Below are 42,086 nucleotides of genomic sequence, written 5' to 3'. Positions count from 1 at the left end.
TTGTTATTGTTGGGCAAAGCCAGGCAACACTTCTAAGTTGGTTCAAGCAAGAGTTAAATCTTTTATACCAAGAGCCTGCTATTTTGTCGTATAAAGAGCAAGCGCTTAACCTTAATTCAGGCAGTAAGTTACATCAGCAGTCTCAGGCACTTGAGTTTGCGTTAGATCGTATTGTCGAGGGGCGTCGTTTTATTTTTGATGCTATGCATTCTTTACCACTGCCTATTTTTATTTTAAACAAAGAGGGAGGGGTGTTGTTAGCTAATAAGAAGGCTTTGAAGCTTCATGGAAAAAACAACTCCTGTAGTATTGAGCATATCGAAGATTTGCCAAAAGCCCTGACGTTTGAAGAAAGCCAGACGTTCGCATCCTTATGGCCGCCTACCACTATCTTTGGAATGAGAGATAAGCACATTCGTACAGGGGGAGTATGTACCGATGAACAAGGCAGTACTTATCGATTAGAAATGAGCCGTCTGGCTACGTCCGTGAGTAGTATTGGAGAAGGCTGGTTACTATGGTTGGTTGATTTAACAAGTGAGGTGGAAGCTGAAGCACAGCGCGCCAGCATGTTAAGGTTTCTTTCTCATGATATGAAAGCGCCGCAAACCAGGGCTCTAGCTCTTATTGACGCTCAGCGCGAGCCAGAATTAGCCCTGCCTCAGAAAGTTTTTTATCAGACTATAGAAAAAGACTTGAGTGTGGGAGTGGGAATGATCAATGATTTCATTGACCTCACGAGGATGAAAACACTTAACTTTGAAAAATCTTTTATTTTGCTAGAGGATATAGTGATAGAGGTATTGGATCAGATTTTTCCCCTCTCTCAGACCAAGGGGGTTAAAATAATTAGCACTTGTAATGACGAAGAGGGAGCGCCCGTGATGGGGGATAAAGGCTATCTCTCAAGAGCTATATTTAACTTGATCGAAAATGCCGTAAAATATAGCTATCATGAAGGAGAGATTCTTGTACACATTTTTGTAAATAACAAATGGGTATATTTAAATGTTCTTGATAAAGGTGTGGGTGTCGAGAGTAAAGATGTCGATGTTATCTTTGAAGACTATAGGCGTAGTGGTGAATATAATATGGCGCAAGGACATGGCCTTGGCTTAGCTTTAGTAAAAGCTGTAGCAGAAATCCATGGTGGTAATGTGTCCTGTAAAAGTGAGTTGGGACTGGGGAGCCATTTTATATTCAAGATTCCAAGACTTGAGGATTAAAATGCTTACGAATTCGGCGGTGTGATCGAAGCCTACGAAGAAGTAGGCCGCCGTCTGGGCATCACGTTTCCCGCTTAACGTAGCGCATTAGCCTGAAGCTTAGTCGATAGCCACCACCTCTAACGTGGTGGCTTCGTCGTTTTGGAGGGCGCGAAATTTCACGTCCACATCGCGCAGGCGCACGCCATAGGTATGTCCTGGCGCTTCACCTCGTTTATAGGCGGGGCGGGGGTCCTGGCTTAGCACCTGCTCGATAAGGGCATGCAGCGTGGCGCTATCGGCGCGGGTGGTTAGCACATCCAATGCTGATTGGCTGAAAATTACGTGCAGTAACGCAGGTGCCTCAGGGGCAAAGCCCGCCTGGGCGGAAGGGTGGGCTTCGGCCCAGGGTAAGTAAGGCTTAATGTCGACTATCGGAGTGCCGCTGACCAGATCACACCCTTCGAGCCTTAACTGAACTCCGTGGCGTGTGTCGATGCCCGCGAGCTTCACCAGTGAAAGCCCTAGCCGATTAGGCCGGTGGGTGCTACGGCTGGCAAATACGCCCACTTTACGATTACCTCCCAGCCGGGGCGGGCGCACTAGCGGTGTCCAGCGCTCGGGGCTTTGGTGGAAGATAAATGTCACCCACAGATGACTAAAATCATCCAGGCCACGCACGGTTAACGGGTCGTTATAAGGGGGCACCAGTATCAGGCGGGCATCCGCCGCAGGGGCTAAGCCCGGTTGACGGGGAATACCAAACTTATCCGGGTAGTCGCTCTCAACGTAGCCTATAGGAGCCAATGTAAAAGACTCACTTTCGGGGCCATTGTGCATCATGCTGCCTTATGCTGAGATAGGCGCCCTAGTATAAAGCAGACTGAACAGAATTCAGCCTGACACCGAGTATTGAACGCTCCCAATTTTTTAATAACAGCTGGCTTTCGAGAACAGCTTGTTTTCGATAACAGCGAGAGGTGATGCATGTCTAATACCAAGGTGCCTTCTGAGCCTAAAGCATCGACTGCCCGGGTAACCTATCGCGCCGCATTAGCGCGGGACGCCGTGGATCAGGCTGAGGTGTTTTATCATGCGGTCATGCAAGGCGCAGCAAACCATTATGAGCTGAGTCAGCGCCGCGCCTGGGCCAATGCGCTGCCCCGCGAGGCGAGTGCCTGGGCAGCCCGTCAGGCGCTTTACACAACGCTGGTAGCCGTTTGTGATGGGCACTGCGTCGGCTTCTTAGAGTTTAATGCTCCAAAAGGGCGTATCGAGACGCTTTATGTCTGGCCTTCATTAACTGGTCGAGGCATCGGTACCACGCTGTTGATTCACGCCGAACGTATGCTGCTCGAACAGGGCATTGATCGGGTCGAAATTGAGGCCAGCGTCATGCTGTTTGACCGACTGCTGCGCCGAGGATGGGAAAACCTGGGCGAGCAGTGGGTCGAGCGAAGCGGTGAGTCGCTTAAGCGCTATCGACTGGAAAAACGCCTGAGCGCTATTGAGACCTGAGTGCGCCTATACGCTATAGGTATGGGTGACTCGCATGGAAAGGTCGATGGATTTAATGTCCTTGGTCAGCGCGCCGCTGGAAATACAGTCAACGCCGGTGTCGGCAATGGCTTTGAGCGTTGTAGCATCGACGTTGCCCGAGGCCTCAAGCGTTGCCCGCCCGCCGTTTAGCTCAACCGCAACGTGCAAATCTTCAATGGCGAAATTATCCAGCATGATGATATCGGCACCGGCCGCCAGGGCCTGATCAAGCTCTTCAAACGTCTCGACTTCAACTTCAACCAGTAGGTTGGCGGCTAGCGCTCGTGCCTGAGTCACTGCTGCCTGAATGCCGCCGCACGCCGCAATATGGTTCTCTTTGATAAGAAAAGCGTCCCAAAGGCCAATGCGGTGATTGTGACCGCCGCCGCAGGTGACGGCATATTTCTGCGCCAGGCGCAGTCCAGGAAGCGTTTTACGGGTATCCAGCAGACGCACCCCGCAACCCTCGATTAAATCGACATTAGCGCGCGTGGCGGTCGCCGTAGCCGACAGAGTTTGCAGTATATTAAGCGCTGCACGCTCGCCGGTTAGCAGGCTACGTGCGGGCCCTTCAAGCTCTAAAAAACATTGCTCTGGATTTAGTGAGTCGCTATCGGCCGCCAGCCAGCGTAGCGTGACCCGCTCATCTAATTGGTGAAAAATTTCATCCACCCAGGCCTTACCGCATAGTACGCAAGCTTCACGGGTAATTACCTTCGCGGTCGCCCAATGATTCTCTGGGATAAGCTGTGCGGTAATATCGCCAGTGCCAACGTCTTCGGCTAGCAGGTGAGCCACGCCGGTGCGGATCTCTTCGGCAAGCGCAATTTGATCATTCATAACGGTGAGTTCTCTGGGCAACATCAAGTGTGACCGGCATTATAGTAAAAGAGCGCAATGAAAGAGAGCGCCAACGTAGAGGAGACCTTTCGAGTGATGAATAACGAGATGACGGATGGCTGGTGGAAATACGCGCGAAAGGTCGAGTCGCCCAACTGCGATGAGCGCCCCGGCGATGAGGTGTCTTTGCTGGTACTGCACGCGATTAGCCTACCGCCAGGGCAGTTTAGTGGTTCGGCGATTGAGGCACTGTTTACCAATCGGCTGGCAGTGGAGGATCACCCATTTTTTTCCGAAATTGCTCATCTATGTGTCTCAGCGCATTTGTTGATTCGTCGGGATGGCGAGTGTGTTCAGTTTGTAAATACAGATCAGCGCGCCTGGCACGCAGGGCGCTCACAGTGGTGGGATAATGGCTTAAAAGAACAGCGCCGGACGCTCAACGATTTTTCAGTAGGCATTGAGCTTGAAGGCGATGATATTACCCCGTTTACCAAGGCCCAATATCAAGCCTTGGTGAAAGCGACTGAATGGTTGATCGCCCGCTATCCGAGGCTAAACGCTTCGCGTATTACCAGCCATGCGTATGTTGCTCCACTGCGCAAAACCGACCCCGGTCCGGCGTTTGATTGGGCATATTTTTACCAATTGTTGACCGCAAGAAGGCTTGATGCACTTTAAATACCTATGTTAAGCCCTTCAACTATAAGAAAATAAAACGGTAGTTTAGCTACACTATTGATCGCCGGAGAATCTGGAAACAATTTTTGAAATTGCTTATGTTGCGGTGCAATAGTTTGTTTTCGATGGGCTTTTACGCTGTTCTGTAATTGGCAGCGTGGCGACTTTGCGGTATCTTCCTATATACAAAAGACTAACTTTTACGAAATTTGTGTAGCTTTACTACATTGAGTTCACTGTAGCTCATTGAATCTAGAGCAAAAAAGACTTAAGCGTTACCGCGCCAATGCTGTTCTGCGGTGGCCACCAATCATCGCAGCTGCCCCAAGCCCACGTGGGTTAGCGGGGCTCATGTCATTTATCGTCATTCGGAGAGACCTCTATGAGTCTGGAGACAAGAGAAGATCTCGATCCGATCGAAACCACGGAGTGGCTGGAATCCCTGGAATCGGTACTGGATCGTGAGGGCGAAGATCGCGCCCGTTACCTGATGACCCGCTTGGCGGATCGCTTACGCCGTGACGGGATGAAGGTACCCTTCTCGGTGACAACCCCGCACCGCAATACGATTCCGCTTCATCGTGAAGCGCCGATGCCTGGTGATCTGTTTATGGAGCGGCGTATTCGCTCCTTAATCCGCTATAACGCGATCGCCCAGGTCATTCGTAATAACCGGGCAAACCCCGGGCTTGGCGGCCATATTGCAAGTTTCATGTCCTCTGCGACGCTTTATGATGTGGGCTTTAACCACTTCTTCCGCGCAGCGAAGGACGATTTTGCGGGCGACCTGATCTATATTCAGGGCCACGTCGCGCCAGGTATTTATGCGCGTTCCTTCCTGGAAGGCCGTCTGTCTGAAGAACAGATGGACAAGTTCCGTCAGGAAGTGGATGGCGACGGTCTGTCGTCCTACCCGCACCCGTGGCTGATGCCGGATTACTGGCAGTTCCCGACGGTTTCTATGGGGCTTGGTCCGATCCAGGCGATCTATCAGGCCCACGTGATGAAGTATCTGCATCATCGCGAAATGAAAAACATGTACGATCGTAAGATCTGGTGTTTCCTGGGCGATGGCGAGTGCGACGAGCCAGAATCCTTAGGCGCTATTTCGCTTGCTGGCCGTGAAAACCTGGATAACCTGATCTTCGTTATCAACTGCAACCTGCAGCGTCTGGACGGCCCGGTACGCGGTAACTCCCGCGTTATGGACGAGTTTGAAGGCGTCTTCCGCGGTGCTGGCTGGAACGTGATTAAAGTGGTTTGGGGTCGCCATTGGGATCCGCTGTTTGAGAAGGATAAGAAAGGCTTCCTTCAAAAACGTATGGACGAAGCAGTCGATGGTGAGTACCAGAACTACAAAGCCAACGGCGGTGCTTACACCCGTGAACACTTCTTTGGTAAATATCCTGAAACCGAAGAAATGGTTAAAGAGCTTTCCGATGAAGATATCTGGAAACTCAATCGCGGCGGCCACGACCCGTTCAAGGTATATTCGGCCTATCATGAAGCCGTCAACTCCTCTAATGGTAAGCCAACGGTAATCCTTGCGCATACCGTTAAAGGTTACGGTATGGGTAGCGGCGATGGCGAAGCAGCCAACGAGGCGCACCAAGTCAAGAGCATGGAATACGAAGCGCTGAAGAAATTCCGCGACCGCTTCGGTATTCCGCTTTCTGACGAGCAGCTCAAGGAAGTGCCGTACTACAAGCCGGAAGATGATTCTCCCGAGCTCAAGTACATGCACCTGCAGCGTGAGCGTTTGAACGGTTACCTGCCAAGCCGCAAAAGTGACTTCGAAGCACTGGAAATTCCCACCCTCGAAGACAAGGTCTTTGCTTCGCAAATGGGTGGCTCGAAGGGCCGTGAAGTTTCTTCCACCATGTCGTTTGTACGCGTGCTTAACGGCTTGGTGAAAGATAAGAAACTTGGCAAGCAGGTGGTGCCGATTATTCCTGATGAGGCACGTACCTTCGGTATGGAAGGCATGTTCCGTCAGCTGGGTATCTATACCGCCGAAGGCCAGAAGTACGAGCCGATGGATAAAGGCCAGATCATGTACTACCGCGAGGACCAGAAAGGCCAGGTCCTTGAGGAAGGTATTACGGAAGCGGGCGCGATGTCGGCGTGGATGGCGGCGGCCACTTCCTACAGCAACAACGACGTCACGCTGCTGCCGTTCTATATCTACTACTCCATGTTTGGTTTCCAGCGTATTGGTGACTTGGCGTGGGCGGCAGGTGACCTGCAGGCGCGCGGCTTTATGGTAGGCGGCACCGCTGGGCGTACCACGCTTAACGGTGAAGGTTTGCAACACCAGGATGGTCACAGCTTGATCCAGGCGTCGACTATTCCTAACTGCCGCAGCTACGACCCGACTTACGGTCATGAAGTTGCCGTCATCGTTCAGGATGGCTTGAAGCGCATGTTCACTGATAAAGAGAACTGCTTCTACTATCTGACCGTTATGAACGAGAACTACGAGCATCCGGAGCTTGAGAACGTACCGGTCGACGATATCGTCAAGGGCATGTACCTGCTGCGCGAGACCCAAGGTGATAAGGGTCGCGTTCAGCTGATGGGCTCCGGTACCATCTTGCGCGAAGTCGAAGCCGCCGCTGAGCTGCTCGAAAAAGATTGGGGCATTGGCGCTGACATTTGGAGCGTCACCAGCTTTAACGAACTACGTCGCGAAGCGTTGCTGCTTGAGCGTGAGTCCTTCCTGAACCCGGATGCTGAGGCTACCAAGCCTCACGTTACGAAGTGCCTGGAAGGCCGCGATGGCCCGATCATTGCCTCGACTGACTACATGAAGCTCTACGCGGATCAGGTTCGTGCATGGGTGCCAGGCGACTATACTGTCTTAGGTACCGATGGCTTTGGACGTTCGGACACGCGCGAGAAGCTTCGTTACTTCTTCGAAGTAGATCGTTACTTCGTCACCGTTGCCGCTCTGCGTGCGCTGGCGGAACGTGGCGAAATTGAGCGTAAGCACGTTGGCGAAGCCCTGAAGAAATATGGTATTGACGCCAACAAACCGAACCCGCTGACTAGCTAAACCGCTGCCCGGCGGGTTAAGTACCCGCCGGCTCGATCCGATTTGGAAGGAGCGCGACCTTGAGTAGCGAAATCATCAAAGTGCCCGACATCGGCGGTAGCGAAGGTGTCGAAATCATCGAGATCGCGGTGTCGGAAGGCGACGTCATTGCAGCGGAAGACACCCTGATCACGCTGGAGTCCGATAAAGCCAGCATGGACATTCCTGCCCCGAAGGGCGGCAAAGTCATCAAAGTGCTGGTGAAGGAAGGCGATACCGTTTCCGAAGGCGACGATATCGTTGAGCTGGAAGCTGAAGGCGGCGGCGATGCCGAGGAAGAGGACGACAAGCAAGCGTCTGAACCCGAGCAGAAAGAAGCCCCTGCGGCGGAAGAGAAGCCCAAGACCGAGCAGAAAAGTGCCAAGAAATCCGGCGGTAAGCAGACCGTGGATATCAAGGTGCCCGACCTTGGCGGCTCTGATAACGTTGAAATCATTGAAGTCGCCGTTAGTGAAGGCGATAGTATCGACGCTGAAGATACGCTGATCACCCTGGAGTCCGATAAAGCCTCCATGGATGTACCGAGCCCGCATACCGGTAAAATTGTCGCGTTTACGGTAAAAGAAGGCGATACGGTTTCCGAAGGCGATGTTATCGGCCAGATGGAAATCGAGGGTGAAGGCAACGGTGACGCTGAAGACGCAAGCGAATCTACTGACGCGCCGCAAAGTGCCGAGGATTCCAACGTATCCGACGACCTTGAAGCAGCTTCCGAGACCGCCGAGGAAGAAGGCAACAGCACTGAATCTGAAAGTGCTGAACCAGAACGCAAGGAAGTTCGTGTTCCGGATATTTCAGGCTCCACCGACGTACCGATTATCGAGATTGGTGTCGCGGTAGGCGATGAAATCAACGAAGAAGATGCGTTGATTACGCTTGAATCTGACAAAGCCTCCATGGACGTACCCAGCCCCTATAAAGGCAAGCTCGTCGAGCTGACCGTTAAAGAGGGTGACACCGTTTCTGAAGGCGATGTGATTGGCTATATCGAAGTCGCTGGTGCTAAAAAAGCCGCTTCCAAGCCTGCGCCGAAAAAATCAGCTTCCGAAAAGCCAGCTGAAAAGGGCGCTGCAAAGCCAGATTCTTCTAAACAGAGCGGATCAGCAGGTACGCCTAGCCCTGAAGCGCAGATGGCCGCGCACAAGCCGCGTGATGGTAAGCTGGTACACGCTGGCCCAGCCGTGCGTATGCTGGCGCGTGAGCTTGGCGTCGATATCGGTCTGGTCAAGCCCAGTGGGCCTAAAGAGCGCGTGCTGAAAGAGGATGTGCAGGCCTATGTGAAGCAAGTCATTGCTAATCAGGGCAAGGCGCAAGCCTCCGGCGGAGCAGCAACCGCCACGGGTGGTGCGGGTATTCCGCCGATTCCGGAAGTCGATTTCAGCCAGTTCGGTGAAGTCGAAGAGAAGCCGATGGGTCGCCTGCTTAAAATGGGCGCAACCAATTTGCATCGCAGCTGGCTTAACGTGCCTCACGTTACTCAGTTTGACGAAGCGGATATCACTGAGCTTGAGAACTTCCGTAAGTCGATGAAGGCGGAAGCCGAAGCCCAGGGTGCCAAGCTCACGCCGCTGCCGTTCCTGGTTAAGGCCTGTGCGTTTGCGCTGCGTAAATTCCCGCAGTTCAATGTCAGTCTGAAAGGCGATGGCGAAACGCTGGTATGGAAGAACTACGTCCATATCGGTATTGCGGTGGATACGCCCGATGGCTTGATGGTGCCGGTGCTGCGCGATGCCGACAAGAAATCCTTGATAGAGATTGCCAAGGATATGGCGGAGCTGGGTAAGAAAGCACAAACCAAAAAGCTCAAGCGTGAAGAAATGACCGGCGGCTGTTTCACTATTTCGAGCCTGGGCTCGATTGGTGGTACCGCCTTTACGCCGATCGTGAACGCGCCGGAAGTGGCTATTCTTGGGGTTTCCAAGGCGCAGATGAAGCCAGTCTGGGATGGCAATGCCTTCCAGCCGCGCTTGATGATGCCGTTGTCGCTTTCCTATGACCACCGCGCCATTAACGGGGCTGATGCAGCGCGCTTCACCGCGTTCCTGGCAGATGTACTGACCGATATCCGCCGTCTGCTCCTGTAATGTTATAAACGGAATGAGCGGTAATCGATACGGTTTACCAAGCGGCGCCCAGTGATGGGCGCCGCTCGCGTTTAGGCTTTGTACGAAAAATTATCGGTATCGGCTGACGTTTCGTACAACCCCTGATGCCTTAATAAGAGTGACCAAAGTAGCAGACAAACATCACTTATCTGTTTTATTTAAAAAAAACTCAGAAAAATGCCCCTCTCAGGCTTTTGGGGAGTTGTGCCGCCTGAGTGGCGCGGTTATTGTCGGTTAATACATTGTGTCGCATTTTTTACATTCAAGGAGCAGTGCCATGCGTTTAATCCTGTTGGGTGCCCCCGGCGCGGGGAAGGGGACTCAAGCTCAATATATTTGTGAGCAGTTCAAGATTCCCCAGATTTCCACCGGGGATATGCTGCGCGCGGCGATTAAAGACGGCACGGAGCTGGGGCTAAAAGTAAAAGAGATCATGAACACCGGCGGTTTGGTGTCTGACGAGATCATCATTGATCTGGTGAAAGAGCGCATCAGCCAGCCTGACTGTGAAAACGGTTTCCTGTTCGATGGCTTTCCCCGCACCATCCCGCAAGCCGATGCGATGAAGGACGGTGGCGTAAAAATCGATCACGTGCTTGAGATCGCCGTGCCGGATGAAGAGATCGTGAACCGTTTGGCAGGGCGTCGCGTTCATCCAGCCTCGGGTCGTGTGTATCACGTCGATCACAATCCCCCTAAAGAACCGGGTAAGGATGATGTGACCGGAGAGCAGTTGATTCAGCGTGAGGACGATCAGGAGTCCACAGTGCGTAACCGTCTGTCGGTCTATCACGATCAGACCGCGCCGTTGGTAGATTACTACCAGCAGTGGGCCAGCAGCGACCCGCAGTCGGCGCCTCAATACCACCGCGTTGAAGGTGTGGGTAGCGTTACTGATATTACCCGTCAGGTAAAAGAAGCGCTTAACTGATTACACCTTGTGTAAGCAGTCACCGATGGCCCGCCTAACGCGGGCCATCGTCGTATGGGTGCACTAAAGGTATAATGCCTGGATACTTATCACGAGTGCTGAATCGCTATGTCGTTACACCTTCTTGCGCTAGACGCCTCATCAAGCGCCTGCTCGGTAGCGCTGCTACGCCAGAATGGCGAAACTCACGAGTGCCTAGCGCGCTACGAGATGACGCCACGCGCGCATACCCGGCGACTCATGCCCATGGTGGATGAGCTGTTGGCAGAAGCGCAGATCACCCCGGCGGCACTTGATGCCATTGCCTTTGGGCAGGGGCCTGGGTCGTTCACCGGCTTAAGAATCGCCACAGGTACGGCGCAGGGACTGGCCTTTGGCCTGGATCGCCCGTTACTAGGTGTATCTACACTGAAAGCTCTGGCCTTGCAGGCACATCGGCGTTTTCACCTGCGCTACGTCGTGACGGCGTTGGACGCGCGGATGGGAGAAATCTACGCTGCTACCTGGCACTGCCTGAACGACACCGTTAGCCTTGAGCGCGCCGAGGCAGTACTGCCGCCCGAAGCGTTTTATCTGTCCGAAGACGAAACCGACTGGGTTGGGGTGGGATCAGGCTTTACCCTATGGGAGCGTTTTGCGGCCACGGTACAAGTACGCATGTCCCAGCACCTTGTTGATCTGGAACCACGGGCTGAAGAAATGGCCTGGCTCGGCGCGGAAGATTTAGCGGCAGGTCTTGGGCAACCTGCTCATCTGGCCCAGCCGGTCTATCTGCGTAACAACGTTGCCTGGAAAAAGCCGGCATGAGCCTGTCTGAAACGGCCGTACTGCCCGAAGGGCTTAGGTTGGTGTATGACGAGGGCCGCTTGGTGCTGGCGGGGGATGAAAAGCTTTACGGTAAGCCGTTAAGCGTTGACTTTGCTGCGGGCAAAGCTGCCCATCGCCGCCAATTCGGGGGCGGCCGAGGTCAACTGGTGGCCAAGGCCTGCGGGTTAGCGAAAGGCGTGACGCCAAGCATTGTCGATGCCACCGCAGGACTTGGCCGGGACGCCTTTGTGCTGGCAAGCCTGGGTGCTTGTGTACTGTTGATCGAGCGAGTCGAAGCGATTGCCGCGCTGCTGGAAGACGGCCTGAGACGGGCCGCCAAAGCGCCGGCAATCGCTGAGATAGTGGCGCGCATGACGCTGCGACATGGCGATGCCGTAGCGTCGCTTGAAACCCTGATTGAGGGTGCCGCGTTTGACCCCCAGGTGATTCATCTGGACCCGATGTTTCCGCATCGCGAGAAATCCGCGCTGGTCAAAAAAGACATGCGCCTGTTTCGTGAGCTGGCGGGCGATGATGATGATGCCCCCCGATTGCTGGAAGCCGCACTCGATGTCGCGACGCATCGAGTGGTGGTAAAGCGTCCCCGTAAAGCCCCGCCCATCGAGGGGCCTGCGCCTCAGCATGTGCTGGAAGGCAAGACCAGCCGGTACGATTTGTATGTCAAACAGTCGCTGCATCGTTAGACTGATGTGCATTGCTGATCAAGGACGCCCATAAGGAGCAGGACACTATGCAGTATCAGCCTCAAACATGGCACGAGGGCAACCGGTTTAGCCTACTGCCCGAGGCTTCGCGTTTCTTGCCTGCCATGTTCGACGCCATCGACAATGCAAGCCACTACGTAATGGTAGAGCTTTACTTGATGGAGTCGGGAGAGCTTGCCGACCAGCTTATAGCAGCGCTTGGTAAAGCCGCCCAGCGTGGCATCAGCGTTTACTTGCTGCTTGATGGCTTTGGTGCCATGGGGCTTGCCAGAAAAGACCGTGAGCGGCTTCTGGATGCTGGTGTAGCTCTACGGTTTTTCAATCCGCTGGGGCTACACTCGCTGGCTCGCAACCTGAGTCGTGACCACCGTAAGATTGTGGTCATTGATGGCGACGTTGCCTTTACCGGTGGCTTTGGCGCGGTAGATGAATTCTTAAAGGCATGGTACGAAATTGCCGTGCGTATTGAAGGGCCGGTGGTTGCCGATTGGGAGGCGCTATTTCGGCGGCTATGGCGTTCGCGGTTAACGCGTGCCGACGACAAGCGTTCTCCAGAATCCCTTCCCAAACAGCGCAAAGCGATGGCGTTTGATGATGGCGCCCCAGGGCGCGCAATGCAGGGCAGAGGCTATCGTTATCAAGCAATTCGCCACTCGCTTTATCGCCAGGTGGGTAGGGCTCAGAACCGTCTCTGGTTATGTACGCCTTACTTTGTGCCTACCTTTGCATTGCGCCGCCGCTTGGCTCGTGCAGCCAGGCGTGGGGTCGATGTACGTCTCTTACTTCCTGGCTCCAAGCATGACCATCCCAGCGTGCGTTATGCCGGGCAGCGCTTCTACCAGGCGATGCTGAAAGCGGGCGTGCGCATTTATGAATTCCAGCCCACGTTCATACACGCCAAATTCATACTCGCTGACGAATGGGTGAGTATTGGCTCATGCAATTTCGATCATTGGAATTTGCACTGGAATCTGGAAGCTAATCAGGAAGCCATGGATAAAGGCCTTGCCCAAGACGTGCAGGCGATGTTCGAGCGTAATTTTTCGGCCAGCAAAGAAGTGCTGGCCGAAGAGTGGGCTGCGCGCCCCTGGACACAGCGTGTTTTTGAGTGGGTTTTCGGTACCCTGGACTCAGTAATTACCCGGCTTAAGTAAGGGGCCGCATAACGCGGCCATTTACCTAGCGGCGCTTTTGGCCCTTGGCGGGCGTCTTTTTGCGCGGTTTGGGCTTAGGCGTTTCCGGCGGGACGCGGTAGTGCAAGTACAGATCAAGCACCAGTTCTGGCAATTGCTCTACCAGCGTCTCCTGGCGTGCGCTATCGCTTGCCATCTCGGCCATGTCGGGCTCGTCATCAAATAGCCCGGAAAGCAGCATAAAGGGTAAAAGCAGCGTCGCCGCGGCTTCTTCATCGTCCTGGAACCAGGCGCTTTCGTCGCTGAAGACGCCTTCCATAAAGCCCGCGCACCAGTCGCCGATAGGCGTTTCTTCCGCAGGCAGGCCGTCCAGGGTTAATTCAAAGGGCAGTTCGGGAAGTCCGCCTTGCTCGAGTACCGCCATCGCGTTATCGCGCAGTAGCGTCAACAGGTTAATGATTTCATCGCGCTCGCTATCATCGGCATAGCGCGGTTCGCCTTGAAACAGCTCAGCAAGCCACTGTGCTGGCGATACTTCGCTGGGCGCGACCGCTAGCGCCACCAAAAAACCGTGGGCCGAGATCAGATCCAGCGCGTCCTCGTCTACCTGCTCGGAGTCGAGGAAGTCATCCAGCCTGTCGAGCTGCTCATCGGTAAGCAGTGGCTGAGGAGGGGCGGTGTCTGGCGCGTTTGAATCGTCGGGGCGCTCTGCCATAGCAAGCCTCATGGGTTGAGTCGTTTAAAAAATGATACTAATGGGGAACGATCTTTCAGGCATTCATTAATGGCAAGTTTATCACTAATAGGCGCATCGCTAACGGGTGTATCGCCGCTGCCGCCCTGGCCGAATGATGAGTTGGAAGCTTTGTGTTTAGAAGCCCTGCAGCAAGCCGCTGTTGAGCGTGCTGAACAGGCCTGGGAGCGCTGCCTTGAGGTTTACCCACAGCTGCCGCGCCCAGGCATCTGGTTTGATTTAAAAGGTGCGTCGGCAGGGCAGGCCCACCTGGGGCGGGGCGGCTTACGCTTCAACCTCATCTTGCTCAGTGAAAATCGCAGCGCTTTTTTTGATGAAGTCATTCCCCATGAGATGGCTCACTGGCTGGTCTTTCACCTGCGCGATGGGCAGCGCTTAAAGCCGCACGGGCGCGAATGGCAAAGCGTGATGCGCAATCTGTTTGGTCTGGTGCCTCAGGTTACCCATCGCTTTAATACGCAAAAGGCCCAGCCTGCGCCTTATCGTTACCAGTGCGGCTGTCGTACCCATCAGTTGACGGCCAGACGCCATGGTTTAGTCAAAAAAGGCCGCGGCTATCGTTGTCGCCATTGTCAGCAGATGTTGGTCTATACTCCATGTTCAAAGCCGTAGGTTGCTTCTAGGTTGCTGTTTTTAAATTAAAAATTGCTAATACCAATGTCTAAGAGGAAGGTGTCTAAGGGAGGTTTATGCTAGGGGAACATTTAGTGGTGTCGGGGCAACCAATAATAATACCGACTACATTCCTATTGAGAGTGCGTTTCCACGGACAGAGGCAACTATGAGCGAACATCAAAACGTCTATCCGGTGCGCGATGCTATCGCCGCCAATGCCTGGGCCGATAAAGATAAATTCACGGCCATGTACCAGCAGTCTAAGGATGATCCCGAAGGTTTCTGGGCGGAACAGGCCAAGCGTCTTGACTGGATAAAAGCGCCGACCAAGATCAAGAACACCTCTTTCAAACGCGATAACGTGGATATCCGCTGGTTCGAGGATGGCGTGCTCAACGTAAGCGCGAACTGCCTTGATCGTCATCTGGAAAAGCGTGGCGACCAGACCGCGATTATCTGGGAAGGCGATAACCCTGACGAATCCAAGCATATCAGCTATCGCGAGCTGTACGAGCGCACCTGTCAGCTGGCTAATGCCCTGAAATCACTGGGTATCGAGAAAGGCGATACGGTAACGCTGTACATGCCGATGATTCCGGAAGCGGCCATGGCGATGCTTGCCTGCGCACGGATTGGCGCGGTTCACTCGGTAGTGTTTGGCGGCTTCTCGCCGGACGCGGTGGCTCAGCGGATTATTGGTGCCGATTCCAAGTTGATCATTACCGCCGACGAGTCCGTACGCGGCGGCAAGCAGGTGCCGCTCAAGGAGAACGTCGATTCAGCACTGACCCGCGACGGCACCGATGTCTGCAAGAACGTACTGGTGGTGAAACGCACCGGCGGTGATATTGACTGGGTTGAGGGCCGCGATCTCTGGTTCGATGAGCTGGTCGATCGACAGCTACCCGAGTGCACCGCCGAGCCGATGGGCGCCGAAGACCCGCTGTTCATTCTGTATACCTCAGGTTCCACCGGCGCGCCCAAAGGCCTCAAGCACACCACCGGTGGCTACTTGACATATGCTGCCATGACCCACCAGTACGTGTTCGACTACCAGGATGGCGAGGTCTACTGGTGCAGCGCGGATGTCGGCTGGGTCACCGGACATAGCTATATCGTTTACGGGCCGCTTGCCAATGGCGCGACCACGCTGATGTTTGAAGGCGTGCCAAGCTATCCGACCCACGGTCGCATGGGTGAGATCGTCGATAAGCACAAGGTCAACATTTTATATACCGCACCGACCGCTGTGCGTGCCCTGATGGCCCATGGCGATAACGTCATGGATACCAGTTCGCGCGATAGCCTGCGTCTGCTCGGCTCGGTAGGTGAGCCGATCAACCCGGAAGCCTGGGAGTGGTTTTACCGCGTGATCGGTAATAGCCAATGCCCGATTGTGGATACCTGGTGGCAGACCGAAACCGGCGGCATCATGATTACCCCGCTGCCTGGCGCAATCGACCTAAAACCCGGTTCAGCCACGCTGCCTTTCTTTGGTGTACAGCCGGCACTGGTGGATAACGAAGGCCATCTATTGGAAGGCGCCACTGAAGGTAATCTGGTGATTCTGGATTCCTGGCCGGGGCAGGCACGCTCAATCTGGGGGGATCATGAGCGTTTCGTGCAGACCTATTTTGCGACCTATGATGGCATGTACTTCACCGGTGACGGCTGTCGCCGTGATGAAGACGGCTACTACTGGATTACCGGACGCGTTGATGACGTATTGAACGTATCAGGCCACCGGATGGGTACGGCTGAAATTGAGTCGTCGCTGGTCGCGCACTCAGCCGTTGCCGAAGCCGCGGTCGTAGGCTTCCCTCACGATATCAAGGGCCAGGGTATTTATATCTATGTGACCTTGAATGACGGCATCGACCCCACCGATGAACTCAAGAAAGAGCTGTCGCTTTGGGTGCGTAAAGATATTGGGCCAATTGCGTCTCCCGATGTGATTCAGTGGGCGCCGGGGTTACCCAAAACGCGCTCGGGCAAAATCATGCGGCGTATTCTGCGCAAAATTGCTGCCAACGAATGTGATGGTCTGGGTGACACCAGTACCCTGGCAGATCCGTCGGTGGTTGACGAATTGATTGAGCATAGAGCCAATCAATAGTAGCTTACTACTCAGTGGTTTAAGCTCACTGAGCGCTACCCGACTTGATAAGCGTCAGCCAACAAGAGCGTCGATAGCAGCATACCGCGCTTAAGCGTTGGAGTGCCGGCCACAGAGCCGGCACTGTTGCGTTTAAATGGGTGACATAATGATGACAAAATATGCATGTATACTTGGGCAACAAGAAGCCCTGGGGTACCATGCGTTGACCGTATGAGCCTAGCGTCGTAGCGGCAAGTAATTCCGCTGCACGAGGAACCGGAGGAATATCCATGGCAGTAGCCCATAAGTTTATCGTTGCAGACGACCATCCGCTGTTTCGTGCAGCGCTCACACAGGCCTTGCGCCAATTAGCCCCCCAGGCTGAGATTGTCGAAGCCGACACCATGGAAGCCACAACGGAAGTGGTAAATCGTCATCCCGATGCCGATTTGATTTTGCTGGATTTACATATGCCCGGCGCCCACGGTTTTTCCGGGCTAATTCAATTACGTGGCCAGATGCCGGATATTCCGGTAGCCGTCGTATCGGGCAGCGACGAGCCTTACGTTGTCCGCCGGGCGATCGACTACGGTGCCTCGGGGTTTATTCCTAAATCATCTTCGCTTCAGCTGATTGCCGAGGCGGTAGGCGAAATTCTGCAGGGCGAAGTCTGGCTGCCGGAAGCGCTGGCCAACGTACTGGAAGAAACCAGCGAGGAAGAGTCGCGGTTTGCTGAAGCAATTGCCTCGCTAACCCCACAGCAGTTTCGCGTTTTGAACATGCTGACCGAAGGTCTACTCAATAAGCAGATCGCCTACGAGCTTAATGTTTCCGAAGCGACCATCAAGGCCCACGTAACGGCCATTTTGCGCAAGCTTGGCGTGCATTCACGCACCCAGGCCGTTATTGCCGCCCAGAAGCTGGAAGTCGAGCCGCCTAAAGTCGTGTCATAAGCGCCTGCGCTTATGAAAAAACCTCGCTTACGTTGACCGTAAGCGAGGTTTTTTCTTTATACAGCTCTTTACGGCTTAGGGTTTGTACGAAAAGTCGCTGAGCGAAGGCCAGGCAAGGCAAAAATCAGCGAAAAAACGGAGTTTACAGGTGTAAATGAGTATTTTGAGCTGATTTTTAACGCCGTATGGTCGAGCGCAAGCAGTTTTCGTGCAAAGCCTAGACATTTGCCCGGCTGGCTTGCAGTGTTCGGGTCAAGAGCGCCCGCAAGGCGGCCGGTTTTACTGGTTTCAAAAGCAGCTGATACCCATCGCGTTTGATCTCTTCGGCCACGACTTCCGTTCGGTCGGCGGTAATAACAATGCCGGGCACCGCGCCGGATAGACGTTCACTAAGCGCTTCCAGGGCCATCAAGCCGGTGACTTCATTGTCCAAGTGATAATCGGCCAGAATCGCGTCGGGGTCACCGTCCATATTGCGCAGTATCGATTTAGCGCCCCCAATGCTGGTCGCGGTAAACACCTCGCATCCCCAGCCGCTCAGCATGGCTGTCATGCCTTCCAAAATGAGCGTTTCGTTATCGATACACACGATCCGGGTACCGGCAAGCTTATTACCGCTGCGCCGGCTTGATGGCTCTTGTTCGTCCGGGCTGATTTCCCTGGCGGCAACGATAGGAACGCTGACTGAGAATACGGTGCCACGGCCTTCCCAGGAACGCACCTTGATAGGGTGGTCGAGCACTCGGCTCATCCGGTCGGCAATCGAAAGGCCCAGGCCCAGACCCTTTTCACTCTCTTTATGCCGCGATACCTGATCCAGGCGACGAAACTCTTGGAATATTTCCGTCAGCTTGGATTCCGGAATACCCGGGCCGCTGTCCCATACTTCGATCACCAGCCGGTCACTTTGACGGCGGCAGCCTAGCAGCACGCGGCCATCCTGGGTGTAGCGGATGGCGTTGGATAAAAAGTTCTGCACAATCCGGCGAAGCATCTGCGGGTCAGAGTCGACCCACTGGTGGGTAGGCACTACCTCCAGGTCAAGGCCGCGGTTGTCGGCCATCACCTCAAATTCAGCGCGCAGCGGCCGGAAAATATCCGCCAGGGCAAAGTGGTTGCGGCGAGGTGTCAGGGCGCCGGCATCCAGTTTGGAGATATCCAGCAGCGTGCCGAGAAGCTCTTCAGCGGCCTGCAGCGAATTATCGATATGTCCGATGGTGCGCTGAGTATCGGGGGCGGTCACGTTTTGCATCAAAGCCGAGGTAAACAGCCGTGCGGCGTTTAACGGCTGTAGCAAATCGTGGCTCGCGGCAGCCAAAAAGCGGGTTTTGGAGGCGTTGGCGTCTTCGGCTAGCTGTTTGGCTTGGCGCAAGGCTTGCTCAGCCTCGGCCCGTACGCGGTTCTCCTGACGCAGCGCGGCGTTAGCCTCGGACAGCGCCTGGGTACGCTCACGAACGCGCTCTTCAAGCGTTTCGTTAGTTTCTTTAAGGGCAATTTCCGCCCGGCGTCGCTCGGTAATATCCTGATACAGCGCAAAAAAGCCGAGAATCGATTGGCTGTCGCCAAAGTGAGGCGTATACGTCACCAGCATATAACGCATGGCATCATTGACGCGCATGGCGACCTCAAAACTCACCCGCTCCCCGGCCAGCGCACGTTCGACCCAAGGGCTGCGTTCTTCCGCCTGTTTTAGCGAGAGCACGTCTTCAAAGCGTCGGCCAATGACCGCATTACGATCAATACCGAATGCCTGCTCATAGGCGCGGTTGGTAAATAGGTAGCGGCACTCTTTATCAAAATAGGCGATCAGCGCAGGGACGTTATCGGTGTAAATACGGATATTGTTTTCCGAGCGAATTAGCGCTTCTTCAATGCGTTTTTGCTGGGTAATATCCTGATAAGTGTAAACAAACCCGCCGCCGGGCATAGGGTTACCCTGTACCTCCAGTACGCTGCCATCCTGGCGGTAGCGAACATAGCGATGGGGGTGGCCATCGCGGATGTTGTCCAGCAGCAGCTGAACATGTTCTTCCGGATCGCCGGGGCCATACTCGCCATTATGCGCGTTGTAGCGGAAGATACGATCAATCGGCGCGCCCACGCGGATAAGGTGATCGGGGAAGCGAAACAGCTCAAGATAGCGCTGGTTCCAGACCACCAGGCGCAAGTTTTGGTCGACAACGCTGATGCCCTGGTTGATGTTCTCTATCGTGGCCTGCAGCAGGGCACGGTTAAATTCCAGTACCTGGGATGCTTCATCGACAATCGAGATAACATCGGAAATGCCGATACCGCGCCCTTGAAGAGCAGAGTTGACCACAATACGCGCCGATGAGGCGCCAAGTACCGAGGCAAGGAAACGCTCGGTAAACTGAATAATATCAATGGAGGCTCGGGTGCTGTTGTCCAGCGGCTTGCCGGTCCGGCGGGCGTAATCCTCAAATGCCCGATCGACTTGCCCGGCGCCCAGAAAGCGTTCACACAATACTTTAAGATCGCCCACCGTTGTGGCACCGGTCCAAGGGCGGTTAACCGAAGTTTGGCGGGTTTCAACGCTGTCGACAAATAGCGAGGCCTGAATACGCTCCACTACACGCTGCGAGGTCACCTGGGAAATAAAGATATAGCAGAACAGGTTAATGCCCAGCGATAGCATCACGCCGTGGGTAAAGCTGTCGCCCAGGTTCAGGCCAAAAAGCCCCGTCGGGGAGAGCCAGTGAATACCTGTCGGCCCGCCAGCTAGCCACTCTTGAGGCAGTACGCCAGCATTGATCATTGCGGGCATCAACAGGCTATAGGCCCAAATGGCAAAACCCGCGTTCATGCCCACAATAACGCCTAGACGGTTACCGCGTTTCCAGTAAAGGCCGCCAATAACCGCGGGTGCAAACTGAGCGGCGGCGGCAAACGAAAGCATGCCGATGGAGGCAAGCGAGGTGAACTCGGCAATCAGCCGGTAGAAGCCGTAGGCCATCGCCAAGACGACGGCAATCGTGATGCGGCGCGTGCGCAGTACCAGGCGTCCATAGTCGCGCGCTTTGGTATCAAACCAGCGCAGCCGGAACAGCGCGGGAATCACGATTTCATTGGAGATCATAATGGATACGGCGACCGCCGCCACGATCACCATGCCGGTCGCAGCCGAAAATCCACCAATAAAGGTCAGCAGGGTTAGCCATTGATGGCCGGACTGCATGGAAAGCGCCAATACGTAGGTATCGGGTTCCACGCCGGTTTCTGAAAAGAGTAACAGCCCGGCTGCTGCCAGCGGCACGACGAAAAAGGCGATGGCAAACAGATAAAGCGGGAACAACCAGCGGGCTTTGGTGGCATCGTCAGGGTGAATGTTCTCAACCACGGCGACATGAAACTGCCGGGGAAGACATAAAATGGCCAGCATGGCGAGCAGTGTCTGTGCCCAGAAGCCGTGTCCAAAATCCTGATTCGCCAACTGGCGCTGAAGTTCAAGCTGGCTGTCGGCATGGCTCATCAACTCGCCCAAACCGCCGAACATGCCCCAGGTAACATAAGCCCCTAGCACCAAAAAGGCTAACAGCTTGACGATCGATTCAAACGCGACGGCATGAATCAGGCCTTCGTGGTGTTCGGTCGCATCGGTATGGCGAGTACCAAATAAAATCGCAAAAACCACCATCACGATGGCAACGTAAAACGCTGTGTCGCCAAACAGCGGCGCACCGACGGCATCATTGGCTTCGGTCAGCACACTAAACGTGGTCGATACGGCTTTAAGCTGAAGCGCGATGTAGGGAAGGGTACCGACTAGCGCTACTAAGCTTGCAAACGCCGCAAGCGACTGGGTTTTGCCGTAGCGCGAGGCGATAAAATCCGCAATGGAGGTGACGTTTTGGTGCTTGGCGACGCGGATCATCTTGGCCAGCACTGGCCAAAAGAGCAAAAACGTCAGAATAGGGCCAACAAAAATACTCGCAAAAGACCAGCCTGCTGTAGCTGCCTGGCCCACCGCCCCGTAAAACGTCCAGGAGGTGCAGTAAATTGCCAGCGCCAGGCTATAGATCAGGGGGCGCCGACGGCTGGCGCCGTGGGTACGTGCACGGCGGTCACCGTACCAGGCAATACCGAATAGAATCGCAATATAAAGCAGTGATACTGCGACCAGTAGCCCACCGTGAAACATGCCTATTCCCCCACCAACGTTTATCTCGCCCAGCGAGCGGCGCGTACAAAGAGCCTCATTCTAGGCGAAGACGAACACTTACGTCTCGCTTAGGCGCTAGCGAGTCCGCACACGGTGGTTAATAGCGGCGATGTTTCGCGCAGTCGGCGAAGCTCGCTCAGCTGTGCTTCTCCGGTGGCGTTATTTAGTGGTATCAGCTCGCGGCTGTCGCAGTTTAGAACGTAGGGTTGGGTGATGAGGATATCGGTATGGTGGCGCTCGAACTGATACAGAATAAATTCCACCACCGGTGTGCCATCAATCTCACGGGCAACGATATTGTCGCTATCGACAACGCTAAACTTGGTGGTCATGGGAAAAGCAAACGTCCAGGGACGCCATACGGCGCTTGAAGTATCGCTTGAAATGACAATGGCAGTGTCAGGCAACTGTGCCTGCTTGTGTTCAAACCATGAATACTCCACCTGGATTTGATAGCCCAGCATGCCTAGTCCACCGCATACCGGCACAATCCATTTGGGTAGCCGTTTGCGGCTAAGGGTTCTAAGGATCAGCCCAATGCCGGCGGCGGCAAGCCCGGCAAATACTGCGGCGATCAAGTGCCATATCATAAAATATCCTTTCTGAAAGTCATCGGGCCTCCCTTAGGAGGCCCGATGGTCACTTTTGATTCCAAAGCAGTCTGTTGCGACAAGCCGAGGAAATGATTATGGCTTAATGATCGACCGCTGCACCAGCACCTTTTGGATAGCGAACGCTTTCCACCAGCTCCTGAATTTCCCGCGGCGGTGCGGCTGTCACGCTGGAGACTGCAAAGGCAACTGCGAAGTTGATCATCGCACCTACCGCACCGAAGGAGAGTGGTGAGATCCCCAGAATCCAGTTATCCGGAGTATTGGCCAACGTGTTGGTGCCTGGGATAAAGAACCAGCCCAGATAGGTGAAGATATACAGCAGCGTACAGATCAGGCCTGCCAGCATACCGGCAATCGCGCCCATGTTGTTCATGCGGGTCGAGAAAATACCCATCATCAACGCCGGGAACAGCGAGGCACCGGCAATACCGAAGGCCAATGCTACCGTTTGAGCCGCAAAACCGGGTGGGTTCAAGCCCAGGTAAGTGGCCAGCAGGATGGCGCCACCCATGGAGATCCGGGCTGCGAGCATTTCTCCTTTTTCGGAAATCTTCGGATTAATCATGGTCTTGATCAAGTCGTGACTGATTGCCGAGGAGATCGCGAGCAGAAGACCAGCCGCCGTTGAAAGGGCCGCAGCAATACCGCCAGCCGCGATTAAACCGATGACCCAGCCTGGCAGGTTAGCGATTTCCGGGTTAGCAAGTACCAGAATATCGTTGTTAACCGTCAGCTCGTTGCCTTCCCAGCCACGATCAGTGTAATCAGTTGCATCGTTATAGAACTGAATGCGACCATCGTTGTTAACATCATTGAAGGTGATTAGCCCAGTATCTTCCCAGGTGCGGAACCACTCCGGACGCTCTTCGTAGAGAATGGGATTTTGTGCGGCTTCGTCATAGTTTTCAACCTGACCAGCCATTTCAGGGTAAACCGTGGTCATCAGGTTAAGGCGTGCCATGGAGCCCACCGCCGGCGCCGTCAGGTAGAGCAGGGCGATAAATACCAGCGCCCAGCCTGCTGACCAGCGTGCATCAGCTACCTTGGGTACGGTGAAGAAGCGGATAATAACGTGAGGAAGGCCTGCGGTACCTACCATCAGTGAAAGCGTGAACAGCACCATATTCAGTTTATTGTCTACATCGGCGGTGTAGTCCTGAAAGCCTAGTGCGCTTACCACGTCATCGAGCTTCTGCAGTAGGGGAATACCCGATTCGGTATGTGTGCTGAACATGCCGAACATGGGGATTGGGTTGCCGGTAAGCTGGAAGGCAATAAACACCGCAGGAATGGTGTAGGCCACGATCAGAACGATGTACTGAGCGACCTGAGTGTAAGTGATCCCTTTCATGCCGCCGAAAACGGCATATAGGAAAACGATCAGCGCGGCGAGCCAGATGCCCCAGGTGTTGCTGACTTCCAAAAAGCGCGAGAAGGCAACGCCCGCACCGGTCATTTGACCGATAACGTAAGTCACTGACGCTACAATTAAGCACACAATGGCGACTAAACGGGCGGTATTGCTGTAGAAGCGGTCGCCAATAAAGTCAGGCACGGTGAACTTGCCAAACTTACGCAGATACGGGGCCAGCAACATGGCTAGAATAACGTAGCCGCCGGTCCAGCCCATCAGGAACGTGGAGTTAGCATAGCCACCGGAGGCCAGAAGACCCGCCATGGAAATAAACGAGGCTGCCGACATCCAGTCAGCGGCTGTCGCCATGCCGTTGGTAATCGGATGAACGCCGCCACCGGCAACGTAGAAGTCCTTCGTGGATCCCGCACGCGCCCAAATCGCGATACCGATATACAGGGCGAAGGAGGCGCCAACGAACAGTAAGTTAATTGCAAACTGGCTCATACTGGCTTACTCCTCAAGACCATATTTTTTATCGAGCTTATTCATTCTCCAGGCATAGAAGAAGATAAGCACAATGAAGGTAAGAATGGAGCCTTGCTGAGCAAACCAGAAGCCCAGGTCTGTCCCCCCGACTGGAATGCCCGCCAACAAAGGACGAAACAGAATTGCACATCCATAAGAAACGAATGCCCAAACAATCAGGCACCCGAAGATTAAGCGGACGTTGGCTTTCCAGTATTCAGCAGCATTAGATTTGTCGTCTGCCATTGTGTTGCTCTCCACTTGTTTTTTAAGGATTGGAAAGTTCACTAGGAATAGCGTTTGGCGCATCAGGGTAATGGCACACCAAAATCACTTGCTTCTTAGTTGTCATTTTTAGTCTGTTGCTGTTTAAGCTAGTTGATCTCTTAGTGCTTGGGTAAGTTTTAATTAGCCATATGCAATTACCCTGAATGACACATGGTTAATACTGGACAATAATCGCTAAAAAATAAATCCCAGACTTTGGTATCACTACTGCTTTTAGGGTGGTTTCCTAGTTTTTAAGTCGATGAAAATCAAAATTTTTATGATGCTTTGGCGGTAAGCTACTCTGTCCTTGAACAATGGTCTAGTGTTTGGCTAAAAGATAATGTTTGCTACTTTGAATAGATGGTTTGATATTGATAGTTGTATGCTTAAAAAAGCACTACTTTAGTCGTTAAAACCAACGTCGAGTCGACGTTGGAATAATAGCTAAAGGTATATAGTGAAAGGATGGCTTTAACCATTAAGTAGCATGTTTTTATAAAGCTGTTTGCTGAGTACGGTATTTATGTTCACCGTCTAATAATAACAAGCGACATACGGGTTTTGAGGTTGCCTGCTGCAATGGCTATCTCAATGCCATCATCGTTGGTGTACTTCTGCCAGCTTGCTGTATGAGCTTTTGTTGTGTGAGGTCAGGCCTGATGGTTGATGTTGAGCTGTCCCAACTGCCGTTTACGCTACTCGATGATGAGGGGCGTGACTTCGTTCGCCGAGGTATGGATCTTGCTTATTTTGATCGTGATGAAATTATTTTAGAAATGGGCGCTACGGGCGAGTACGTATTTCTGGTACATAGAGGTGACGTCGCTGAGATTGACCCCACCTTACCCGCTGCCAGCACCGTTATTGGGCACTACACGGCAGGTGATCTATTCGGCGCCATCAGTATTTTAAATGGAAAAAGCCGCTATCGCTTCCAGGCCGAACATGAATGCTTGTGTTATCTCATGCCCAGCGCTCTGTTTATGCAGCTGTGTCGGCAGTACCCATCCTTTGAGCAGTTCTTTAGGCACTCGCTTGCCCATAAGGCACGCCTATTAACCGAAAAGCGCGCTGACGGAGGCGTGACCATGGCGGGCTTCATGTTAGCCAAGGTCGGTGAGTGTATGCGTGAGCCCCTATTGATGGATGCCTCAACCGATATCGCCGGGGCGGTAAAAAAGCTCAATGACAGCCATGCCGATAGCCTGCTGGTCAAAACTCAAGACAAACTGGGCATGGTTACCAAAACCGACTTGCTCAATGCGCTAGTGCTAAAAGGCTGCACGCAGGCAACGTCATTGGATCAGATCGCCCATTTTTCATTGGTGACGGTGACTCCTGAGCAGTATCTTTTTGAAGCATTGGTGTTAATGACCCGGCATAAAGTTACCCGGGTTGTTGTGATAGAGCAGTCAGTACTCAAGGGCGTGGTTGAAATCACCGATGTCCTGAGCTTTTTCTCCAGCCGAAGCTACGTGGTGAGCCTACAGGTGGAGCAGGCCAACGATTTACAGTCGTTGTCGATGGCAAGCCAACGCACTCCAGAGCTGGTTCGGGCGCTAATGGCGCAAGGTGTCAAGCTGCGTTTTGCGATGGATCTTCTGGCAGCGCTTAATGGTCGGATAATGAGCAAGGCCTGGGAATTTATCATTAATGAGCAGCACTATCACGACAGCTGCCTAATGGTGATGGGCAGTGAAGGGCGCGGGGAGCAGATTCTTAAAACGGATCAGGATAACGGACTGATTTTAGATGACGATGCCCAGTGGCCCGGTGTAGCAGGTGATATGCAGCGCCTTACCGATACCCTGATAACGTTGGGCTACCCGCCTTGCCCCGGCAATATTATGGTATCTAATCCGCAGTGGGTTGCCAGCGTCTCACAATGGAAAAAACGTATCGCCAAATGGGCGCGCGAGCGCGATGGCGATAGCCTGATGAAGCTTGCCATTATGCTGGATGCCCATTCGGTCGCGGGCAATCCACGCTTGCTGGAAAGCGTGCGCGAGACCTTGTTTGAACGCTGTGCGGGAGATGAGATTCTGCTGTCCTACTTTGCTCGGCCGGCGCTGCGCTTTGCAACGCCCTTGACTCTGTTTGGCTCACTTAAAAAGCCTCAGCACGGCATCGATATCAAGAAAGGCGGCATCTTTCCGATTGTACATGGTGTGCGCACCATGGCGCTGGAACGACGTATTAATGTGACCTCGACCCAGGGGCGGCTGGAGGCGCTGGCTGATGATGGCCGCCTTGAACACCGGGTGGCCGATGACCTGGGCGAAGCGCTGGCGCTATTTACCGAGCTGCGTCTCAAGCAGCAGCTTAGTGAGCAGAAGGTTAGCGGTCACTCCAACCGCGTTGTGGTGCAAGAGCTATCATCGCTGGAAAGAGATGTGTTGCGTGAGTCGCTGCATATCGTTAAAGATTTCAAACAGCGCCTCTCCCACCGTTACCACTTAGAGTACTCATGAGCCGCGCTATGCAGGGAATCGACAAATACCTCACGCTGGTGGGGCGCTCGTTGCGGGCGTTATTCAAGCGTGAACGTGAACGTCGCCGCTATGCCAACTCTCCCTACGCCTGGTTATTCCAACCCTATATGGGTGAAGAGCTGGTGGCGTTGGCCTGTCAGGTGACGCCAGGAGAAACCCCCGTTTTAAGCTTTGCCGCTGTGGTATTGAATCAACAACAAATTCATACCAGCAGCGCCTGGGTGGCAACGCTTGCCGACCTGCAGGCCGCTGACAAGACGACGCTGCGTCGTCATCGAAAGCTTTATAATACCGAGACGGCATTATCGCCAAGTACCGATACGCTACGCGCGCTGGCCGAATTTATTGGCAATCGGCCGCTGATTGGCTGGCAGCTGGATCAGCAGTTGGCCGCCCTTAACAGCGCATTTAGAATCCACCTGGGGTTTGGGCTGCCCAATGCTCAGATTGATGTGGCCAAACTGCATCAGCGTCAGCTGCGTCGCCTACATCCGCTGGTCGAGTCACCTAGCCAGTTTTCCGAAGCGCTAGCATGTTGGCAAGTTCCCGCTACCTCGACAAGCGGTTTATTGGGCAAAGCCACCGCCAGCGCTCTGCTGTATATGCGCTTACAGCGTGATATGACGTAATCTGGTCAGCTTCTAGTATGCAGATAACGTGATTTTGCCAGTTGGGCGAAGGGCGGGAGTCTTGTTAGAATAGCCGCTGCTCCTTCTACCATTGGCAGTGCTTATATCATGCAACACCTCGATCATTTTGACCCCGCCACGTCGACCGCTGCGCAGGCGTGCGACCTATCGGGCCAGCCCGAGCCTGACGACGCCAAACAAAAGCGTGAATTCAATAAGTTGCAAAAGCGGCTGCGGCGTGAAGTGGGTAATGCCATCATTGATTACCAAATGATTAATGAGGGTGACCGCGTGATGGTCTGCCTGTCAGGTGGTAAAGACAGCTACACCATGCTGGAAATTCTGCGCAGCCTGCAGCGCAATGCGCCGGTGAATTTTTCGCTGGTGGCGGTCAATATGGATCAAAAACAGCCCGGTTTCCCTGAGCATGTGTTGCCACGCTATCTGGATAAGCTCGGCGTGGAATACCACATATTGGAGCGCGACACGTACTCGGTGGTGAAGGAGAAAACCCCCGAAGGCAAGACGACCTGCGCGCTGTGTTCACGCTTACGGCGCGGATCGCTTTACGGGTTTGCTGAAGAGATTGGGGCGAATAAAATTGCGCTGGGCCATCACCGTGAAGATATTCTGGAAACGTTATTTCTGAATATGTTTTTTGGCGGCACCTTGAAGTCGATGCCGCCCAAACTGCTCTCCGATGACGGTAAAAATATCGTGATTCGTCCGTTGGCCTACTGCAAAGAAGCCGATATTGCGGAGTTTTCCCGACTGATGGCATTTCCCATCATTCCCTGCAACCTGTGTGGTTCGCAGCCCAATATGCAACGTCAGGTCGTCAAGGAAATGCTTGCCGAGTGGGACAAGAAGCACCCCGGCCGCCTGGAAAGCATGTTCAAGGCGGTCACCAACGTTGCCCCTTCACAGCTGGCCGACCGTGAGCTATTTGATTTCCAAGGACTTGAAGCCAAGCAGGAGGCGCTAATGGCTAGCCGCATTCAAACGTTTAATGCGAATTGATCGTTTGATCATCCTCTTCGCTAAGCGTAATCAAGCGCTGCATATCGAGAATATTGACCTCTCGTCCAGAGACGGCCACCACTTTGTGCTGCTGAAAGCGGCTTAAAATACGGCTGACCGTCTCGACGGCCAATCCCAGATAGTTGCCTATGTCGGCTCGCGCCATGGATAGCCGAAAGCTGTAAGGCGAGTAGCCCCGACGTCGAAAGCGTTCCGACAGCGTAAGTAAGAAGCTTGCCAGCCGTTGGTCGGCGGTCTTGCGCGATAAAAGCCGCATCATGCGCCGGTCATCGCGAAGCTCCTTACTCATACTGCGATACAGCTGGCCGCGCAGCTCAGGGAGTTCCTCGGAAAGTGAATCCAGACGATCAAACGGGATCTCGCAAATGGTCGTGGTTTCCAGCGCAATCACGCTGCCGGGATAGTGCTCTTCATCGATGCCGTCCAGGCCTACCAGCTCGCTGGGCAGAAAGAAATTGGTAAGCTGGTCGTTACCGTTACCCTCGCTGGTCACCTGCTTCAAGCTGCCCGAGCGTACCGCGTAGACACTGGTAAAGCGGTCACCTTGGCGAAAAAGCGGCTCGCCTTTTTTAAGCGGAGCCCGGCGCCGGATAATGGCGTCAAACTGCCCCATATCTTCAAGCTCAAGCGCGAGCGGCAGACACAGCGAGCTTAGGCTGCAGGTCTGGCAACGTGCCTCTTGCAGAAGCGCACGTCGTTGGCTTGCAGGTGGTGGCATTGAGTCTCTCCCAGGTTCCGTCTTTTTTGCTCAAAGGGTGTTGGCTACGCGCGCTCAGCCCGCTAGACCATTTTCGAATAGCGCTTGCCTGACTGCTCTGGCAAACAGGCATCAAACGCCATGGCTAATTGACGAATCAGCAAACGACCCATTGGCGTTGCGTTAAGCGTATCACCCTGGCGGATGATTAACCCATCCTGCTCAGCAGGGTGTAGCTGTTCTAACGCAAGTGAAAAATAATCGGCAGCATCAATCTGCCAGCGTTGGCTAATGGCGGCTAAATCCAGGCGCATATCGCACATTAAGCGTTCGATAACGTCGGCCCTTATTAGATCATCCTTACTTAATCTTAGGCCTTTCACGGTCGCTAGTCGACCTTGGTCCAAGGCGTTTTCATAGCTGGCTAAGTCGACTGGGTTTTGCGCGTAGCTATCGCCTATATGTGAAATAGCCGATACCCCGAGCCCAATCAAATCGCATTTAGCATGGCTTGAATAGCCTTGGAAATTACGCTGCAGCGTCCCGTTGGCCTGGGCAAGCGCCAGGCTGTCTTCAGGCTTGGCAAAATGATCCATGCCGATATGCACGTAACCAGCGGCCGTTAGCATCTCGATGGTGGTACGCAAGATCGAAAGCTTTTCATCAGCGCCCGGCAGGTCGTCAACATTAATGCGCCGCTGGGGCTTAAACCTCGTGGGTAGATGCGCGTAGTTAAACACCGATAAGCGCGCCGGACTCAGCTCAATCACTTGCGCTAACGTCTCGGCAAAACTCTTTTCGGTCTGAAAGGGCAGGCCATAGATTAAGTCGAGATTGAGCGAACGAAACCCCAAGCGGTGCGCTTCATCCATCAGCGTTTCGGTAAGTACGCGCGGCTGGTGACGATTGATCGCTTTTTGAACGCGCGGATCCAGATCCTGCACGCCCAGGCTTAGGCGGTTAAAGCCCAATGACTGCAAATGGCGTAGGGTAAAGACATCGGCCTCACGCGGATCGATTTCGATTGCATAATCGCGGTCAGGGGCGTTTGAAAGCCCGAACCGGGCATCCAGGCGGTCGATCAGATCGCCCATCTGTGCCAGCGAAAGAAACGTCGGCGTTCCGCCACCCCAGTGCAGCTGTTTAACGGGTCGTGAAGTATCCAGGTGGCGCGCGGTGAGGACCATTTCACGGTCCAGGCGGGAGAGGTAAGGCTCCGCCAGGGCGGTGTTTTTAGTGGCGATTTTATTGCATGCGCAGTAAAAGCAAATTTTGCGACAGAATGGCACGTGAACGTACAGTGAAAGTGGCCGTCGGCTGGCGTTGCTCTGCTCAAGCGCTTGAATCACGTTATCCGCTGTAAAACCTTCATGAAAAGCCAGCGCGGTTGGATAGGACGTGTATCGAGGGCCGCTTTTATCATAGCGGCGTAGTAACGCTTCATCCCAATGGGCGCTAGGTAATCCGGCAGGTGTAACGGGCAGGGAGGCCGCAGTGGCATGAACGGACATGGAAACGCCTCCGGTAGCTTAGAAATAAAACTCTACCTATAGCCTACCGCCGTTACGGCCAGAAAGTGTTGAGCTACGTCAATGATTGGTGTGCGAGTGGGAATGAGGTTGGGAGTCGGAGTGTGAGGGCACATGGTCGTGACCACCTAGATGAGCATTGAGCGTCCATAGCTGCCATAAGGCAAAGGCAATAATGGTCAGCGCTGCTAGGGTTCGGGTCGCCGGGTGGCGGATAAGGTGGCTAAGTTTGTGAGCCGCTAGCCCAGTGGCCAGTAGCGCGGGCAGGGTGCCCAGACCAAATGCCCCCATCAACAGCGCGCCTTGAAGCGGCTGGGCGATTGCCAGGCTCCACGCCAGCATTGAGTAAACTAATCCACAGGGCAGCCAGCCCCATATAGCGCCTAGGGCAAATGCCTGGGGAAAATGGACTACCGGCATCAAACGCCGCCCAACGGGTTCAAGGTGGCGCCATAGGCGCTTTCCTACGGCTTCGACACGTAAAAGCCCCTTCCACCAGTTGGCGATGTAGAGCGCCATTAAAATCAGCATTAGCGCCGCCAACCCCTGCAGTATCAGGCGGGCTAAGGGAGAAAGCGAAATCAGCGTGCCGAAGGCGGCGACTAAAGTGCCTGCGGCCATATAGCTTGTAATGCGGCCCAGGTTGTAGCTCAACAGCAGGCCGCCCATACGTGCTGGGCGGCGCATGCTGGGCGGTACGGCAAAGGTCAACGCGCTCATGATTCCCCCGCACATGCCAATGCAGTGCGCGCCACCCATCAAACCAAACACAAACGCGGCGATAAGCGGTGGAAAATCAAGCCCGGTCGGGTTCATAACATGCCTTTTGCGGCTGAAAGAGAAAGGCTGCGCGAAAAACATAGCGTATTGGCGACGACGGCGAGAACGCTAATCACAACACCCAAGACGGCTCCCAGCGGAGACAAAAAGCCCAGCGCTGCCAGGGTAAATAATATCAGGCTTATGCCTACGGCCAAGCCGCTGGTGTGGCGTATGCAGCGCTGCATGGCGCGGGCAATGACAAGAGTCTCGCCGGCACAGGCCTTGCGAGGGCTAAAAATGACCACGTCAGGGTGGGAAGCTAAAGACTCACAGACATGCGCTGTTTGCGACAATGTCATCAGAGCGGAAGGCGTCTGTATTACCACGCCGCGCTTGCGCAACTGCTGGTAGCTGGCTACTAAGATCGCAGGATGCGCCATCGCCAACGCACAGAAACTACTCACTACCAGCATAGAGAGCAGGGTATCCAGTACCTCGGCTTTCCCAAGCCACCCGCCAATAGTCGTAACGCTTAAGCTCGCTATGAGTAAACGACTCACCCAGCGGTGCATGTTTTGCGCGTTGATCGCCGCCAAGGATTGCTCGCCCCAGGCAGCTTTAACCTGGGCGCTAATATGCGCGGTGCGAGTATCAGCGCCTACTAGGATTGCCTTGATGACCAGCGAATTTTCCAGGTTTCGACAGCCAGCCAGCACGTGATCGCCTACTTGGCGCGTTATGGGAAGCTGCTCGCCGCTCAATACCGATTCATCCAGGCTCGATGTCCCTTGCTCAATCGTGCCGTCAACGGGAAGTCGCTGGCCCGGTTTAACTACAACGTGATTACCTGGCGCGAGTTCCCCTATTGGCAGGATTTTCTCGCAGCCATCGTGGTAAAGCCGAGTGGCCGACGCAGGAAGGGCGTCTTTGAGCGTATTTTGAACATGCCCCAGGCCTAGGGATGATTTAACGTAGCCGCCCAGCAGCAAGAGCGTTGTCAGCAGGGTAATAAAACCTGCGTAGTGCTCCCCAGTATGAAGCAGCGTTGCGTAGATGCTTGCCAGGTAAGCGATGCTCAAGGCTAAACTGATAGGCACCGCCGGGCCGAGCAGGCCGCGCCGTATATCGACAAGCGCACGCCTGAAAAAAGGCGGTGTGGCGAATAGCATCACGGCGGTGGCTAGACCAAGGGGCAGCCAGTGAAACAGCGTATAAGCATGCGGGTTAACGTTTTCTAATGCTGCACCGTTTAAAAAAAACGCTAGCAGAGTGATGCCGATAAGGTTCGTCCCCGAGATTCTCAGCCGCCAAGCATTTACACGCTTTTTATGCCGCAGGTGCTCTTGGGTGGGGTCGGGCTCAAACGGCAGAGCGCTGTAGCCGATAGTGGCAAGCACGGCCAGTAGTTGAGAGAGTTTAAGCTGGTTGGCGTGCCAACTAACGCGCAGGCGATGATGGGATAAATCCACCGCGCTTGCGGTGATACCCTCAAGGGCATTTAGGCGATGCTCGATAAGCCAGGCACAGGCGTTGCAGGTAATGCCTTCGACCGCGAGGGTCGCGCTTAGCTGCTCAGTATCACTTTCTGACGTCACAAACGTTGCCTGACGTTCTGGGCTATCAAAGTGCGCCCAGGCATCGCTGTTAAGCGCCTCATTAACGGGGTTGCCGGGCAGGTCGGTACGCTGGCGGTAATAGCTTTCCAGGCCACCCTGTACAATGGCGTGCGCCACGGCTTCGCAGCCTGGACAGCATAAAGGGTGCACCGTTTCATCCAGCACAATTTGCCAAGGCGCATCGGCGGGTACGTGGCTGCCGCAATGGTAGCAAGAGGGGGCCGCAGGCGCTGTCATGACTTGGCTGACGGCTCTTGAGCTAAGCGCATCGTTAACGCGTTATCCAGCAATTATGTTTCCTTACAATGAGCGCTGCTTAACCGATGGGCAATCTATCCACAGGCCCTAATAGCTAACGTGTGAAACGTGTGAAAAGGTTAGCAGCATTGATGGGAAGGGCGCGAGTTTCGTCGTCATGCCTGCCTATCGCTTGATGATTTTTTTGCACCAACCCTAACGCGAAGGAGAGAGCGGTCGTGCCGAACGCTTACGCAGACTATGTTCCTATTCAACTTGACCAGTTGCCCGCTGCGCTGGCGCGGGAGGAAGCGTCTTGTTTTATGGTTGAGGGGTTTGGGCCACTTTCCGTCACCGGGCAGGCGCATATCGGGCGGCTTTTATGGGCGCATGGTGCTGGCGCAGGGCATCAATCGGCATTTATGCAGCATATGATCAATGCGCTTGCCGCCCAGGGCATTCAGGTCTTCGCGATTGATTTTCCGTATATGCAGCAAATGATGGAGCAGGGCAAGCGCCGCCCACCGCCGCCTGTGACGAAAACGCTTGAGCATTTTGCGGCCTGGTACAAGCTGCTTGGGCCATTGGCTGACCAGCCGCTATGGGTGGGCGGAAAATCAATGGGCGGACGTATTGCGACTATGTTTGCAAGTACGGCATTTGCAAGTACCGCGTTTGCAAGTACGGCGTTTGCAAGTTCAGGGTCCACAAGTACGGAGTCCGCAAGCCAGCAAGTTTGCCCTGGAGTGATTGTGGCGGGTTACCCGTTTCATCCGCCTAAAGCGCCTGGCAAGCTGCGTTTGAGCCACTGGGCGGATATTCATTGCCCACTGCTAATTTTGCAGGGCGAGCGTGACCCTTTTGGTACGCGCGAGGAGGTCTCAGGCTACTCGTTAACGGCGCAAACCCAGCTTGAATGGCTTACCAATGGCGACCATGATTTCAAGCCGCGCCGTGCATCTGGATTAAAACATGAGTTTTTGATTGACGAAGCGGCCACACTTGCGGCATCCTTCGTCCGCGCTCATGGAACGCCTTCGGGAATGTGAGCAACGCGCTGGTTTAAATCACAAAGTTTAAACATAACGTGTTGACATTCAGGTAGGCTTCTGTAGAATGCAGCACCACGTGACCAGCGGGTGGTTAGCTCAGTTGGGAGAGCACCAGCCTTACAAGCTGGGGGTCACTGGTTCGAACCCAGTACCACCCACCATCGAAAGATGGCCTGGAAACGTAAAGCAGTACCAAAGTAACATCAGCATGATGCAACAGCGGACCGGTAGTTCAGTTGGTTAGAATGCCGGCCTGTCACGCCGGAGGTCGCGAGTTCGAGTCTCGTCCGGTCCGCCATCATCATACTTTTTTGCTTTGTAGCAGTTATCGCTATTCGGACCGGTAGTTCAGTTGGTTAGAATGCCGGCCTGTCACGCCGGAGGTCGCGAGTTCGAGTCTCGTCCGGTCCGCCACGATAACTTGCAGATTGGTTGATTAAAGATCAACACCCTGGGTGGTTAGCTCAGTTGGGAGAGCACCAGCCTTACAAGCTGGGGGTCACTGGTTCGAACCCAGTACCACCCACCATTTAAAGTCCTTTTAAATGGTTGCAGTTGTAATACGGTTGTATAAGTGCCTTATTTGTGGACCGGTAGTTCAGTTGGTTAGAATGCCGGCCTGTCACGCCGGAGGTCGCGAGTTCGAGTCTCGTCCGGTCCGCCATTAAGCACTAGCGTTTATGTTACGCACTGAAATTTTAAGTGTACGGGTATAATTATTTTCGGTTTCATACCGACGAATTCTAAAAACCCCGGATCTTTGATCCGGGGTTTTTTCGTATGTGCGCTAGTTTTTAAGCCAGTTAGGCAACCGCGCTAATGCCTGCTTTGGCAATCTGCACGTCCTGGTCGGGTTTTACGCCAGAAATGCCCACTGCGCCGATTACCTGACCGTCAACGATGATGGGTACGCCACCGGATAGCAGGCCTGGGAAGGGAGCAGACACAAATGCTGTACGGCCGCCGTTAATCATCTCTTCGAACACTTGGGTTTCTTTACGGCCCAGGGCGGCATTGCGTGCCTTGTGCGTGGCGATTTCGGCGCTAAAGGGCGCCGCGCCGTCCAGGCGGCTAAGGGCGAGCAGATGGCCGCCGTCATCGGTAATCGCAATCGTGACCGGCCAGCTGTTGGTGTCGGCTTCTTTTTGGGCGGCCTCGAGAATTTTTGTGATATCGGCTTGAACAAGTACGGCTTTGGTTTTCATATCAGGTCCTTTTTTTATCAACAGGATGGTAATTGCTGCGCCGGTTGGTGGGCGCAGCAGGAAGATCAGTGAGTCATCAGTGCCGCGTCCACGACCTCAATCCAGTGGCGCACTGGCGTTCGGGTAGCACCTGCTAAATGCGTTTGGCAGCCAATATTAGCGGTTACTATAAGCTCTGGATTGCCCGCTTCCAACGCCGCCAGCTTATTATCGCGCAGCTGCGTGGCAAGCTCTGGCTGGGTGATGGAGTAAGTACCTGCGGACCCGCAGCAGAGGTGCGCATCCTGCACGGGTGTCAGCGAAAACCCCAGCTTGATCAATACGCCTTCTACCGCGCCGTTAAGCTTCTGGGCGTGCTGCAGTGTGCACGGGCAATGGAAGGCCAAGCGTTGGGTCTCTTTAACCTGTAGTGCTTCCAGAGGCTCCTCACGCAGAATCTCGACGATATCTTTTGCCAGCGCGCTGATCTTCTTGGCCTTTTCAGCGTAGTGCGGGTCATCTTTGAGCATGTAGCCATACTCTTTGATAAACGCCCCGCAGCCGCTAGCGGTTTGAACAATCGCCTCGGCGCCCTGTTCGATATGCGGCCACCAGGCATCAATATTGGCGCGCATGCGGGCGCGACCGTCATCTTGAGCGTTAAGGTGGAAATCAATTGCCCCACAGCAGCCGGCTTCTGCCACTGGTGTCAGGCTAATATGTAGACGATCCAGCAGCCGAGCGGTAGCGGCATTGGTATTGGGCGACAGCCCAGGCTGTACACAGCCTTCTAAAATCAGCATTTTGCGAGTATGCAGCTTACTATCAGGCCGCTTGCCCGCATTGACCGGCGCTGCAGGCATCTTGTTGCGCAGCTTGCTCGGCACCAATGGTTTGAACGTGAGTCCCAGTTTTAACAGCGTTTGAAAACGCTTGGGCTCGACCATCATTTTGCGCAAGGCATAGCGCTGGGCGCGGTCGGCCGGCGGGCGCGGTACACGGCGCTCAATTTCCGCGCGGCCGATATTCAAAAGCTTGTGGTACTCGACCCCAGACGGACAGGTGGTTTCACAGTTCTGGCAGGTTAGGCAGCGATCCAAGTGCAGCCGGGTTTCTGCCGTGACCTGGTCATCTTCGTCGCGGCTTTCCAGCAGCTCCTTCATCAGGTAGATGCGCCCGCGAGGGCCGTCACGCTCGTCGCCCAGCAGCTGATAGGTAGGGCAGGTGGCGTTACAGAAGCCGCAGTGGACGCAGGTGCGCAAGATGCGCTCAGCTTCCTGAATATGCGGCTTTTGACGATCTGCATCGGTAAAATGCGTTTGCATATCAGCTCTCCTGATTAAAACGCCGCGTAGAGACGACCGGGGTTGAAAATACCGTGAACGTCCAGCTCCGCTTTTAAATTGCGGTGATATTTTTCAACCACGCTGTTTAACGGGGTAAACGGCTCTGCCGCACCGCCCTGCGCCTGCGGCGTATAGCAGGTGGCGTGACCGCCTGCGGCCTGGCACGCATTGCGCAGCGTTGCTGCATCAAGCGTGGTTTTTACCCAGCGCTGGCTGCCACCCCAGTCGTAGAAGATATCGGCTTCGGGAATATCCAGCGCAAGCGGCGCGGTATGCGGGGGTAGCGACAGTCGCCAAAGCGCCTTGCCATCCTCAAGATGAAAAAATCCATGGGTTTGATTGGCAAGCGAACGCCAGAAGCTGGCTTCCAGTGGTTCGCCGCCCAGGCGCTCCTGGGTCGCTTTTACCGAGCTGTTGCCGCCTTCCAGGCGAATATAAAGCTCGCCTGCATGCCAGGCGGCTGCGGTGATGGGTAACGGCAAACGACCAAGTTCCGCCAGTTTATTCAAAGCATCTTCTAGGCCCATGGGTAGACGCAAGCAGTGGTTTGCTGTCGGAATCGGCAACACTTTAAACGAAATATCCGCAAGCACGCCAAGTGTTCCCTGGGCGCCAGCCATTAAGCGGGAAAGGTCGTAGCCCGCCACGTTTTTCATGACTTCGCCGCCAAAGCGCAGCAGCTTGCCTTCCTGAGTAATTACTCGCGTGCCAAGCACAAAGTCACGCGCTGCACCCGCCCAGGGGCGGCGAGGCCCGGAAAGGCCGGTCGCCACCGCGCCGCCGATGGTGCTGTTCTCACCGAAACTAGGCGGTTCAAAGGCAAGCATCTGATGGTGTTCGGCCAGGGCTTTCTGCAGCGCGCTTAATCGCGTACCGGCGCGTACCGTTACCACAAGCTCAACCGGGTCGTAAGACACAATGCCGCTGTGTTCGGCTATGCAAAGCGGCTGGCCTTCTACCGGGCGGCCATAAAATGCGCGGGTATCGCCGCCCACAAGACGTAGCGGCGTGCGTTTTTCATAAGCCGTACGCACCTGCTCACACAGGCGCTCAGAAATATCGCGGTCGGCGGCGTGAATCGCTAAATCAGTCATGGTCTTTCCTGGTGTTTGCCTTGTTCGATTTATCATCAAAAGCGCGGTAGCTCTGGATGCGGCAATTCATTGTTATGGACATGCATAGCGCCAAATTCAGCACAGCGGGCCAGTGTGGGGATGTTTTTTCCTGGGTTAAGCAGTCGCTTGGGATCAAACGCGGCTTTTAGCGCATGGAAAACGCTGATCTCATCCGCCTGGAACTGACTGCACATCTGGTTGATCTTTTCGCGCCCTACGCCATGCTCGCCGGTAATCGAACCACCAGCGGCCACGCACAGCTCCAGAATCTTGCCGCCTACCTCTTCGGCCAGTGCCAGCTCACCCTCTTTATTGGCATCGAACAAAATCAGGGGGTGCATATTGCCATCACCGGCGTGAAAGACGTTGGCCACCGCCAGGCCGCTCTGTTCAGAAAGCGCTGCTATGCCCTTGAGCACGCGGGGAAGTTCGCAGCGGGGTATCGTACCGTCCATGCAGTAGTAATCAGGCGACATGCGACCAACCGCCGGAAAGGCATTTTTGCGCCCGGCCCAGAACTTGGCGCGCTCCAGCTCATCACGGGCTTGCTGAATCTGCGTGGCACCGGCTTTTTCGAGCACCCGGCGTACCGTCTCGCAGTCGTCATCCACGTCCGCTTCAACGCCATCAAGCTCGCACAGCAAAATCGCCTCGGCGTCCAGCGGGTAGCCCGCTTTGACAAAATCTTCAGCGGCCTTGATGGCAAGCTTATCCATCATTTCCAGACCGCCTGGGATAATGCCCGCCGCAATAATGTCGCCCACTGCGCGGCCGGCTTTTTCAACGTCGTCAAAGCTTGCCATCAAGACTTTGGCGGTCTCCGGTTTGGGCAGCAGCTTGACGGTAATTTCGGTGACCACCCCCAGCATGCCTTCTGAACCGTTCATCAGAGCGAGCAGATCAAAACCCGGCGCATCCAGCGATTCGGCGCCCAGCGTCATGCGCTCACCTTCAATGGTCAGCACATCAACGCGCAGTACGTTGTGTACGGTCAGACCGTATTTAAGGCAGTGTACGCCGCCGGCGTTTTCCGCCACGTTGCCGCCAATCGAGCAGGCAATTTGCGATGACGGGTCGGGGGCGTAGTAAAGCCCGTAAGGCGCGGCCGCCTCGGAAATGGCCAGATTGCGCACCCCAGGCTGCACGCGGGCCATGCGTGCATCAGGGTCAACGCTCAGTATCTTGTTAAACCGCGACATCACAAGCAGTACACCTTGCTCAAGCGGCAGCGCGCCGCCGGAAAGACCGGTTCCCGCACCTCGCGTCACCACTGGTACGTCCAATGCGTGACAGCGTTTTAACAGGGCTTCGACCTGTTCAAGGTTTTCAGGCAGTGCTACCAGCATGGGCAATACCCGATAAGCGGCCAAGCCATCGCACTCGAAGGGGCGCAGATCTTCTTCCCGGTGAAGCAGGGTCAGGGTCGGCACGGCCTGCTGTATATCGGTTAAAACCTCGGTTTTATCACGGCGGGCAAGCTCGCCATCAAGACGTTCATCAAAGAGGATATTCATCACAACATCCCAGGTTTTTTATCGTTTAAGGTAACCGCACGGTTAATCAAGCATGGGTCAATCTGAGCTGTTTTTGTATGCCTGTCCAGAGTGTGGTGCAATGGTCAGACCAGTAATTGGTCGATAATCATGCAATGTTGAGCTTTGTAGGTACGGTACGATGAGGTTTATCTTATGGATCATCTAGGCGGGCTTTTGAAAGGAACGAGCATGGGCTTTTCCAGTGAAGACATGTCCATGGGCAGGCGTACGCCTGAAAACGTAGCGGCCCGGCTGGAGCGTTTGATTCTGGAGGGTGTTTTTCGCCCTGGGCAGTTGTTGCCGTCAGAAAGGCGGCTGTGCGAGCGGCTCAAGGTGTCACGCGCCTCGCTACGTGAAGGCCTACGGATTCTGCGTAGTAGAGGGATGATCGAAACGCGCCAGGGCCACGGCTCAACCGTGGCGTCGCTTCTACCCATGCAGGATAAAAGCCCGCTGATGCACCTGTTTCATGACCATCCGCGCACGCTGTTTGATTTACTCGAAGTGCGCGCTCTGCTGGAAGGCGAGTCGGCGTTTTTGGCCGCCAGGCGAGGCACGTCCATGGATCGCGTGCTGATTACCCGGCGCTACCGGGAAATGGCGGATTATGCCGAGCATTCAGACCCTATTGATGTGGAGCGTCTGGCGCGGCTGGACCACGCGTTTCATTTGGCAGTTTCCCAGGCATCCCACAACCCGGTGCTGGTGCATACGCTACAAAGCCTGACCGATCTGCTGCTGAGCTCGGTGTTTGCTTCCGTCAAGCACCTTTATCATCGCGAGGGCCCGCGCGAGATGATCAACCGCCAGCATGCAAAGCTTCACGATGCCGTGGTATCCGGCGATGCCGAGCAGGCACGCCAGGTCGCGCTTGAGCATCTCACCAGCATTACCGAGCTTTTGCGTGAGCTGGAGGCAGAAAGTGAGCGCCTGGAGCGCTCCGCTATGCGTATGGAGCCGTGGTAGCACGCTTATGCGTTAACAACGCTATGCCCTTCATCAGGCGCTTCATCTTCGATCACCCCAGCTAACGTCGCCACTTCAAGCTTATTGCACAGGTGGTCGCGCAGAATCTGGCCGAGCAGCTGGCTATCGCGCTTTTCCAGCGCATTGATCATGTTTTCATGATCCTTGACCGCCTGATCCCAAAACGCCTGGGTCATCTTTTTCGAGTAGCGCACTCGTTTTACGCGCTGACTAAGATTGCTGTACATCTCCTGAAGCACTTCGTTTTTAGAGGCGGCCAAAATGCCTTCATGGATCTGCCGATTAAGCTCAAAATAGGCTTTTAAATCATGCTGATGATAGTGTTCGAGCATGTTGTTGTGCAGCTTTCGAATGACGGTAATTTCTTTGTCGGTGATATGCTGGCAGGCCAGTTCGCCGGATAAACCTTCCAGCGCCGCCATAAGATCGTAAGTGTCCTTGACCTTCTTGAAGGTTAAGCGAACCACCCGGGCGCCGCGGTTGGGCAGCAGCTCAATCAGGCCTTCGGTCGCCAGCACCTTGAGTGCTTCTCTTAGGGGAGTGCGCGAAACGCCAAATTTTTCACACAGCTGTTTTTCTGATATCCGCTCGCCAGGCGACAGTTCGCCATGCTCGATAAGATCGCCAATACGGTCGGCGACTTCGCGATATAAATTGCGCTGCAGTATCTTCGTCATTGTTCTCTTCCTTCTCGGTCATCCACCTGGCGATCCTACCAAGCTTTGTACAGTACTTTTGCATGGTGCTAATAAAATTTAGCTGTCTTCCCGCTTGGGATAGTGGCGAGTCTACCTATGATCTGCAAAAGTAATTATGAATTCAATATTAACCAGGGTATAAAAAAATTGCTGGTAAAGCGTATTCGACCTCTCCTGATATTAGGAGAAATTAGCATTTAACAAGGATCACAAGGAGCCATCAATGGTAGGTAACGTATATCTTGCAAGCGTGCAGTTAACCCGCGCCCAGGCCCGAGCAATGGCGGAAGGGGCGATTACCCAAGCCCGGGAGGCTGACCTTACGCCATTGACCATCGTGGTGCTGGATGGTGGCGGCCACGTCGTGGTGGCTGAGCGTGAAGATGGATGCGCGCCGTTGCGCTACGCCGTGGCGCAAGGCAAAGCCTATGCCGCGCTAGGCATTGGTGTTGCCAGCGGCGTGACAGGGGAGCGCAATCAAGAGCGACCGGCCTTTCTAGCCAGCGTAGCGGCCGCTTCTCAAGGTCGGTTTACCCCTGTGGCCGGTGGTGTACTCATTCTTGATGATAAGGACTGCGTGATTGGTGCCGTAGGCATCAGTGGGGCATCGTCAAGCGAAGATCAGCAGGCCGCCATTGCCGGTATTGAGGCCGCAGGGTTCAAGTGGGGGCTTGAGCCTACGCTTGATTAACGTATTCCTTTGTAGGGTTATCAACAAAAGCGCCTCAACGCAGGCGCTT

34 protein-coding genes and 5 tRNA genes are annotated in these 42,086 nt (G+C 54.5%); 23 read left to right on the top strand and 16 right to left on the bottom strand.

Going from position 1 to position 42,086, the window contains the following annotated elements; genetic code table 11:
* Positions 1 to 1,226, top strand: a 1,226-nt coding sequence (locus tag ACT3XD_RS15690) for a sensor histidine kinase (protein WP_444280608.1), incomplete at its 5' end; no start/stop codon positions are given.
* Positions 1,227 to 1,325: 99 nt separating this feature from the next.
* Here the strand turns inward: ACT3XD_RS15690 and tsaA are convergent.
* Positions 1,326 to 2,045 carry a tRNA (N6-threonylcarbamoyladenosine(37)-N6)-methyltransferase TrmO gene (gene tsaA, locus ACT3XD_RS15685; RefSeq protein ID WP_192539159.1) on the bottom strand — a complete coding sequence of 240 codons (720 nt, stop codon included), beginning with the start codon at positions 2,043 to 2,045 and terminating at the stop codon, positions 1,326 to 1,328.
* 147 nt (positions 2,046 to 2,192) lie between these two features.
* Between tsaA and ACT3XD_RS15680 the strand changes: the two genes are divergently transcribed.
* Positions 2,193 to 2,723, top strand: a complete 531-nt coding sequence (locus ACT3XD_RS15680) for a GNAT family N-acetyltransferase (RefSeq protein WP_192539139.1) — start codon at positions 2,193 to 2,195, stop codon at positions 2,721 to 2,723.
* Positions 2,724 to 2,729: 6 nt separating this feature from the next.
* Here ACT3XD_RS15680 and nadC read toward each other — a convergent pair whose 3' ends face one another.
* Positions 2,730 to 3,584 (bottom strand): carboxylating nicotinate-nucleotide diphosphorylase, encoded by an 855-nt coding sequence (gene nadC / locus ACT3XD_RS15675; protein ID WP_192539140.1) that lies wholly within the window; start codon positions 3,582 to 3,584, stop codon positions 2,730 to 2,732.
* A gap of 96 nt (positions 3,585 to 3,680) precedes the next feature.
* On the opposite strand from nadC, the gene ampD reads away from it, so the two are divergent.
* From ampD to ACT3XD_RS15640, 7 genes are all read left to right on the top strand, one after another.
* On the top strand, positions 3,681 to 4,265 hold the full coding sequence (ampD, locus tag ACT3XD_RS15670; RefSeq protein WP_192539160.1) for a 1,6-anhydro-N-acetylmuramyl-L-alanine amidase AmpD: 585 nt from the start codon (positions 3,681 to 3,683) through the stop codon (positions 4,263 to 4,265).
* A 382-nt stretch (positions 4,266 to 4,647) separates the two neighbouring features.
* Positions 4,648 to 7,320: a pyruvate dehydrogenase (acetyl-transferring), homodimeric type gene (aceE, locus tag ACT3XD_RS15665; RefSeq protein WP_192539141.1), complete on the top strand. Its 2,673-nt coding sequence runs from the start codon at positions 4,648 to 4,650 to the stop codon at positions 7,318 to 7,320.
* A gap of 59 nt (positions 7,321 to 7,379) precedes the next feature.
* The gene (aceF, locus tag ACT3XD_RS15660; protein WP_192539142.1) at positions 7,380 to 9,443 is read left to right on the top strand and encodes a pyruvate dehydrogenase complex dihydrolipoyllysine-residue acetyltransferase; all 2,064 of its coding nucleotides are present in this window, start codon (positions 7,380 to 7,382) and stop codon (positions 9,441 to 9,443) included.
* A 298-nt stretch (positions 9,444 to 9,741) separates the two neighbouring features.
* On the top strand, positions 9,742 to 10,395 hold the full coding sequence (adk, locus tag ACT3XD_RS15655) for an adenylate kinase (RefSeq protein ID WP_192539143.1): 654 nt from the start codon (positions 9,742 to 9,744) through the stop codon (positions 10,393 to 10,395).
* Between the two features lie 108 nt (positions 10,396 to 10,503).
* Complete coding sequence (gene tsaB / locus ACT3XD_RS15650; protein ID WP_192539144.1) at positions 10,504 to 11,202, top strand: tRNA (adenosine(37)-N6)-threonylcarbamoyltransferase complex dimerization subunit type 1 TsaB; 699 nt, start codon at positions 10,504 to 10,506, stop codon at positions 11,200 to 11,202.
* Positions 11,199 to 11,906, top strand: a complete 708-nt coding sequence (locus ACT3XD_RS15645) for a class I SAM-dependent methyltransferase (RefSeq protein ID WP_192539145.1) — start codon at positions 11,199 to 11,201, stop codon at positions 11,904 to 11,906. The genes tsaB and ACT3XD_RS15645 overlap by 4 nt, the downstream gene beginning before the upstream one ends.
* Before the next feature lie 47 nt (positions 11,907 to 11,953).
* Entirely contained in the window at positions 11,954 to 13,081 is a 1,128-nt protein-coding gene (locus tag ACT3XD_RS15640; RefSeq protein WP_192539146.1) for a phospholipase D-like domain-containing protein, read from the top strand.
* A gap of 25 nt (positions 13,082 to 13,106) precedes the next feature.
* On the opposite strand, the gene ACT3XD_RS15635 is transcribed toward ACT3XD_RS15640, so the two are convergent.
* Positions 13,107 to 13,775, bottom strand: coding sequence for a YecA/YgfB family protein (locus tag ACT3XD_RS15635; RefSeq protein ID WP_192539147.1), 669 nt, complete (start codon positions 13,773 to 13,775; stop codon positions 13,107 to 13,109).
* A gap of 69 nt (positions 13,776 to 13,844) precedes the next feature.
* Between ACT3XD_RS15635 and ACT3XD_RS15630 the strand changes: the two genes are divergently transcribed.
* From ACT3XD_RS15630 to ACT3XD_RS15620, 3 genes are all read left to right on the top strand, one after another.
* Positions 13,845 to 14,426: a SprT family zinc-dependent metalloprotease gene (locus ACT3XD_RS15630; protein WP_192539148.1), complete on the top strand. Its 582-nt coding sequence runs from the start codon at positions 13,845 to 13,847 to the stop codon at positions 14,424 to 14,426.
* 169 nt (positions 14,427 to 14,595) lie between these two features.
* On the top strand, positions 14,596 to 16,545 hold the full coding sequence (acs, locus tag ACT3XD_RS15625) for an acetate--CoA ligase (protein WP_192539149.1): 1,950 nt from the start codon (positions 14,596 to 14,598) through the stop codon (positions 16,543 to 16,545).
* A gap of 272 nt (positions 16,546 to 16,817) precedes the next feature.
* Positions 16,818 to 17,480: a LuxR C-terminal-related transcriptional regulator gene (locus ACT3XD_RS15620; RefSeq protein ID WP_018916303.1), complete on the top strand. Its 663-nt coding sequence runs from the start codon at positions 16,818 to 16,820 to the stop codon at positions 17,478 to 17,480.
* Positions 17,481 to 17,697: 217 nt separating this feature from the next.
* Here ACT3XD_RS15620 and ACT3XD_RS15615 read toward each other — a convergent pair whose 3' ends face one another.
* The 4 genes from ACT3XD_RS15615 to ACT3XD_RS15600 form a co-directional block, all read right to left on the bottom strand.
* Positions 17,698 to 21,639: a hybrid sensor histidine kinase/response regulator gene (locus tag ACT3XD_RS15615; protein ID WP_192539150.1), complete on the bottom strand. Its 3,942-nt coding sequence runs from the start codon at positions 21,637 to 21,639 to the stop codon at positions 17,698 to 17,700.
* Between the two features lie 89 nt (positions 21,640 to 21,728).
* Positions 21,729 to 22,250, bottom strand: a complete 522-nt coding sequence (locus ACT3XD_RS15610; protein ID WP_192539151.1) for a hypothetical protein — start codon at positions 22,248 to 22,250, stop codon at positions 21,729 to 21,731.
* 103 nt (positions 22,251 to 22,353) lie between these two features.
* Positions 22,354 to 24,135 carry a sodium:solute symporter family protein gene (locus ACT3XD_RS15605; RefSeq protein WP_192539152.1) on the bottom strand — a complete coding sequence of 594 codons (1,782 nt, stop codon included), beginning with the start codon at positions 24,133 to 24,135 and terminating at the stop codon, positions 22,354 to 22,356.
* 6 nt (positions 24,136 to 24,141) lie between these two features.
* A complete protein-coding gene (locus ACT3XD_RS15600) occupies positions 24,142 to 24,402 on the bottom strand; it encodes a DUF4212 domain-containing protein (protein ID WP_018916307.1) in 261 nt (86 codons plus the stop codon).
* A gap of 683 nt (positions 24,403 to 25,085) precedes the next feature.
* On the opposite strand from ACT3XD_RS15600, the gene ACT3XD_RS15595 reads away from it, so the two are divergent.
* The 3 genes from ACT3XD_RS15595 to ttcA all read left to right on the top strand — a co-directional run bounded on the left by ACT3XD_RS15595 (position 25,086) and on the right by ttcA (position 28,567).
* Positions 25,086 to 26,897 (top strand): DUF294 nucleotidyltransferase-like domain-containing protein, encoded by a 1,812-nt coding sequence (locus ACT3XD_RS15595; protein WP_192539153.1) that lies wholly within the window; start codon positions 25,086 to 25,088, stop codon positions 26,895 to 26,897.
* On the top strand, positions 26,894 to 27,547 hold the full coding sequence (locus ACT3XD_RS15590; protein WP_318782775.1) for a DNA polymerase III subunit epsilon: 654 nt from the start codon (positions 26,894 to 26,896) through the stop codon (positions 27,545 to 27,547). Before ACT3XD_RS15595 ends, ACT3XD_RS15590 begins: the two co-directional genes overlap by 4 nt.
* Positions 27,548 to 27,655: 108 nt before the next feature.
* Positions 27,656 to 28,567 carry a tRNA 2-thiocytidine(32) synthetase TtcA gene (gene ttcA / locus ACT3XD_RS15585; RefSeq protein ID WP_192539154.1) on the top strand — a complete coding sequence of 304 codons (912 nt, stop codon included), beginning with the start codon at positions 27,656 to 27,658 and terminating at the stop codon, positions 28,565 to 28,567.
* Here the strand turns inward: ttcA and fnr are convergent.
* From fnr to ACT3XD_RS15565, 4 genes are all read right to left on the bottom strand, one after another.
* Positions 28,554 to 29,306: a fumarate/nitrate reduction transcriptional regulator Fnr gene (gene fnr / locus ACT3XD_RS15580; protein ID WP_192539155.1), complete on the bottom strand. Its 753-nt coding sequence runs from the start codon at positions 29,304 to 29,306 to the stop codon at positions 28,554 to 28,556. The genes ttcA and fnr overlap by 14 nt on opposite strands.
* Before the next feature lie 62 nt (positions 29,307 to 29,368).
* Positions 29,369 to 30,796: an oxygen-independent coproporphyrinogen III oxidase gene (hemN, locus tag ACT3XD_RS15575; protein ID WP_192539156.1), complete on the bottom strand. Its 1,428-nt coding sequence runs from the start codon at positions 30,794 to 30,796 to the stop codon at positions 29,369 to 29,371.
* Between the two features lie 78 nt (positions 30,797 to 30,874).
* Positions 30,875 to 31,630 (bottom strand): sulfite exporter TauE/SafE family protein, encoded by a 756-nt coding sequence (locus ACT3XD_RS15570; RefSeq protein ID WP_192539157.1) that lies wholly within the window; start codon positions 31,628 to 31,630, stop codon positions 30,875 to 30,877.
* Complete coding sequence (locus ACT3XD_RS15565) at positions 31,627 to 33,429, bottom strand: heavy metal translocating P-type ATPase metal-binding domain-containing protein (RefSeq protein WP_192539158.1); 1,803 nt, start codon at positions 33,427 to 33,429, stop codon at positions 31,627 to 31,629. Before ACT3XD_RS15565 ends, ACT3XD_RS15570 begins: the two co-directional genes overlap by 4 nt.
* Before the next feature lie 323 nt (positions 33,430 to 33,752).
* Between ACT3XD_RS15565 and ACT3XD_RS15560 the strand changes: the two genes are divergently transcribed.
* The 6 genes from ACT3XD_RS15560 (at position 33,753) to ACT3XD_RS15535 (ending at position 35,145) form a co-directional block, all read left to right on the top strand.
* The gene (locus ACT3XD_RS15560) at positions 33,753 to 34,478 is read left to right on the top strand and encodes an alpha/beta fold hydrolase (protein WP_192539162.1); all 726 of its coding nucleotides are present in this window, start codon (positions 33,753 to 33,755) and stop codon (positions 34,476 to 34,478) included.
* An 88-nt stretch (positions 34,479 to 34,566) separates the two neighbouring features.
* Positions 34,567 to 34,642: transfer RNA gene (locus ACT3XD_RS15555), tRNA-Val, on the top strand.
* 60 nt (positions 34,643 to 34,702) lie between these two features.
* Positions 34,703 to 34,779, top strand: a tRNA-Asp gene (locus tag ACT3XD_RS15550).
* A 39-nt stretch (positions 34,780 to 34,818) separates the two neighbouring features.
* Positions 34,819 to 34,895: transfer RNA gene (locus ACT3XD_RS15545), tRNA-Asp, on the top strand.
* A 39-nt stretch (positions 34,896 to 34,934) separates the two neighbouring features.
* Positions 34,935 to 35,010: transfer RNA gene (locus ACT3XD_RS15540), tRNA-Val, on the top strand.
* 58 nt (positions 35,011 to 35,068) lie between these two features.
* Positions 35,069 to 35,145: transfer RNA gene (locus ACT3XD_RS15535), tRNA-Asp, on the top strand.
* 139 nt (positions 35,146 to 35,284) lie between these two features.
* Here ACT3XD_RS15535 and ACT3XD_RS15530 read toward each other — a convergent pair.
* From ACT3XD_RS15530 to glcD, 4 genes are all read right to left on the bottom strand, one after another.
* Positions 35,285 to 35,686, bottom strand: a complete 402-nt coding sequence (locus tag ACT3XD_RS15530) for a heme-binding protein (protein WP_192539829.1) — start codon at positions 35,684 to 35,686, stop codon at positions 35,285 to 35,287.
* Between the two features lie 65 nt (positions 35,687 to 35,751).
* A complete protein-coding gene (gene glcF, locus ACT3XD_RS15525) occupies positions 35,752 to 36,990 on the bottom strand; it encodes a glycolate oxidase subunit GlcF (RefSeq protein ID WP_192539830.1) in 1,239 nt (412 codons plus the stop codon).
* Between the two features lie 14 nt (positions 36,991 to 37,004).
* Complete coding sequence (gene glcE, locus ACT3XD_RS15520) at positions 37,005 to 38,105, bottom strand: glycolate oxidase subunit GlcE (RefSeq protein WP_192539831.1); 1,101 nt, start codon at positions 38,103 to 38,105, stop codon at positions 37,005 to 37,007.
* A 35-nt stretch (positions 38,106 to 38,140) separates the two neighbouring features.
* Positions 38,141 to 39,640, bottom strand: a complete 1,500-nt coding sequence (gene glcD / locus ACT3XD_RS15515; protein ID WP_026285607.1) for a glycolate oxidase subunit GlcD — start codon at positions 39,638 to 39,640, stop codon at positions 38,141 to 38,143.
* A gap of 210 nt (positions 39,641 to 39,850) precedes the next feature.
* Here glcD and glcC point away from each other — a divergent pair, with 210 nt between their 5' ends.
* Positions 39,851 to 40,627, top strand: coding sequence for a transcriptional regulator GlcC (glcC, locus tag ACT3XD_RS15510; protein WP_192539832.1), 777 nt, complete (start codon positions 39,851 to 39,853; stop codon positions 40,625 to 40,627).
* A 5-nt stretch (positions 40,628 to 40,632) separates the two neighbouring features.
* Here glcC and ACT3XD_RS15505 read toward each other — a convergent pair whose 3' ends face one another.
* Positions 40,633 to 41,325, bottom strand: a complete 693-nt coding sequence (locus ACT3XD_RS15505; protein ID WP_192539833.1) for a GntR family transcriptional regulator — start codon at positions 41,323 to 41,325, stop codon at positions 40,633 to 40,635.
* 244 nt (positions 41,326 to 41,569) lie between these two features.
* On the opposite strand from ACT3XD_RS15505, the gene ACT3XD_RS15500 reads away from it, so the two are divergent.
* Positions 41,570 to 42,037 (top strand): GlcG/HbpS family heme-binding protein, encoded by a 468-nt coding sequence (locus tag ACT3XD_RS15500; RefSeq protein WP_192539834.1) that lies wholly within the window; start codon positions 41,570 to 41,572, stop codon positions 42,035 to 42,037.
* The last annotated feature ends 49 nt before the right edge of the window (positions 42,038 to 42,086 follow it).

The organism is Halomonas sp. AOP7-B1-5, from assembly GCF_052353045.1.
Classification (GTDB): Bacteria; Pseudomonadota; Gammaproteobacteria; order Pseudomonadales; family Halomonadaceae; genus Vreelandella; species Vreelandella colorata.
This window is presented reverse-complemented; position numbering and strand designations above follow the sequence as displayed.

What these genes read in the sequence shown, in the direction of transcription:
- ACT3XD_RS15565 (WP_192539158.1), bottom strand. Translation starts at nt 33,429, where the DNA reads ATGACAGCGCCTGCGGCCCCCTCTTGCTACCATTGCGGCAGCCACGTA.
- adk (WP_192539143.1), top strand. Translation starts at nt 9,742, where the DNA reads ATGCGTTTAATCCTGTTGGGTGCCCCCGGCGCGGGGAAGGGGACTCAA.
- glcF (WP_192539830.1), bottom strand. Translation starts at nt 36,990, where the DNA reads ATGCAAACGCATTTTACCGATGCAGATCGTCAAAAGCCGCATATTCAG.
- ACT3XD_RS15645 (WP_192539145.1), top strand. Translation starts at nt 11,199, where the DNA reads ATGAGCCTGTCTGAAACGGCCGTACTGCCCGAAGGGCTTAGGTTGGTG.
- fnr (WP_192539155.1), bottom strand. Translation starts at nt 29,306, where the DNA reads ATGCCACCACCTGCAAGCCAACGACGTGCGCTTCTGCAAGAGGCACGT.
- ACT3XD_RS15630 (WP_192539148.1), top strand. Translation starts at nt 13,845, where the DNA reads ATGGCAAGTTTATCACTAATAGGCGCATCGCTAACGGGTGTATCGCCG.
- ttcA (WP_192539154.1), top strand. Translation starts at nt 27,656, where the DNA reads ATGCAACACCTCGATCATTTTGACCCCGCCACGTCGACCGCTGCGCAG.
- glcD (WP_026285607.1), bottom strand. Translation starts at nt 39,640, where the DNA reads ATGAATATCCTCTTTGATGAACGTCTTGATGGCGAGCTTGCCCGCCGT.
- ACT3XD_RS15620 (WP_018916303.1), top strand. Translation starts at nt 16,818, where the DNA reads ATGGCAGTAGCCCATAAGTTTATCGTTGCAGACGACCATCCGCTGTTT.
- tsaB (WP_192539144.1), top strand. Translation starts at nt 10,504, where the DNA reads ATGTCGTTACACCTTCTTGCGCTAGACGCCTCATCAAGCGCCTGCTCG.
- ACT3XD_RS15610 (WP_192539151.1), bottom strand. Translation starts at nt 22,250, where the DNA reads ATGATATGGCACTTGATCGCCGCAGTATTTGCCGGGCTTGCCGCCGCC.
- ACT3XD_RS15500 (WP_192539834.1), top strand. Translation starts at nt 41,570, where the DNA reads ATGGTAGGTAACGTATATCTTGCAAGCGTGCAGTTAACCCGCGCCCAG.
- ampD (WP_192539160.1), top strand. Translation starts at nt 3,681, where the DNA reads ATGAATAACGAGATGACGGATGGCTGGTGGAAATACGCGCGAAAGGTC.
- ACT3XD_RS15600 (WP_018916307.1), bottom strand. Translation starts at nt 24,402, where the DNA reads ATGGCAGACGACAAATCTAATGCTGCTGAATACTGGAAAGCCAACGTC.
- ACT3XD_RS15680 (WP_192539139.1), top strand. Translation starts at nt 2,193, where the DNA reads ATGTCTAATACCAAGGTGCCTTCTGAGCCTAAAGCATCGACTGCCCGG.
- acs (WP_192539149.1), top strand. Translation starts at nt 14,596, where the DNA reads ATGAGCGAACATCAAAACGTCTATCCGGTGCGCGATGCTATCGCCGCC.
- ACT3XD_RS15605 (WP_192539152.1), bottom strand. Translation starts at nt 24,135, where the DNA reads ATGAGCCAGTTTGCAATTAACTTACTGTTCGTTGGCGCCTCCTTCGCC.
- tsaA (WP_192539159.1), bottom strand. Translation starts at nt 2,045, where the DNA reads ATGCACAATGGCCCCGAAAGTGAGTCTTTTACATTGGCTCCTATAGGC.
- ACT3XD_RS15595 (WP_192539153.1), top strand. Translation starts at nt 25,086, where the DNA reads ATGGTTGATGTTGAGCTGTCCCAACTGCCGTTTACGCTACTCGATGAT.
- nadC (WP_192539140.1), bottom strand. Translation starts at nt 3,584, where the DNA reads ATGAATGATCAAATTGCGCTTGCCGAAGAGATCCGCACCGGCGTGGCT.
- ACT3XD_RS15615 (WP_192539150.1), bottom strand. Translation starts at nt 21,639, where the DNA reads ATGTTTCACGGTGGGCTACTGGTCGCAGTATCACTGCTTTATATTGCG.
- ACT3XD_RS15635 (WP_192539147.1), bottom strand. Translation starts at nt 13,775, where the DNA reads ATGGCAGAGCGCCCCGACGATTCAAACGCGCCAGACACCGCCCCTCCT.
- ACT3XD_RS15560 (WP_192539162.1), top strand. Translation starts at nt 33,753, where the DNA reads ATGGTTGAGGGGTTTGGGCCACTTTCCGTCACCGGGCAGGCGCATATC.
- ACT3XD_RS15505 (WP_192539833.1), bottom strand. Translation starts at nt 41,325, where the DNA reads ATGACGAAGATACTGCAGCGCAATTTATATCGCGAAGTCGCCGACCGT.
- ACT3XD_RS15570 (WP_192539157.1), bottom strand. Translation starts at nt 31,630, where the DNA reads ATGAACCCGACCGGGCTTGATTTTCCACCGCTTATCGCCGCGTTTGTG.
- glcC (WP_192539832.1), top strand. Translation starts at nt 39,851, where the DNA reads ATGGGCTTTTCCAGTGAAGACATGTCCATGGGCAGGCGTACGCCTGAA.
- aceE (WP_192539141.1), top strand. Translation starts at nt 4,648, where the DNA reads ATGAGTCTGGAGACAAGAGAAGATCTCGATCCGATCGAAACCACGGAG.
- ACT3XD_RS15640 (WP_192539146.1), top strand. Translation starts at nt 11,954, where the DNA reads ATGCAGTATCAGCCTCAAACATGGCACGAGGGCAACCGGTTTAGCCTA.
- ACT3XD_RS15530 (WP_192539829.1), bottom strand. Translation starts at nt 35,686, where the DNA reads ATGAAAACCAAAGCCGTACTTGTTCAAGCCGATATCACAAAAATTCTC.
- hemN (WP_192539156.1), bottom strand. Translation starts at nt 30,796, where the DNA reads ATGTCCGTTCATGCCACTGCGGCCTCCCTGCCCGTTACACCTGCCGGA.
- ACT3XD_RS15590 (WP_318782775.1), top strand. Translation starts at nt 26,894, where the DNA reads ATGAGCCGCGCTATGCAGGGAATCGACAAATACCTCACGCTGGTGGGG.
- glcE (WP_192539831.1), bottom strand. Translation starts at nt 38,105, where the DNA reads ATGACTGATTTAGCGATTCACGCCGCCGACCGCGATATTTCTGAGCGC.